Consider the following 57,671-nt stretch of genomic DNA (forward strand, 5'->3'; position numbering starts at 1 on the left):
TTTCTCGACAACCCCAACCGCCCCGGTTTGTTTCTCCCACCCAACACCCCGGGCAACACCCCCGTCTGGGGGCCTGGACACCTCGGGTCGGGGGGGGGGGGGGGGGGGCCCCCCCCCCCCCCCCCCGCCCCGTTCGCGCGCCCGGGGAGCGGAGCGCGGGGTACCGCGGGAGAATCCACGGGTGACCGTCGAGCCGACCCGCACCGACCACCTCGATCGCACCGACGACCCCGACCACGCCGACCGTGCCGCTTCACTACGCCGGACCGCCACCCTGCTGCGCCGGACCGCCACCCCGCTCGGCGTCCTCGGCGGCGTCGTCGCGGCCTTCGCCTACGTCGGCGCCGTCGACCCGAACGAGCCGGGCCACTACCCCGTCTGCCCGCTCCTGCGCGCCACCGGCGCCTACTGCCCCGGCTGCGGCGGCCTGCGCAGCGCCCACGCGCTCGTGCACGGCGATCTGAGCGGCGCCCTCGGCGCCAACGCCCTGGCCGTGGCCGGCTACGCCCTGTTCGCGGTGGTGTGGACGGTGTGGGCGGTGCGGTCGGCCCGCGGGCGGCCGTTCGGGCTCGGCCTGGGCCGCGTACACCTCTGGGCGCTCGGCACCGTGGTGCTCGCCTTCACCGTTGTCCGGAACCTGCCCTTCAGTGGCTTCCTACGCCCTTGATCAACGACATTTGTCCAGGTAGTGGGACCGCGATCCACCGGATGCGGAGCCTTCGCCCTCCTGCGGATACCATCTCAGTGACCAGTCGGTTGCCCAGAGGACCGAATTGCAAGAAAGGAAGTCCGCTCGCGTGAGTGTGCTCGACGAGATCATCGACGGTGTCCGTGCCGACCTCGCGGAACGGCAGGCGCGCGTGAGCCTCGACGAGCTCAAGGAGCGCGCGGCGAAGGCTCCCGCCGCCAAGGACGGGGTCGCCGCTTTGCGCGGCGACGGCGTCAAGGTCATCTGCGAGGTCAAGCGGTCCAGCCCCTCCAAGGGCGCCCTGGCCGCGATCGCCGACCCGGCCGCGCTCGCCGCGGACTACGAGGCGGGCGGCGCGGCCGTCATCTCCGTCCTCACCGAACAGCGGCGCTTCGGCGGCTCCCTCGCCGACCTCGAAGCGGTCCGCGCCAAGGTCGACATCCCGGTCCTGCGCAAGGACTTCATCGTCACCTCCTACCAGCTGTGGGAGGCCCGCGCGTACGGCGCCGACCTCGCCCTGCTGATCGTGGCCGCGCTCGACCAGCCCGCCCTGGAGTCCCTCATCGAGCGCGCCGAGTCCATCGGTCTCACGCCGCTCGTCGAGGCGCACGACGAGGACGAGGTGGAGCGGGCCGTCGACGCGGGCGCGAAGATCATCGGCATCAACACCCGCAACCTCAAGGACCTCACGGTCGACCGCGGCACCTTCGAGCGCGTCGCCCCGGACATCCCGGACCACATCGTCAAGGTCGCCGAGTCCGGCGTGCGCGGCCCGCACGACCTGATCGCGTACGCCAACGCCGGCGCGGACGCCGTCCTCGTGGGCGAGTCCCTGGTGACCGGCCGCGACCCGCGCTCCGCCGTCTCCGACCTGGTCGCCGCGGGCGCCCACCCGGCCCTGCGCCACGGACGGGGCTGACCCGCACCGTGCCCATCGCCGCCCGCCTCGCCCCCGGCTGCCGCCCGCGCGGCTGCCGGGCGCCCGCGCGGCGCGTGCACGGCCGGCGCGTGCGGTACGTGATCGGTGACGAGCCGGGCCAGGTCAACGGCATGCGATGGCAGGCGGCGCACTTCAGCGCCGCTTGAGATGAGCCCCGCAAGGGGCGCGGGGAACCGCGCGCCCAGCCGTCGACGGCTGTCGGCCGCCGGACCACCGCACCATCTACGGCGCGAAGGCGTACCCACGTCCACTCATCACGCCATAGACCAGTGAGGCAAGCCCGCTATGCCCAGCGAGTACTTCATCCCGGACCCCGAGGGTCTGGTCCCCAGCGCCGAAGGCTACTTCGGCGCGTTCGGCGGCAAGTTCATCCCGGAGGCGCTCGTCGCCGCCGTGGACGAGGTCGCCGTCGAGTACGACAAGGCCAAGAACGACCCGGAGTTCGCCCGCGAGCTCGACGACCTCCTGGTCAACTACACCGGCCGCCCCAGCAGCCTCACCGAGGTGCCCCGGTTCGCCGAGCACGCCGGCGGGGCCCGGGTCTTCCTCAAGCGCGAGGACCTGAACCACACCGGCTCCCACAAGATCAACAACGTACTCGGCCAGGCCCTGCTCACCCGGCGCATGGGCAAGACCCGGGTCATCGCCGAGACCGGCGCCGGCCAGCACGGCGTCGCCACCGCCACCGCCTGCGCGCTGTTCGGCCTCGAATGCACCATCTACATGGGCGAGATCGACACCCGGCGCCAGGCCCTGAACGTGGCCCGCATGCGGATGCTCGGCGCCGAGGTCATCGCCGTGAAGTCCGGCAGCCGCACCCTCAAGGACGCGATCAACGAGGCGTTCCGCGACTGGGTCGCCAACGTCGACCGCACGCACTACCTCTTCGGCACGGTCGCAGGACCGCACCCCTTCCCGGCGATGGTCCGCGACTTCCACCGCGTCATCGGCGTGGAGGCCCGGGGCCAGATCCTGGAGCGCGCGGGCCGGCTGCCCGACGCCGCCATCGCCTGCGTCGGCGGCGGCTCCAACGCCATCGGCCTCTTCCACGCCTTCATCCCGGACGCCGGCGTCCGCCTCGTCGGCTGCGAGCCCGCGGGCCACGGCATCGAGACGGGCGAGCACGCGGCGACCCTCAGCGCGGGCGAGCCCGGCATCCTGCACGGCTCCCGCTCCTACGTCCTCCAGGACGAGGAGGGCCAGATCACCGAGCCGTACTCGATCTCGGCCGGCCTCGACTACCCGGGCATCGGCCCCGAGCACGCCTACCTCAAGGACAGCGGGCGCGGCGAGTACCGCGCCGTCACCGACGACGCGGCGATGCAGGCACTGCGTCTGCTGTCGCGCACCGAGGGCATCATTCCGGCCATCGAGTCCGCGCACGCCCTCGCCGGCGCCCTGGAGGTCGGCGAGGAGCTCGGCAAGGACGGCCTGATCGTCGTCAACCTGTCGGGTCGGGGCGACAAGGACATGGACACCGCCGCCCGCTACTTCGGTCTGTACGACGAGGGCGCCGACGCCGAAGTCGCGGCCGACGCCGCCGCCACCGCAGAGATCGAGGGGGACGCCAAGTGAGCGGGAACATCCGACTGCTGTCCGACACCCTGGCGGCGGCCAGGACCGAGGGCCGCGCCGCACTCATCGCCTACCTGCCCGCCGGGTTCCCCACGGTCGACGGCGGCATCGAGGCCGTCAAGGCGGTCTTCGACGGCGGCGCCGACGTGGTCGAGGTGGGGCTGCCCCACTCCGACCCGGTGCTCGACGGGCCGGTCATCCAGACCGCCGACGACATCGCGCTGCGCGGCGGACTCAAGATCAAGGACGTCATGCGCACGGTCCGCGAGACCTACGCGGCCACCGGCAAGCCGGTCCTCGTCATGACGTACTGGAACCCCATCGACCGCTACGGCATCGAGCGGTTCACCGCCGAGCTCGCCGAGGCGGGCGGCGCCGGCTGCATCCTGCCCGACCTGCCCGTGCAGGAGTCGGCGACCTGGCGCGAGCACGCCGAGAAGCAGGGCCTCGCGACGGTCTTCGTCGTCGCGCCCAGCAGCAAGGACGAGCGGCTCGCCACCATCACGGCGGCCGGTTCCGGCTTCGTCTACGCCGCTTCGCTGATGGGCGTCACCGGCACCCGCGAGTCCGTCGGCAACCAGGCCCAGGACCTCGTGCGCCGCACCAAGGCCACCACCGAGCTGCCGGTCTGCGTCGGCCTGGGCGTCTCCGACGCCCGCCAGGCCAAGGAGGTCGCCTCCTTCGCCGACGGCGTGATCGTCGGCTCGGCGTTCGTGAAGCGGATGCTGGACGCCGAGGACGAGGCCGCGGGCCTGACGGCGGTCCGGGCACTCGCGGCGGAGCTCGCCGAGGGCGTACGGGGCAACGCGTAGCGGGGGAGTCTCAGCCATATCACCCGTATGGGTGGAAGTGGGTCGGGGAGGCACGCTCGTGCCTCCCCGGTTCGTTGGCGCAGGTGTGAGCGAGAAGAACCGTGAGGGAAAGCGCGCGGCCCGGGACCGACTGGCCGAGGAGCGCGAGAAGCAGAGAACCGCTGAGAAGCGACGCCGGACGTTGATCGTGGCCGCGGCCGTCGTCTGCGTGCTCGGCCTGGCCGCCGTGATCGGGGTGGTCGCCGCCAACTCCGGTGACGACAGCTCCGGGGACACGTCCGGGTCCGCGGCCGCGCCCAAGGGCGCCGCCGGCAAGGACGGGCTGGCGGTCCCGGTGGGCAAGGACAGCGCCAGGTCGACGCTCACGGTGTGGGAGGACTTCCGCTGCCCCGCCTGCAAGTCCTTCGAGGACGCCTACCGTTCGACGATCCATGAGCTGACCGACGCGGGACAGCTGAAGGTCGAGTACCACACGGTCACGCTCATCGACTCGAACATGGGAGGCAGCGGCTCCCTCCACGCGGGCAACGCGGCGGCGTGCGCGCAGGACGCGGGCAAGTTCCCCGAGTACCACGACGTGCTGTACGAGAACCAGCCGAAGGAGACCGACGACGCCTTCGCGGACAACGGCAAGCTGATCGACCTGGCGGGGAAGGTCGACGGGCTCGTCGGTGACACCTTCACGTCCTGTGTGGACGACGGCAAGCACAACGGCTGGATCACCAAGTCGTACAAGGCGTTCCAGGACGCGGGCCACAGCGGCACCCCCACGGTGCTGCTGAACGGCAAGAGCATCATGAACGACCGGACCATGACCCCGGCCAAGCTGAAGCAGCAGGTGCAGGAGGCCGACAAGAGCGGCCAGTAGACACCTGTCACGCTTGTTATGGAGCCGTAGCCGGGCTGCCGGACGAGTCCGCGGCCCGGCACGGTAGCGTCGACCCTGCCATGGAACTTGCCTATATCCCCAGTCCGTCGCAGGGCGTGGTCCACCTCGGGCCCATCCCGCTGCGCGGCTACGCGTTCTGCATCATCATCGGTGTCTTCGTGGCCGTCTGGCTCGGAAACCGGCGCTGGATCGCCCGCGGCGGACGGGCCGGCACGGTCGCCGACATCGCGGTGTGGGCGGTGCCGTTCGGCCTGGTCGGCGGCCGTCTCTACCACGTGATCACGGACTACGAGCTGTACTTCAGCGAGGGCCGTGACTGGGTGGACGCCTTCAAGATCTGGGAGGGCGGCCTCGGCATCTGGGGCGCCATCGCGCTCGGCGCGGTCGGCGCCTGGATCGGCTGCCGCCGCCGTGGCATCCCGCTCCCGGCGTGGGCCGACGCCCTCGCGCCCGGCATCGCCCTCGCGCAGGCCATCGGCCGCTGGGGCAACTGGTTCAACCAGGAGCTGTACGGCCGGGACACCACCGTGCCGTGGGCCCTGAAGATCACCTCGGACACGGACGGGCGGGTACCCGGCACGTACCACCCGACGTTCCTGTACGAGTCGTTGTGGTGCATCGGTGTCGCTCTGCTCGTCATCTGGGCCGACCGCAAGTTCAAGCTGGGCCACGGGCGGGCGTTCGCGCTGTACGTCGCGTCGTACTGCGTGGGCCGGTTCTGGATCGAGTACATGCGGGTGGACGACGCGCACCACATCTTCGGTCTGCGCCTGAACAACTGGACGGCGCTCTTCGTCTTCGTGCTCGCCGTGATCTACCTGGTGCTGTCGGCGAAGAAGCGGCCCGGTCGCGAGGAGGTCGTGGAGCCCGGAGCGGACACCCCCGCAGAGGCCGACGCGACACCCGGCAAGCCCGAAGCGGCCGAAGAACCGGCCGACGCGAAGACCACGGCCGAGGAGAAGGACACGGTCGAGGACGACGCCGCAGCCAAGGACGACGCCGCGGCCAAGAAGACCTGAGGGCCGACGGCCGTACGCCGACGAGGGCGCCGAACCGCGAGGTCCGGCGCCCTTCGGCGTGTGCGGGGGGTCAGGCGGAGGCCCGGGCCGGGCGGTCCGCCAGCGCGAGTACCCGCCGCGCCCCCGCCACCACCGCCGCGTCCACGAAACGCCCGTCCGGCAGCGCGAGCGCACCCGCGTCCGTGACCGCCGCCCGGACGATGTCCTGGGCCGCCGCCACCTCCGCCTCCGTCGGACGGAACGCCTCCTCGATCACCGGGAGCTGCCGCGGGTGGATCGCCGTCCGGCCGAAGAAGCCGAGCGCGCGGCCCTCGGCACAGGACCGGGCCAGCCCCTCCGCGTCGCGGACGTCCGGGAAGACCGACTGAGGAGGCGGCGGCAGCTGGGCCGCCCGGGCCGCCACCACGGCGCGGCCCCGCACCCACGCGAGGCCCCGCGCGTCGGTGACGCCGAGCTCGGCGCGCAGGTCGGCCTCGCCCAGAGCGATGCCGTGCACCGACGGGTGGGAGGCGATCTCGTAGGCGTGCTCGATGCCGAGCGCCGACTCCAGGAGGGCGTACAGCGGCGGGACCCGCACCGCCCGGTCCGAGACGCGGGCCAGGTCCGCGGCGGTGTGCACCTTCGGCAGGCGCAGCGCTTCCAGGCCGGGCAGCGGGGCGAGGCGGCGTACCTCCCGCTCGGCGAGGGGCCCGTCCAGCGCGTTCACACGGACGTGCACCGGCACCTCGTGCCGGTCGGTGAGCAGCTCCGCCGTCGCGTCGAGGGCGTACGCCTTGCGGTCGGGGGCGACCGCGTCCTCCAGGTCGACCAGGACCACGTCGGCGCCCGAGCCGAGCGCCTTCGCCACGACGCCCGGCCGGTCCCCGGGAACGTAGAGCCAGGTCAGGTACGCACCGTTGAGGTCGCTCATACCGCACCAGCCTCCCGCAGTGCCGCGATGTCCGCGCGCGACAGGCCGAGGCCGCCGAGGAGTTCGTCGGTGTCGGCGCCGTGCGGGCGGCCCGCCCACCTGACGGCGCCCGGCGTCTCGGAGAGGCGGAAGAGGACGTTCTGCATCTTGACCGTGCCGAGCTCCGGGTCGGGGAGTTCGGTGATGGAGCCGAGGGCCCGGTACTGCTCGTCGCGCAGCACGTCGCGGATGTCGTAGACCGGGGCGATGGCCGCCTCCGCCGCCTCGAACGCCGCCATCACCTCGTCGCGGGTGTGGGCCGCGATCCAGCCGCCCACCGCCGCGTCGAGCTCGTCCGCGTGCCCGGCCCGCCCCGCGCCCGACGCGAACCACTCCTCCTCGATGAACCCGGGGCTGCCGACCAGCCGCATCACCCGCTCCGCGATCGACTGGGCGGAGGTCGACACCGCGACCCACTTGTCGTCGCTCGTGCGGTACGTGTTGCGGGGCGCGTTGTTCGTGGACCGGTTGCCGGTGCGCGGCTGGACGTAGCCGAGCTGGTCGTACCAGGTCGCCTGCGGACCGAGGATCGCCAGCATCGGCTCGATGATCGCCATGTCGACGACCTGACCGCGGCCCGTCGTGTCCCGTCCGCGCAGCGCCGCCATCACCGCGTACGAGGTGGCGAGCGCGGCGACGGAGTCGGCGAGCCCGAACGGGGGCAGCGTCGGCGGGCCGTCCGGCTGGCCGGTGATCGCGGCGAACCCGCTCATCGCCTCCGCGAGCGTGCCGAACCCGGGGCGGCGCGCGTACGGGCCGAACTGGCCGAAGCCGGTGACGCGGGCCAGCACGAGGCGCGGGTTGGCGGCGCTCAGCTCGTCCCAGCCGAGTCGCCACTTCTCCAGGGTGCCGGGGCGGAAGTTCTCGACGACGACGTCCGATGCGGCGGCCAGCCTGAGGAGGACGTCCCGGCCGCCGGGGGAGGAGAGGTCGAGGGTGAGGTTCTTCTTGTTGCGGCCCAGGTGCTTCCACCACAGGCCGACACCGTCCTTCGACGGGCCGTGGCCGCGGGACGGGTCCGGCCTGCGGGGGTGCTCGACCTTGATGACCTCGGCACCGAAGTCGCCGAGCATCGTGGCGCAGAGCGGGCCCGCGAAGAGCGTGGCCAGGTCGAGTACGCGCAGACCCGTCAGGGGGCCTTCGGCGGGGCGGGGGTGGGTCATGTGCGGGCCTCCGATGTGAGCCTGGCCAGTTCGTCGAAGCCGATGCCGTCGAAGCCGGCGACCGTGGTGGTGAGCCGGTTGGCGAGCGGCGCCGTCCAGTTCTCGCCGAGCGCGCCGGGCTCCCTCGCGAGCAGACCCGCGAGGGAACCGGCCGTCGCGCCGTTGGAGTCCGTGTCCCAACCCCCGGACACCGCGCGGCAGATCGCGCCGGAGAAGTCGCCGTCGGCGTGGGTGAGGGCGGCGGCCAGCAGGGCCGCGTTGGGCAGCACGTGCACCCAGTGGTGGTCGGCGTAGGCGCGGTGCAGCTCGTCCACCACCTGGTCGAAGTCCCCGTGCGTGTAGGCCAGTTCGATACCGAGCCGGATCGCTTTCGCGTACCGCGAGCCCGGCGGCACGACCGTGAGGCCGACGCGTAGCGCCTCGTGCACGTCCGCCGTGCCGGAGGCCGCCGCCGCGATGGCGGCGGCCGTGAACATCTCCCCGTACACCCCGTTGGCGGTGTGGGTGAGCACCGCGTCCCGGTGCGCCTGCTCGGCGGCGCGCGCCGGGTCGCCCGGGTTGGTCCAGCCGAAGACGTCGGCGCGGATCTGCGCGCCGATCCACTCGCGGAACGGGTTGTGGTGGGTGGCGGTGGCGGGCGGCTCGACGCCGTCGAGGAGGTTGCGGTAGGCGACGCGCTCGGCGGTGAACGTGCGGCCCGCCGGCAGCTCGTCCAGCCAGAGCCTCGCCACGTCCTCGGTGGTGAAGCCGGAGCCGTGGCGCTGGAGCAACAACAGCCCGATGAGCGGGTAGTTGAGGTCGTCGTCCTCGGGCATGCCGTCGATGTTCTCGGCGAGCGAGGTCGGTGAGCTGCGCCGGTTCCACGGGTACGCGGCGGCGATCTCCGGAGCCAGGCCGGTCTCCGTGAACCAGGTGTGCAGCGGCCAGTTGCCGGTGGACCGGGCGACGGCCCGGATGCCCTCCAGGGGCAGCTTCTCCACCGGCTTGCCGAGCAGACAGCCCACGGCCCGGCCGAGCCAGGCCGCGTGCAGGGCGTCGTACGCGGCGGGGCCCTGGGCCGGTCGCTCGGGGGTGCGGGGCCAGGACGGGCAGATCGCCCTGATCGCCGCGAGGCCGGTGGGCTCCTGCGCGGCCAGGGGCGACGGCAGCGCCGCCAGGTCGTCCAGGAGCAGCGCCGCGAGATGCCGGAGCGCGGGGTCGCCGGGAGCGGGCGACGCGCCCGCCCGCTCCGGTGCCAGGTGGCCGCCCGCCGCGACCCAGCGCCGCTCGATCGCCGCCGCGTCGCGGCCGTCCTGCGCCGCCTGACGCAGTTCGTGGCCGAGCAGGTCCTCGGGCTGTACCCAGGTCAGACGCAGCATCGCGGTCCTCACCGTCCCGCGATCGCCGCGAACGCGGACTCGTGGGCCCGGCGGCGCTCCAGATCCCGCGCGTGCACCTCACGGGTGACGCGGGCCAGGGCCGCCGCCGGGGCGTGCAGGTCCAATTTGCTGGCCTGCGCGATCTCGGCGCTCCACTCCTTGGGCACCGCGCCCTCCCCGTACAGGGCGCCCACGATCGCGCCGCTCATCGTGGCGATCGAATCGCAGTCCCGGCCGTAGTTGACCGACCCCAGCACCGTGTGCCGGAAGTCGCCGGCCCCGACCAGCAACATACCGAGCGCGACGGGGAGTTCCTCGATCGCGTGCAGGCGGGAAGGGCGACGCGCGCCGAGCGACGGCTTGCGGTACTCCGGGCCCACCGTGTCGAAGGGGGTGACCGCCTCCCGCAGCGGGGCGAGGGCCTCCTCGAAGTCGTCGTAGCGGGACGCCACTTCGCAGACCGCCTCGATCGCCGACCTCGTACCGTCCTTGGCCAGGGCGAGCGCGTCCTCGACCACCGTCACCGGCGTCGCGTCCGGCTTGTACGCCGCCGCCACCGCCGCCGCGAACACGCCCGCCGCCTCCCTGCCGTACGAGCTCTGGTGCGCACCCGCCACGTCCAGCGCCTCCTCGTACGCCTTGAGCGGGTTGCCCGCGTTCACCGCCCCCACCGGCGCCATGTACATCGCCGCACCGCAGTTCACGATGTTGCCGACGCCTGCCTCCCGCGGGTCCACGTGCCCGTAGTGGATCCGCGCCACGATCCACTTCTCCGCCAGGAAGATGCGCTGGAGCGGCAGCGCCTCCGCCTCCAGCTCCGGGATCCAGCGGGGCGTCGTGATCAGGTCCGGGACCAGGTGGTCCGCCACGGCGTACGCGTCCAGGTGGTCACGGACCTTCTCGTACACGCGGACCAGCGCGTGCGTCATCAACGTGTCGTCCGTGACGTGGCCGTCGCCCTTGTGGTACGGCGCGATCGGGCGGGCCGTCCGCCAGTCGTCCTTGTAGAACGGCTCCACGATGCCGCGCACCCGGCCGCCGTGCCGCTCCGCGATCGCCTCCGGGGTCCAGCCCTCGACCGGGCCGCCGAGCGCGTCGCCCACGGCGGCGCCCACCAGGGCGCCGGTGGTGCGGTCCTCCAGGGACGGGGGGGTGGGGGCGGTGCTCATACCGAAGTTCCTTCCGGGGAGGGGGTGGGGGTGGGGGTGTGCGTTGCCGCCAAGCGGGCCGCCAGGTCGGTGAGGTCCGTGCCCGCCAAGTGCGGCAGCGCGCAGCCCGCCAGCGTGCGGCAGGCGTCCCGCCACGTCTGTGGAAGCGCCTCCGCGCCGCCGATCGCGCCCGTCAGCGCGCCCGCCAGCGCGGGAGCCGAGTCCGCCACCCGCGACAGACAGGCAGTGGTCGGTACCGCCTCCGCGACCGCGCCCGCGGCCGCCGTCGCCACCGCCAGCGCCACGGGGACCGTCTCCGCGGCCGCGATACCGTAGCTGTACACGTGGTCGACGATCTCGTGCTCCAGTACCGGGACGAGAGCGAACGCGTTGCCGGGCAGGCCCGGGCGCGCCGCCGCCGCGGTCCGGCCCAGTTCCACCGCCCGGTGCGCGTTGCGGTGGATCTCGGTGCCCTCCGGAAGCTGGGCGAGCGCCGCGTCCACACAGGCGTCCACCGACGCGCCGCCCAGCGCCGCTGCCACGGCCGCCGCCATCGCCCTGGCTCCGTGCACGCCGTCGCCGTCCTGCGTGTACCGCGCGTCGAACTCGGCCAGATCCGCGGCGCGTTCGGGCTCCCCCGGGTGGACCGTCGCCAGGACCGCGGCGCGTACGCAGGCCGCGTCGTCGAAGTAGTGCGGGTTGTCGTGGCCCGTCGCCGGCGGGCGGAGTCCCGCGGCGAGGTTGCCGAGGCCCGCGCGGACGGAGATACGGGCGCGGAGCGGGATCTCCGCCGACTCGATCTCGTCGGCGCGGGCCGCTGCCGCGGCGATCTCGTCCGCGAGGGTGTTCCAGGCCAGGGAGAGCGCGGAGCGGACGCGGTGGTCCGGGGGGAGGTCGCCCAGGCCCTCCGCGTACGCGTCGAGGACGGCGGTCGCGGTGAACGCGGCCCATTCGGCGTCGTCGGACGGGCCCAGGCGCAACGGTTCCGAGGGCTGGTTCAGGGCGATCGGGACGGGGAGGGTCGTCGTGGCGTTCTGCTCCGCGAACGTGTCCAGTTCCCGGGTGAGGCGGCGGGTCCAGTCGGGGAGGCGGGCCGCGCGGTGTCGTCCCGACGGCCAGCCGGCCGCGTCTCCCGCGGCGATACCCAGCAGGAGGCCCTCGATGCGGGACGTCATGTCCGCCGGGGTGGTTGTCATGGGGTGGCCTCTCTGTGGGCGGGGCTGGTGCGCCGCCTGTCGTGGTGTGGGGCGGGGCGGCGCCGGGGTGCCTCCTCGGCCGGATCGGTTGCCGCGCCTGCTGTACGCCATAGGCGGGTCGTCCTGTGCTGGGTTCCTGCGGAGTCCTGCGGGGGCACCCCGACGCCGCCCCTCACGTCGTCTTGCGAGTGCCCGTCGGTGGTCCTTTCCGATGCGGGGTTCGTCGGCTTGGGCGATCTGCCGTCCGGGGCGGCTGTTCAGCGTCGGGGGCGTGTGCCAGGGGGCTCGGTGCAGGCCGGTGGTGGGGGTTCGTGCGAGGAGGTCCTCCCGCGCTGCGGGGGTGCTCACGCCGCCGCCCCCTCGTGGTCCGGCGGGGGCGGGCTCAGGCGCGTCGCCACGTCCAACACATGGCGGCCCGCCATGGACGGCAGGCAGCTGCCGCGGACCGGGCCGATCGCCGACGACCAGGGCGCCGGGATCGAGGTCTCGCCGCGCAGCGCGCCGGCCAGCGCCCCCGCCACCGCCGCCGTCGTGTCCGCGTCGCGGCCCATGTTCACGGCCGTGAGCACGGACTCGCGGAAGTCGCCGCGGGCCACCGCGAACGCCCCGAACGCCAGGCCCACCGCCTCGGGCGCCAGGTCCGTCCACGGGTAGCCGCCGATGACGACGGCCTTGCGTACCGCCCGTTCCATCGAGAGCTGCGTGCCGTCCGGGGCACGGCGGGCCCGGCGCGCCGCCTGTACCGCGCGGTGCAGGGAGCGAGCCGTCCAGGAGTCGTCCGGGACCACCGAGAGCGCCGCCTGCACGACCGCGTCCGGGTTGTGGCTGACCATGGCCGCCGCCACACCGGCCGCCACCGCCCGGCCGCCGTGGATGCCCTCGCCGTCGTGCGACACCGTGCCGTCGATCGCGACCAGCCGCGCCGCTTCGGCCGGGCGGCCCGCCGCGTAGACGCCGAAAGGCGCCGCCCGCATCGCGAGGCCGTCGCTCCAGGCGTGCCGGTGCTGCGCCGAGATCGGGGCGGCCAGGCCCCTGCGCAGGTTCTCCAGGGTGCCGCGTTCGCTGAACCCCGCACCCTTGAACGGGCCCTCGTCCTGATCCGCGATCCAGGTGTGCCAGGCCGCCTCGACATCGGCGATGGTGAGTTCCGCGCCGTGCTCGGCGAGGAGCAGACCGGAGAAGATCGCGTACTCGGTGTCGTCCGTCCCGGCCGGATTGTCGGCGACGAATCCCTCGATGCGGCCCCAGCGTTCGCGGATCTGGGACGGCTTCATGTTCTCCGCGGGCGCGCCCAGCGCGTCGCCGACGGCGAGGCCGAGGAGCGCGCCGCGGGCCCGGTCCCGCAGGGAGATCGTGCCGGGCGGCGGGGGGTGCGGAACCGTGCGCAGTCTGCGGGGGGCCGCGGTGCCGTCCGCGGGATGATCCGGGTCGACGCTGACGCTCATGGTGTGTTCGTGCTCTTTTCTGGGGTCGTGCTGGGCCGTGCTGGGGTCAGCGCTGGTAGCGGTCGAGGATGCGGTTGCCGTCGCCCGCCAGACGCTTGCGCAGTTCGTCGGCGCCGAACGCGCCGTTGTAGTACTCCTGGTACGCCGGGGTGGCGATCTTGTCCTTCCACTCCGCGTAGCCACGCACCCCGAGCACCGGGGACGGGCGCAGCGCCGCCGCTATGTCGGCGCCGGTCCTCCAGCCGTTCTTTTCGGTCGTCAGCGACGGATCCTTGAGCGCCTTGGTGCTCGTGGGCAACAGCCAGTCGCCACGCGCCAGTTGCACCTGGTGCTCGGCCTGTGTGAGGTGCGCGACGAAGTCGGCCGCCGCCTGTTTGTGCTCGCTGTCCTCGGAGACCGACAGGGTCTGAGGGGCCGTTCCCTGTGCCATGCCGCCCGCCCCTGACGGCATCGGCAGCACCGACCAGTCGAAGTTCTCCGGCGCCTGCTGCCGCACCTGCTGACGGTAGGAGAAGTTGAGCGGCAGCATCGCGTAACGGCCCGCGAAGAAGCCGGGCAGCGTGTCCGAACCCGACATGCCCAGGCCCGACTTGGGCGCCGTGCGGTCCTTGTTGACCTGCCTGTTGATGAGCCGTGCGACGGCCGAGTCCGCGCTGTCGTAGCGGATCTCGTTCTTGCCGTCCTTGTCCTTGTAGAAGATCTTGCCGTCGGTGGAGAGGGCGAGGTTGACCGACTGGCTGACCGGTTCCTTCATCGACCACGCGACGCCGTAGGTGGCCCTCGGCCCGCGCGTGGTGAGCTTCTTCGCCACCGACTCGAACTCCGCCCAGCTCCACGGGTGTTGCGCGGTGGGAATGCGGACGCCGGACCGCTTCAGCAGCTTGGTGTTCGCGATCAGGACGCGGGGTTCCTGGAGGAACGGCACGCCGTACGTCCTGTGGCCGTAGGTGGTCGTCGCCCAGGACGCCTGGGGGATGTCCTCGCGCAGGGACGCCGGCAGGTACTTCGTCAGGTCGGCGAGGTAACCGCCGTTCGCGAAGTCCGTGAGGTCCGAGGCGTCGTCGTGGAAGATGTCCGGCGCCTCGCCGCCCTCGAAGGAGGTGAGAAGCTGGTCGTGGATGTTGTCCCAACTGCCCTGTACGTACTTGATTTTGATGCGGGCGTGCGTCTCGTTCCAGTGGGCTACGAGCGCCTTGTTGGCGTCCACCGACTCCTTCTGCCAGGCGAGGCTCAGGAATTCGAGGGTGACCTTGCCGTCGGCCGTGTCCCCGTTCCCGCCGCAGCCGGCCAGGAGGCAGAGGGTGAGCGCCGTGGCCGCGGCCGCCGTGAGGTTCCGTGCGCGCATCAGCCCTTCACCGCCCCGCTGAGCATGCCGCCCACCAGCCGGCGCTGGAGCAGCGCGAAGAAGACCAGGCTGGGGATGGTCGCGAGGACCGAGGCCGCCGCCAGCGGGCCCAGGTCCGCGACGCCCTCGGCGCCGAGGAAGCGGGTGAGGATGACCGACATCGTCTGGTTCTCCGGGGACTTGAGCAGCACGAGGGCGAAGAAGAACTCGTTCCAGGCCGTCACGAAGCTGAACATCAGCGTCGCCACCAGACCGGGGGCCAGCAGGGGGAGGACCACGCTGGTCAGCGTGCGCAGGCGGCCCGCTCCGTCCATCGCCGCCGCCTCCTCCAGGGAGCGCGGCACCGACTTCACGTAGCCCTGGAGCATCCAGAGCGAGAAGGGCAGGTTCCAGACGACGTACACGATGATCAGGCCGGGGACGCTGTCGATCATGTGCAGGTTCTTCAGGACCAGGAACAGCGGGATGATCACCAGGACGAACGGGAACATCTGGCTGACCAGGATCCACGCCGTGCCCGCCTGGCTGACCCGCGACCTGTAGCGGACCATCACGTACGCCGCCGGGACCGCGATCGCCACCGAGATGACGGAGGCGCTCACCGCGACGATCAAGCTGTTGAGGGCTGAGTGGAGGAGTGGCTGTGCGTCGAACGCCGCTCTGTAGTTGTCCAGGCTCGGGTGCTGGGGGAGCCAGGTCGGGTCGATCGAGCCGAGTTCTTGTGGGGATTTGAACGAGGTCGACAGCAGCCACAGGAGGGGGAACGCCAGGAAGACCAGGTAGCAGAGCAGGGTGAGGTACTGGGCCGTCCGGCCTGCCGCCCGCCGTGCGCGGACCTTGGGGAACGTTGTCGCACTCATGCCGCGTCCTCCTTGAGCCGCTTGCGCAGGAACAGGGTGAGCAGGACCGCGATCACCGCGATCATGACCAGGCCCATCGCGGCGGCGTATCCGAACTGCCCGTACTTGAAGGCCTCTTCGTACGCGAACAGCATCGGCAGCCGGGTCTGGCCGCCCGGGCCGCCCTGCGTGAGGACGTACACCAGGCCGAAGGAATTGAAGTTCCAGATGAAGTTCAGCGCCGTGACCGCGAGGACGACCGGTTTCAGCGCCGGCCAGGTGACCGCCGTGAAGCGGCGCCAGAGCCCCGCGCCGTCCAGTTGTGCGGCCTCGCGCAGTTCGTGCGGCACGTTCTGCAGGCCGGCCAGGAGGACGACGGTGGTCTGCGGCATGCCCGCCCAGACGCCTACGACGATCACCGCGGGCAGCGCGTAGGAGAGGTTCGAGAGCCAGTCGACGTTCTCGTGGATCAGGCCCAGTTGCGTGAGTGTCTTGTTCAGGATGCCCGCGTCCGAGTGGTAGACGAGCCGCCACATGATGCCGACCACGACCTCCGGCATCGCCCAGGGGACCAGTGCCAGGGTCCGCGCCAGCCAGCGGAACCGCAGGTTCTGATTGAGCAGGAGCGCCAGGCCGAGGGCCAGCACGAACTGGAGCGCGGTGACGCACACCGCCCAGGTCAGGCCGATGCGGAACGACTCCCAGAAGAGACTGTCGTGGCGCAGGTCCAGCAGGTTGTCCAGGCCCACGAACCGGGTGGGCTGCGTGCGGCCCGCCTGCGAGTCGGTGAACGCGAGCGAGAGGCCGTACAGGAGGGGCCCGACGCTGAGTATCAGGATCGGGATCAGCGCGGGGAGCAGCAGGAACCAGGCGCCCCGGTCCAGACCCAGCGCCCTTCTGCGCTGGTCGGGGCTGCGGGGCGGCGGGGTGCCGCGGCTGCCCGGGACGGCACTGTCCCGGGAGGCGGTGAGACTCATGGCTCGAACCTCGTGACTCTCAAGCGTCGGGCGCCGCCCGGCCCGTGGAGGCGCGGACGACGAGGCGGGGAGGGGCGGTGGTGGTGCGGGGGGCGGGGGAGCCGGTGGCGGCGAGGCGCTCCAGGAGCAGTTCGGCGGCGCGCCGGCCGCGTTCGGTGGAGCCGAGGTCGACGCTGGTCAGTGGGGGCCAACCGGCCTGCGCCAGGATGCTGTCGTCCATCCCCGCGACCGCCACGTCCTCGGGTATGCGCAGCGCGCGGGCGTGCAGGGCGCGGGCCGCGCCGAGCGCCAGCTGGTCGTTGGCGCAGAAGACAGCGTCGGGTGCCCGGCGCAGGAGCGCCTCGGCGGCCTCGGCGCCCGATTCGATGCCGAAGTCGGTGTGGACGACGAGCGCGGGGTCGTACGGGAGGCCGCAGGCGGCGAGCGCCGCCCGGTAGCCCTCCTCGCGGTTGCGGCCGGGGACCGTGTCGTAGGGGCCGTTGACGAAGGCGATGCGGCGCCGGCCGGTCTCGTACAGGTGGCGTACGGCGAGCGCGGCGCCCGCGACGGAGTCGGCGCGCACGCTGTCCACGGGCACGTCATCGGGCAGGGACCCTATGACCACGACCGGGCCCACCGCGGTGCGCAGCGCCCGGATGTGGTCGTCGGTGATGCGGATGGGACAGATGATGAGGCCGTCGCTGGTGCGGTCGCCGAGGCTGCGCAGGACGGCCAGCTCGTCGTCGACGACGGCGTCGGTGGAGTGCAGGAGCAGGCGGTAGCCGGCCGCCTTCGCCACCGACTGGATGGCGCGGACCATCGCCACGTACACGGGGTTGCCGATGTCGGGCATCGCGAAGGTGAGCTGGCGGGTGCGGCCGTCCTTGAGGGAGCGGGCCACCGCGTTCGGCACGTAGCCGAGTTCGGCGGCGGCGCGCTCGACCCGCTCGACGGTGTCGCGGCGGGCCCCGAGGCCGTTGAGGACGCGCGAGACGGAGGCGATCGAGACTCCCGCGCGCTCGGCGATGGAGACGATCGTCGGCTGGCCCCGCTGGGGGGACGCCCCTCTTCTCGGCACCTGTCTGCTCCTCGAAACGGGATCACTGTAAACGTTTCCGGTAGCTGGAAACGTTTACAGATGGTGGTGTCAGGGTTCCCCGTCCGTCAACGGAGCCATCAGGTGATCCATCTCACGAGTGACGGTGGGAAGGCCGAGGTCAGCGACTGCCGGGTGCGTTGCGCAGGGCGCAAAACCGCAGGTAAGTACGGCCTTCCTTGCTAGCGGCGGCGTTTTTCCGCGCGTACTTTCGAGTCAGAAGTCGGAGCTAGGGGAGTGGGTTCACGAGCATGGCCATCATCGAGACCGAGGCGACACTGCACGACGCGCACCGGGACAACCACACCCACCGCGACGTCAGCGGCGGCTGGCTGCGCCCGGCGGTGTTCGGCGCCATGGACGGTCTCGTCTCCAACTTCGCGCTGATGGCCGGTGTCGCCGGTGGCGCCGTCTCGCAGCAGACCGTGATCATCACCGGTCTCTCGGGGCTCGCCGCGGGCGCGTTCTCCATGGCGGCCGGTGAGTACACCTCCGTCGCCTCCCAGCGCGAGCTGGTCGAGGCCGAACTGGACGTCGAGCGCCGCGAGCTGCGCAAGCACCCGGCCGACGAGGAGCGGGAGCTCGCCGAGCTGTACGAGTCCCGCGGAGTCGAGCCCCGGTTGGCCGCGGAGGTCGCGCGGCAGCTGTCGAAGGACCCCGAGCAGGCCCTGGAGATCCACGCCCGCGAGGAGCTGGGGATCGATCCGGGCGATCTGCCCTCGCCGACGGTGGCCGCGGTCTCCTCGTTCGGCTCGTTCGCCCTGGGCGCCCTGCTGCCCGTACTGCCCTATCTGCTGGGGGCGACCGCGCTGTGGCCGGCCGTGGTGCTGGCGCTCATCGGGCTGTTCGCGTGCGGCGCGGTCGTGGCGAGGGTGACGGCACGCTCGTGGTGGTTCAGCGGGCTGCGGCAGTTGGCCCTGGGCGGTGCCGCGGCCGGTGTGACGTATCTCCTGGGCCATCTTTTCGGTACGGCAATAGGTTGACGGTTCCCCGGTCACGGCCGGAAGATGGCTATACAGGGCCTTGCATAAGTAGTCGTTACTGGACGGTTTCGATTACTTGACCACGGGGCATGAGCCGTAAGCGCTGTGGGCAATGAGGCCCGCGAGCGCTACGGCGTACCGGCCCCCTGGGTATCGATCTGCCCGCCGGGCACCCCTCTCGCCGCCACCGCGGTGTCCGCATGGTGAAACGAAGTATCCGGTTTCCGAGATTCGTTCCATCATGTAACCTGCACGAAATTTTGCAGCAGCATGTACTTCGCAGAGGGCCAACGTCGTCCCTCGGCACGCAAATGCCACGACGACGACGGGAGAGCCGATGCGTACGCCGCGCCAGCCGTCCCAGCATTCCAACAACGGCCGGAGTGCCATGAACCGGTCGCACATGGATGCTCGCCCTGCCGCGCAGGGACTGTACGACCCGCGCAACGAGCACGACGCCTGCGGCGTCGGCTTCGTGGCCACCCTCACCGGCGAGGCGAGCCACGCGCTGGTCGAGCAGGCGCTCACGGTGCTGCGCAACCTGGAGCACCGCGGTGCCACCGGCTCCGAGCCCGACTCGGGCGACGGCGCGGGCATCCTGTCCCAGGTTCCGGACGCCTTCCTGCGCGAGGCGGTCGACTTCGACCTCCCCGCCGCCGGTTCGTACGCCGTCGGTATCGCCTTCCTGCCCCAGCAGGGCACCCAGGAGTACGTCTCGCAGGTCGAGACGATCGCCGCCGAAGAGGGCCTCACCGTCCTCGGCTGGCGCGAGGTCCCGGTCGCCCCGCAGCTGCTCGGCGCCACCGCCCGCTCGACGATGCCCGAATTCCGGCAGCTCTTCGTCGCGGACGGCGTCAACAAGGGCATCGCGCTCGACCGCAAGGCCTTCCTGCTGCGCAAGCGTGCCGAGCGCGAGGCCGACGTGTACTTCCCGTCGCTCTCCGCCCGCACCATCGTCTACAAGGGCATGCTGACCACCGGCCAGCTGGAGCCCTTCTTCCCGGACCTGTCCGACCGCCGCTTCACCTCGGCCATCGCGCTCGTCCACTCGCGCTTCTCCACGAACACGTTCCCGTCGTGGCCGCTCGCGCACCCGTACCGCTTCGTCGCGCACAACGGTGAGATCAACACCGTCAAGGGCAACCGCAACTGGATGCGCGCCCGCGAGTCCCAGCTCGCCTCCGAGCTGTTCGGCGCCGACGCCAACGGCACGGAGAAGCTGGAGCGGATCTTCCCGGTCTGTACGCCGGACGCCTCGGACTCCGCGTCCTTCGACGAGGTGCTGGAACTGCTCCACCTCGGCGGACGTTCGCTTCCGCACAGCGTCCTGATGATGATTCCGGAGGCGTGGGAGAACCACGACTCCATGGACGCCGACCGGCGCGCCTTCTACCAGTACCACGCCACGCTGATGGAGCCCTGGGACGGGCCCGCCTGCGTCACCTTCACCGACGGCGTCCAGGTCGGTGCCGTTCTCGACCGCAACGGTCTGCGCCCCGGCCGCTACTGGGTCACCAACGACGGCCTCGTCGTCCTCGGCTCCGAGGTCGGCGTCCTCGACATCGACCCGGCGAAGGTCGTCAAGAAGGGCCGGCTCCAGCCCGGCCGGATGTTCCTCGTCGACACCGCCGAGCACCGCATCATCGAGGACGACGAGATCAAGGCCGGTCTCGCCGCCGAGCAGCCGTACGGCGACTGGCTCGAAGCCGGCGAGATCGAGCTCTCCGACCTGCCCGAGCGCGAGCACATCGTGCACACGCATGCCTCCGTCACGCGCCGCCAGCAGACCTTCGGCTACACCGAGGAAGAGCTGCGCATCCTCGTCGCGCCGATGGCCAAGGCCGCCGCCGAGCCGATCGGCTCGATGGGCACGGACACCCCGATCGCCGCGCTCTCGGCCCGCCCGCGCCTGCTCTTCGACTACTTCACCCAGCTGTTCGCGCAGGTCACCAACCCGCCGCTGGACGCGATCCGCGAAGAGCTCGTCACCTCGCTGCGCTCCTCGCTGGGCCCGGCGGGCAACCTGCTGGAGCCCACGGCCGCCTCCTGCCGCTCGGTCACCCTGCCCTTCCCGGTGATCGACAACGACGAGCTGGCCAAGCTCATCCACATCAACGCCGACGGCGACATGCCCGGCATGAAGGCCGCGACCCTCTCCGGTCTGTACCGGGTCTCCGGCGGCGGTGAAGCGCTCGCCGCCCGCATCGACGAGATCTGCGCCGAGGCCGACGCCGCCATCGAGGCCGGCGCCCGCCTGATCGTCCTCTCGGACCGGCACTCGGACGCCGAGCACGCGCCGATCCCGTCGCTGCTGCTCACCTCGGCCGTCCACCACCACCTCATCCGTACGAAGCAGCGCACCCAGGTGGGGCTGCTCGTCGAGGCCGGCGACGTCCGCGAGGTCCACCACGTCGCGCTGCTCATCGGCTTCGGCGCCGCGGCCGTCAACCCGTACCTGGCGATGGAGTCCGTCGAGGACCTGGTCCGCGCCGGCACGTTCCTGGCCGCCGACGAGGAGGGCGGCGCCGAGCAGGCCATCCGCAACCTCATCTACGCGCTCGGCAAGGGCGTCCTGAAGGTCATGTCCAAGATGGGCATCTCGACCGTCGCCTCCTACCGCGGCGCCCAGGTCTTCGAGGCCGTCGGCCTCGACGAGGCCTTCGTCGAGAAGTACTTCAACGGCACCGCCACCAAGATCGGCGGCGCCGGCCTCGACATCATCGCCCAGGAGGTCGCCGCGCGGCACGCGAAGGCGTACCCCGTCACCGGCATCGCGCCCGCGCACCGCGCCCTCGACATCGGCGGCGAGTACCAGTGGCGCCGCGAGGGCGAGCCGCACCTGTTCGACCCGGAGACGGTCTTCCGCCTCCAGCACGCGACGCGCTCGCGCCGCTACGACATCTTCAAGAAGTACACGGGCCGGGTGAACGAGCAGTCGGAGCGTCTGATGACGCTGCGCGGCCTGTTCGGCTTCAAGTCCGAGGGCCGCGAGCCCATCTCCATCGACGAGGTCGAGCCGGTCTCCGAGATCGTCAAGCGGTTCTCGACCGGCGCCATGTCCTACGGCTCCATCTCCCGCGAGGCCCACGAGACCCTCGCCATCGCCATGAACCAGCTGGGCGGCAAGTCCAACACCGGTGAGGGCGGCGAGGACGCCGACCGTCTCTACGACCCGGCGCGCCGCTCGTCGATCAAGCAGGTCGCCTCCGGCCGCTTCGGTGTGACCTCCGAGTACCTGGTCAACGCCGACGACATCCAGATCAAGATGGCGCAGGGCGCCAAGCCCGGCGAGGGCGGCCAGCTGCCCGGCCACAAGGTGTACCCCTGGGTCGCCAAGACCCGGCACAGCACCCCCGGCGTCGGTCTGATCTCGCCGCCGCCGCACCACGACATCTACTCCATCGAGGACCTGGCTCAGCTGATCCACGACCTCAAGAACGCCAACCCGCAGGCCCGCATCCACGTGAAGCTGGTCTCCGAGGTCGGCGTCGGCACGGTCGCGGCCGGTGTGTCCAAGGCCCACGCGGACGTCGTCCTCATCTCCGGCCACGACGGCGGCACCGGCGCCTCGCCGCTCACCTCGCTCAAGCACGCGGGCGGCCCCTGGGAGCTCGGCCTCGCCGAGACCCAGCAGACGCTGCTGCTCAACGGCCTGCGCGACCGCATCGTCGTCCAGACCGACGGCCAGCTGAAGACCGGCCGTGACGTGCTCATCGCCGCGCTGCTCGGCGCCGAGGAGTTCGGTTTCGCGACCGCGCCGCTCGTCGTCTCCGGCTGCGTCATGATGCGCGTCTGCCACCTGGACACCTGCCCGGTCGGCATCGCCACGCAGAACCCGACGCTGCGCGAGCGGTTCTCCGGCAAGGCCGAGTACATCGTCAACTTCTTCGAGTTCATCGCTCAGGAAGTCCGCGAACTCCTCGCCGAGCTGGGCTTCCGCACCATCGAGGAGGCCGTCGGCCACGCCGAACTCCTCGACACCGAGCGGGCCGTGGACCACTGGAAGGCACAGGGCCTCGACCTGGCGCCCCTCTTCTACGTCCCCGAACTCCCCGAAGGCGCCGTGCGCCACCAGATCGCCACGCAGGACCACGCCCTGGAGAAGGCGCTCGACAACGAGCTGATCAAGCTCGCCGCCGACGCCCTCGCCGCGAACGACCAGGCGGACGCCCAGCCGGTACGCGCCCAGGTCGCCATCCGCAACATCAACCGCACGGTCGGCACGATGCTCGGCCACGAGGTGACGAAGAAGTTCGGCGGGGCGGGACTGCCCGACGACACCATCGACATCACCTTCACCGGCTCGGCGGGCCAGTCGTTCGGCGCGTTCGTGCCGCGCGGTGTCACCCTGCGCCTGGAGGGCGACGCCAACGACTACGTCGGCAAGGGCCTGTCCGGCGGCCGCATCATCGTCCGCCCGGACCGCGGCGCCGACCACCTCGCCGAGTTCTCCACGATCGCCGGCAACACGATCGCGTACGGCGCGACCGGCGGCGAACTCTTCCTGCGCGGCCGCACCGGCGAACGCTTCTGCGTCCGCAACTCCGGCGCCACGGTCGTCTCGGAGGGCGTGGGCGACCACGGCTGCGAGTACATGACCGGCGGCCACGCGGTCGTCCTCGGCGAGACGGGCCGCAACTTCGCGGCCGGTATGTCGGGCGGCGTCGCGTACGTCATCGACCTGAACCCCGACAACGTCAACGTCACCAGCCAGGGCGCGGTCGAGGCCCTCGACGACACCGACAAGCAGTGGCTGCACGACGTCGTGCGCCGCCACGCCGAGGAGACCGGCTCGACGGTCGCCGAGAAGCTGCTCGCCGAGTGGACCGTGTCCGTGGAGCGCTTCAGCAAGATCATCCCCAGTACGTACAAGGCAGTGCTCGCCGCCAAGGACGCCGCCGAGCGAGCGGGTCTCTCCGAGACCGCGATCACCGAGAAGATGATGGAGGCGGCGACCAATGGCTGATCCCAAGGGCTTTCTCAACCACGGGCGCGAAGTCGCCGAGACGCGCCCCGTCGACGAGCGGCTGCGGGACTGGAACGAGGTCTACGTTCCCGGCTCGCTGCTCCCCATCATCAGCAAGCAGGCCTCGCGCTGCATGGACTGCGGCATCCCCTTCTGCCACAACGGCTGTCCGCTGGGGAACCTGATCCCCGAGTGGAACGACTTCGCCTACCGCGAGGACTGGTCGGCGGCACAGGAGCGACTGCACGCCACCAACAACTTCCCGGAGTTCACCGGCCGGCTGTGCCCCGCCCCGTGCGAGTCGGCGTGTGTGCTGGGCATCAACCAGCCGCCCGTCACCATCAAGAACGTCGAGGTCTCGATCATCGACCAGGCGTGGGACCGCGGCGACGTCGCGCCCCAGGCCCCCGAGCGGCTCTCCGGCAAGACCGTCGCCGTCATCGGCTCGGGCCCGGCCGGTCTGGCCGCCGCCCAGCAGCTGACGCGGGCCGGCCACACGGTCGCCGTCTACGAGCGCGCCGACCGCATCGGCGGCCTGCTCCGCTACGGCATCCCCGAGTTCAAGATGGAGAAGCGGCACATCAACCGCCGCATCGAGCAGATGCGCGCGGAGGGCACCAAGTTCCGCACCGGCGTGGAGATCGGCCGCGACATCGACGCGGCGAAGCTGCGCAAGCGCTACGACGCCGTCGTCATCGCCGCGGGCGCCACCGTCTCCCGCGACCTGCCGGTCCCGGGCCGCGAGCTGAACGGCATCCACTTCGCCATGGAGTACCTGCCGCTCTCCAACAAGGTGCAGGAGGGCGACTTCGTGCAGCCCCCCATCACCGCCGAGGGCAAGCACGTCGTCGTCATCGGCGGCGGCGACACCGGCGCCGACTGCGTGGGCACCGCCCACCGCCAGGGCGCCGCCTCCGTGACGCAGCTGGAGATCATGCCGCGCCCGGGCGACGACCGGAACCCGGTCTCGCAGCCCTGGCCGACGTTCCCGATGCTCTACAAGGTGACCTCGGCGCACGAGGAGGGCGGCGAGCGGGTCTACTCCGTCTCGACGACCCACTTCGAAGGCGACGAGGACGGCAACGTCCAGGCGCTGCACCTCACCGAGGTCGAGTTCATCGACGGCAAGCTCACCCCGAAGCCCGGCACCGAGCGCAAGATCCCCGCGCAGCTGGTCACGCTCGCGATGGGCTTCACCGGCACGGACCAGGAGAACGGGCTCGTCGCCCAGTTCGGCCTGGACCTCGACGCCCGCGGCAACATCGACCGCGACGCCGACTTCCAGACCAACGTCCCCGGCGTCTTCGTCGCCGGTGACGCGGGCCGCGGCCAGTCGCTCATCGTCTGGGCCATCGCGGAGGGCCGCTCGGCCGCCCGCGGCGTGGACCACTTCCTGACCGGCGTCTCGGAACTCCCGGCGCCGATCCGCCCGACGGACCGCGCCCTCATGGTGTGACGGTCCACCCCTGAACGTCCCGTACAACGGCGTACGGAACTGAGCGCGACGCCTGCCCCACTGTCCCCGACCGGACGACCGGGTGGGCGTCGCGGTGCGTTCGGGGTCAGGTCCCGGGACGCTCACGCGCCGGGCGTCGCTGCGCAGACGGGGGTTCAAGGACAGGCACTCAGTCGACGTGGTACGTCTCCCCGTACACCTGCCACGTCAGCGGCGTCTCCAGCGACAGGTTCCCGTCGTACAGGAACCGCCGCTGAGCGGTGTCGACCCGGGTCGTGTCCCGGTGCGACTTCTGCGACTTCATCAGCGCCCGGCGGGCGTCCAGGAAGATGTCGAGGTACGCCTCCTCCGCGCCGCCCTCGGCCGGGGTGTCGGCTTCCGCCATGGCCCGCTCGCGCAGCCCGTGGAAGCTGTTCGGGCCGGTGCCGGGGCCGTGCATGACGATCGCGTCGTAGTAGATGAACTGGCCGAGCGTGCCCAGGCCGTCGCGCTTGGCGAGGCGGACCGCCGGGTCGAAGTAGATGCGGTCGCGCTCCCTGTCCTGCGCCTTCCGGAACGCCGCCACTTTCGCCTCGGCCTTCCACGCGGCCCGGAACCCGGGATCGAGGCCCTCGTGCGAGTCCGTGCCGTCGACGGCGCGCAGCGCGGGCAGATAGCGGGCCAGCCGGTTGTGCGGGCGGGCCTCGGTGTACCGCTCGACCAGGGCGAGCAGGTCGTGGGTGCCGGTGCAGAAACCGATGATGCCCGCCGTGTAGCCCTGGCCGTCGTCGAGGTCCTCCACGTAGCCGTACTGGCCGCGCCAGTCCAGCGTCGAGTTCTCCGCGCTCGCGACGAGCTGCTGCGCCAGCTCCTTCTTGTCGGGGGCGGCCAGACCGGGCGGCACGGAGGTGGCCGACGCCCCGGCGCGGGCGGGCGCGTCCTCGCTCGTGTCGCCGGAGGACAGGAAGAAGGCGCCCGCGGTACCGACGCAGGCCACGGTGACGAACGAGAGGACCAGACCCCCGACGCGTTTCATGCGGACAGCGTATGCGCCGGGCCGCCGGCCATGATCTACAGCGCTGCCGACCGCCATACGGCCACCGCCACGAGCAGCGCCACGACCGCCCCGCACACCAGCCACTGCACCGGTTCCCGGCGCTCCCGCGGCGCGTACACGAGCCCCACCGTCACGAGACCGCCCGTCAGCAGCCCGCCCAGATGCCCCTGCCACGACGTGAACCCGGCGGAGATCAGCATCCACAGCAGGAAGTACGCCATGAACCGGTTGACCTGGCGCATGTCCGCCCCGAGCCGCCGCGCGATCACGTAGTACGCCGCGCCGAGCCCGAAGATCGCGCCGGACGCGCCGACGGTCGGGGTCCGCGGCACGATCAGCAGGACCACCACCGAGCTGCCGAGAGCGGAGACGAGGTACAGCGCGAGATAGCGGACCCGGCCCAGCTGCGCCTCGACGATCCGGCCGAGGTTCCACAGCGACGCCATGTTCAGCACGATGTGCAGGACGCCGAACACGCCCTCGGTGGGCGGCAGATGGAGGAACGCGCCGGTCAACAGCCGGTACCACTCGCCCTCGGCCACCCCGTCGGCGTGGAAGTCCACGGGGTAGTGGTCCTGGTAGACGTAGCGCGCACCGTCCGGGCCGACCAGCCCCTGGCCGAGCATCTGCAACCGCTCGACGATGCCCGGACGCAGCACCTCACCGAGGTAGACGAGGACGTTCACGGCCATCAGCGCGTACGTCACCAGCGGCACGGCCGAGATCCGGCCACCGGCCACCGTGCGGGCCTGCCGCACCGAACGGGACCCCTCGCGCACACACGCCGGGCACTGGAACCCGACGGCCGCCTCCCGCATACAGGCAGGACATATGGGCCGTTCGCAGCGGACGCAGCTGACGTGCGTACCGGTGTCGGCGTGGCGGTAGCACGTCGGTGTCGCGGCGGACTGAGGGGTGGGCTCCACGGCCGCCTCCTGGGGCTCGTCAACGTAGGGCGGCGAACAACATAGCCACCCCTCGCACGCCTGGTGGGGGCGGGTGTGCCCGGCGTACCCTCGGCGTTCATGATCGACCCCGTCGTACGCCCGCTGCCCGCCGCCGACCGCGCCGCCGTCCCGTGGAAGAACGGGGGCGGCGTCACCCGCGAGATCGCCGGCCGGCCGCACGGCGCGGGCACGGCCGGCTTCCGGTGGCGGGCCAGCCTCGCCGACGTGGCCGCCGACGGGCCGTTCTCCGCGTTCCCCGGCGTCGACCGCACCCTCACCATGGTCGAGGGCGACGGGATGGAGCTGACCGTCGGCGCGGTCCCCACCCTGGTCGACTCCCTCTACCGGCCACGGGACTTCGCCGGGGACGCGCCCACGGACTGCCGGCTGCTCGGCGGCCCCGTGGTCAACCTCAACGTCATGTGGCGACGCTCCGCCCTCGCCGCGTCGCCGTCCGTCGCCGTCGTCCACGGAGCGTCGGCCCTCGCGCCGGGCACCGCACTCGTCGTCGCCCTCACCGAGGAGGGCGCGGAGGTCGCGGGACACGTACTCGGCCGCTACGACGCCGCACTCGTCGAAGGAGCGGCCGCGCTGCACGCGCGGGGCCCGGTCGCCGTCGTCACCGGGATCTGACCCGCCGCGCGCCGGGCCCCGCCGGTCCGCGACCCCCGGGCGGTCGCCCGGCACCCGGCCGCGCACACCACAATGGGGGCGTGTCCACGAAGAAGAAGCCCCAGGCGCCCAAGGTGAGCGCCTCGCCCGAGCGGCGCCGCGAGATCCTGGCGACCGCCGCCGAGGTCTTCGCCGCCCAGGGCTACAACGCCACCACCGTCCGCAGGATCGCCGACGAGGCGGGCATGCTCGCCGGCAGCCTCTACTACCACTTCGACTCCAAGGAATCGATGCTGGAGGAGATCCTGCGCACCTTCCTCGACGAGCTGTGGGCGGGCTACGACACCGTGCTCGACGCGGGGCTCGGCCCCCGGCAGACCCTGGAGGCCCTCGTCACCGAGTCCTTCCGGGAGATCGACCGGCACCGCGCCGCCGTCGCGATCTACCAGAAGGAGGCCAGGCAGCTCGTCGCGCAGGAGCGGTTCGGCTTCCTCGCCGAGTCCCAGCGCCGGTTCGAGGTGACATGGCTCACCACCCTGGAGCGCGGCGTCACGGACCGGGTCTTCCGCGCCGACCTCGACCTCCGCCTCGCCTACCGGTTCGTCCGCGACACCGTATGGGTGGCCGCGTCCTGGTACCGGCCGGGCGGACAGCACCGTCCGGAGGAGATCGCGCGCCAGTATCTGACCATGGTCCTGGACGGGCTCGCGGCGCGCTGAAAAAGCGTGCTAAGATCAGCGTGTTGCAGTTTTGGTACCCATAGACTTTATGTGCGCCTGACGGGAATGATCCTCAGGCGCATTATTGTTTTGCCGGGGCGTTCTCGGAATGGGGGGCTGCTACCTGTTTCAAGGAGAATTACATGGCCACCGGTACCGTGAAGTGGTTCAACTCGGAAAAGGGCTTCGGCTTCATCGAGCAGGACGGCGGCGGCGCTGATGTCTTCGCCCACTACTCGAACATCGCCACCTCGGGCTTCCGCGAGCTCCAGGAAGGCCAGAAGGTGACCTTCGACGTCACCCAGGGCCAGAAGGGCCCGCAGGCGGAGAACATCCTCCCCGCCTGATCCAGCATCACCGGGCCGGGGTCCGCACCTTCACGGTGCGGGCCCCGGCTCATGCTGTCCCCACCCCCGGAGTACCCGGAAGGCATGCCGCATGGCCAGCTCAGCCCGCCCGTCCAGCCGTCGCAGTCCCCGTCCCGCAGCAGCCGGAAAGCGGCGCGCCCCCGAGCAGCAGCGCAGGCAACAGCCCACGCCGCCACGCGAGTTCACCATGCCGGAGAACACCACCCCCGCGCTGCCCCCGGTCGACACCTTCGCCGAACTCGACATGCCCGCCGCGCTGTTGAAGACGCTCGGCGCGCAGGGCGTCACCGCGCCCTTCCCGATCCAGGCCGCGACGCTGCCCAACTCGCTCGCCGGACGGGACCTGCTCGGCCGCGGCCGCACCGGCTCCGGCAAGACCCTCGCTTTCGGTCTCTCGCTGCTCGCCCGCACCGCCGGTGCCAAGGCCGAGCCGCGCACCCCGCTGGCGCTCGTACTCGTCCCCACGCGCGAGCTCGCCCAGCAGGTCACCGACGCCCTCACCCCTTACGCCACCTCCCTCCACCTGCGGATGACCACGGTCGTCGGCGGCATGTCGATCTCCCGGCAGGCCGGCCAGCTGCGCCGCGGTGCCGAGGTCGTCGTCGCCACCCCCGGTCGTCTGAAGGACCTCATCGAGCGCGGCGACTGCGACCTCCGACAGGTCAGGATCACGGTCCTCGACGAAGCCGACCAGATGGCCGACATGGGCTTCATGCCGCAGGTCACCGCGCTGCTCAAGCAGGTCGCGCCCGGCGGACAGACCATGCTCTTCTCGGCGACGCTCGACCGGAACGTGGACCGGCTCGTCAAGCAGTTCCTCACCGACCCCGTCGTGCACTCCGTCGACCCGTCCGCGGGCGCCGTCACGACGATGGAGCACCACGTCCTGCACGTCCTCGACGAGACCGAGAAGAAGGCCGTCACCGCGCGCATCGCCGCCCGCGAAGGCCGCGTCATCCTCTTCGTCGACACCAAGCGCTCCGCCGACCGGCTCGCCAAGCGCCTCCTCGCCAGCGGAGTGCTCGCCGCACCCCTGCACGGTGGCCGCAGCCAGCCCCAGCGCAACCGCACCCTGGAGCAGTTCAAGGACGGCCGCGTCACCGCCCTGGTCGCCACGAACGTCGCGGCGCGCGGCATCCACGTCGACGACCTCGGCCTGGTCGTCAACGTCGACCCGCCCACCGAGCACAAGGACTACCTGCACCGCGGCGGCCGCACCGCCCGTGCCGGCGAGTCCGGCAGCGTCGTCACCCTCGTGCTCCCCGAGCAGAAGCGCGACGTGCAGCGGCTGATGCGGGACGCCAAGGTGCAGCCCCGCACGACCCAGGTCCGCTCCACCGACGAGGAGCTGGTGAAGATCACCGGGGCGCGCGAGCCCTCCGGTGTCCCCGTGACCGTCGCCGTCCCGGAGCAGGCCGCCCCGTCGGCCGCCGCCAAGTCGCGCCGTCCGCGCCGCTCCCGCGGCAGCGGCTCCGGCAACGGCGGCAGCGGCACCGGCCGCGCCGCCGGCGGCGAGGGACAGCGCTCCACACAGGGTGGCGGACAGCGCTCCACGCAGGGCGGCGGACAGCGCTCCGTGCCGGGCGGCCAGCGTTCCGGGCAGGGCGCGGCCGGTGGCCGACGCCGCTCGGGCTCCGGCGGGGCCAACACCGCCACCACCGGCGGCAACCGCCGTGGCCAGGGCCCCCGCGGCCCGCGCAGGGCCGCCGCCTGAGGCAGGACGGGCGGGGCGCGTCGCACGGGGGCCGGTCCGGCCCGCCGCCCGCGTCGGGACCCGCCCGGCGGAGCCAGGGCCCGTCACGCGAAGGCGTCGACCCCGGTCAGCTCCGCCGACAGTGACCACAGCCGGGCCGCCGCCTCCGGGTCCCTGGCCCACGCCTTGACCCCGCCGACGAGCATGTCCTCGGCGTCGTCCGGCACCGACTCGGCCAGGTCGCAGTCCTGGCAGTACGCCCCGCCGTACGCGTCCAGCACCGGCGCGGTGGCCGCCCAGACGGCGGTCGCCGCGCCCTGCTCCGGCGTCTTGAAACCGGCCCGGGGCGCGCCCGTCTCCGTGACCCAGCCCCGCTCGGCCCACTCCTCGCGCGGGATGTGCCGTTGCAGCGGCGTCAGGATCGACCCGGGATGCACGGCGTACGCGCGCAGGCCGCTCGCCGCGCCGAGCCGGTCCAGGTACAGCGCGAACAGGGCGTTCGCCGTCTTGGCCTGACCGTAGGCGAGCCAACGGTCGTACCCCGTACGGAAGTCGATGTCCGCCCAGCGGATGCCGGTGAGGAAATGCCCGGAGGACGACAGGGCCACGACACGGGCCCCGCGCGCGGAGAGCGCCGGGCGCAACCGGTTCACCAGGGCGAAGTGGCCGAGGTGGTTCGTGGCGAAGTGGTACTCCCAGCCGGGCCCGACCCGGGTCTCCGGCGCCGCCATCACCCCCGCGTTGGCGACGACGAGGTCCAGGGCGCGGCCCGAGCCGAGGAAACGGTCGGCGAAAGCGCGCACGCTCCCCAGGTCCGCCAGGTCGAGCGCGTCCACCTCCGTACCGGCGATGCCCGCGAGTGCCGCCCGTGCCCGCTCGGGCCGCCGCGCGGGCACGATCACCCGCGCTCCCGCCGCGGCGAGCGCCCGCGTCGTCTCCAGGCCGAGGCCCGAGTAGCCGCCGGTGACGAGGGCGGTCCGCCCCGAGAGGTCGACGCCCGCGACCACCTCCGCCGCCGTGCTGTGCGCCCCGAACCCGCTGCCGATCCTGTGCTGTTCCGTGTTGTCGGTCATGGCTGGGACGGTAGGTGCTGGAGCGCACACGAAGGCAAGCCGGTGCGTCCGGCGGCGGCCGGGTCAGTCCACGAGCCGGGCCCGCAGCAGCGCCGCCGTGCGCCGGTCGACGCCGAGCCCCTCGGTGACGTACCGCCGCAGGCCGCCGTAGTCGCGGCGCACCTGCTCCAGGGCCGCCCCGAGGTACTCGGCGCGCACCTCCTGGAGCGGGATCAGCAGATCCGGGTCGCGCATCGCACCGGAGTGCCTGAGGCTCTCGCGGAGCTTCGCGTCGTACGCGGCCCGGAAGGTGTTGGACGCCAAGTAGTCGGCCAGCGCGGCGTGTCGGTCCACGCCGAGCAGGCGCAGCAGGACGTACGTCGTCCAGCCGGTGCAGTCCTTGCCGGACGTGCAGTGGTAGAGGAGCGCGCCGCGGCCGCCGTACGCGATGTCGTGGAAGGTGGCGGCGAAGTGGTCGCGGTTGGCGGCGCCGGAGACGAACATCGGATACACGCCCCGCATGAACGCCGCCGCTCTGCCGTCGCCCAGCATCGCCTGCTGCTGCGCCGGGTCCCCGGAGCCGACGGCCGCGAGGATCTGCGCGTACAGACCGTTGTCGGTGACGGGCCGCGCGATGCCGGGGACGCCCGGCGGCAGTCGGTCACCGCCGTCGTACCGCACCTCCAACGGCACGCGTTAGTCCACGACCTGACGGAGGTTCAGCCCGGTCAGCATCGTCACGTCGGCGTCCGTGAGCCTGCTCAGCGCGTCACCGCGGAAGACGAGCCCGTACCGGACCCGGCCGCCGCTCGCGCGATGGCCACCGATGTCACGGACGTTCACCGCGCCCTGCAGCGGGAGGTGCCGGACCGGTCGCGCACCGGACGCGGCTGTGGCCGCCGGGGCGAGGGCCGCGGCGGTGGCCGTGCCGAGCGTGGCGCCGAGCAGGGCCCGGCGGGGCAGGGCGTTGCTGTGCGTGCCTGGCATGTGTGAACTCCCTTGGCGGTGGGCGTGACCTTCGGCTACCTTTTCCACCTAACGTTTGTTTGGTACGCGGACGGGCTCGACGGTAGCAGGCGGCCAGGGCCCAAGGAACGGACCGGGAGCGGCGAGCGGAGGGCGTATGGGCTGCGGGGCGGACCTGGACGGGCGGGTCGTCGTCGTCACGGGCGGCACCAGGGGAGTGGGCGCGGGGATCGCGGGCGCCTTCGTCCGGGCCGGGGCGCGCGTGGTGGTGTGCGCCCGCCGCGCCCCCGAAGTCCCGTCGCCCGGCTGCGAGTTCAAGGCCGTGGAGCTACGGGACGCGGAAGCCGTGGGGGAGTTGTTCGCGGGCCTCGACCGGGTCGACGTCCTGGTGAACAACGCGGGCGGCACACCGTACAGACTGCTCGGCGACACGGACGCCGAGCGGCACGCACGCGTGATCGAACTGAACCTGACCGCACCGCTGACCGCCTCGCTCGCCGCCCGTGAGCGCCTCGCCGCGGCCCGCGGCTCGATCGTGATGATCGGCAGCGTCAGCGGGACGCGCCCCTCACCCGGCTCCGCGGCGTACGGGGCCGCCAAGGCGGGCCTGGAGAGCCTCGCGCGGTCCATGGCCGTGGAATGGGCGCCGCGGATCCGGGTCAACACCCTGGTGCTCGGCATGGTGCGCACGGAACTCGCTGCCCTGCACTACGGGGACGAGGAGGGCGTCGCGGCGGTGGGCGCCACGGTGCCGCTCGGCCGGCTCGCCGAACCCCGCGAGATCGGCGACGCGGCGGTGTTCCTGGCGTCGGACGCGGCGTCGTACATCACCGGGGCGAGCCTGCTCGTGCACGGCGGCGGTGAACGCCCCGCGTTCCTGGACGCGGCAACAGCCAACAAGGAGGCGTGAGATGGCGCGGACAGCGGAGACGGACCCGGCCGGCGGCGGCCTGTGCGCGGGGCGGGTGGTGGCCGTCACCGGCGCCGGGCGCGGACTGGGACGCGCGCACGCGCTCGCCTACGCGGCGGAAGGCGCGAAGGTCGTCGTGAACGACCTCGGGGTGGGCCTCGACGGCACCCCCGCACCGGACAGCCCCGCCGCCCAGGTCGTGCGGGAGATCAGGGAGCGGGGCGGCGCGGCGACGGCCCACGGAGGTGACATCGCCACCACCGAGGGCGCCGCGTCGCTCCTCGCCACGGCCCTCGACACGTTCGGGCGGCTCGACACGCTCGTGAACAACGCGGGGTTCCTGCGCGACCGGATGCTGGTGAACCTGGACGAGGACGACTGGGACGCCGTGCTGCGGGTGCACCTCAAGGGGCACTTCCTGCCGCTCAAGCACGCGGCGGCGTACTGGCGGGCCGAGGCGAGAGCGGGCCGTACGGTGGCGGCCCGCGTCATCAACACCAGCTCCGGAGCAGGGCTGTTGGGGTCGGTCGGACAGGGCAACTACAGCGCGGCGAAAGCCGGCGTCCTCGGCCTGACGCTGGTGGCCGCCGCCGAACTGCGCCGGTACGGAGTGCAGGTCAACGCGGTCGCCCCGGCCGCGCGGACCCGGATGACCGAGGCCGCCTTCGCCGAGACGATGGCGGCCCCGGGGAGCGGCGGGTTCGACGCGATGGCACCGGAGAACGTGTCGCCGCTCGTCGTGTGGCTCGGCTCCGGGACACCCAGCGACGGAGTGACCGGGCGGGTCTTCGAGGCGGAGGGCGGCCGCATCACCGTCATGGAGGGCTGGCGCGCGGGCCCGACCGCCGACAAGGCGGAACAGTGGACCCCGGCGGGGGCGGGCGGCGCGGTACGGGAACTCCTGGGGCGGGCGGCGGTGCCCGGGGCGGTGTACGGGGCGTCGCCGCCCTGAAGGGCCGCACCCCGCGTGCCTTGACCCGGCGCCCGGGCGCGCCCGCGTGCGGCAGGGGCGGTCACGCCGCGCGTGGCAACGTCCATTCCAGACGGTTTCTGAGGCGTACGTCGTCGAAGGCGCGGGCCGCCTCCTGCGCCACGCGCCTGGCGTGCCCGCCGACCGGCGACTGGGCGAGCAGCCGCGCGAGGACGTCCACCGCGCGCGGGTCCTGCCGGACGGCGAGACCGCGGGCCGCCTCCGCCGCCACGCTGTCACGCGGGTCGTCGAGCAGCGCGGCAAGGGCCGCCCGGACGGGCTCCGTGTCGGCGCCGGACCCGGCGAGCGCGGCCGCCGCGCGAGTGCGGACGCCCGGGTCCGTGTCACGGGCGAGGGCGATCAGCGCGGCGACGGCCTCGGGGTGGTCGCCGGGGGCGAGCGAGTGCAGGGCCTGGGCCACGGACCGGCGTACACCGGGGTCGGGATGGGCGGCGTAGGCGGTGATCTCCGTCAGCGCGGCCGGATCGCGGTGGAGTCCCAACGCATACAGCAGGCAACGGAGTTCGACCAGCGCGGGCGCCGCGGGCCCCGATACGGAAGCCGCGCCGGAAGCGGGCGCCCGCCGGCCGGCGGCCCGCGCCTGCCCCCTCAGCACCGGCAGGGACCGGCGGGCGAACGGGCGGTGCCCCTCCGCGCCGAGGGCGCCCAACTGCCCCAGCACATCCGCCCCGAACGCCCGCCGCAACGGGTCCCGGTCCACACACCACGCCGCCGCCGCGCGGAACACCGCGTCGTCGCCGCGGCGGCGCAGCACCTCCCGCGCCTCGACCCAGTCGTCGTTGCCGGGGTCGCCGCAGCGCACCGCCCGGTCGGCGAGCTCACCCGGCGGTGCCTGCATCCCGAGGGCGGACTCCAGGAGCGTGGCGATCGCGGCGTGGCCGGTCTGCTGCTCGTTGCCGCTCGTCGGGCGGCCCGCCGCGTCGAGCAGCTGCACGACGACCGTGACCCCGCCGTCCTCCGCGAACCGCTGCGTCACCGCCTCCCGCTCCCCGCCGCCGACCGTCGACTCCACGACCCCGGACCGCAGCCGCTCGGCCACCTCCACCCCGAGCCACCGCCGCGCCTCCACCAGGGCCTGCTCCCGCCCCGGCGCCCCGTGCCCGAGCAGGGCCCGCACACACCCCGTCGACCCGCGCCGCGCGGCCGCCACCAGCGGCAACTCGCCCTTCGCCGCCGGGAGCCGGGGATCGGCGCCGCCGTCGAGCAGCACCCGCACCACTGGCTCCCGCCCCAGCTGCACCGCCCAGGTCAGCGCCCGGAAGCCCAGCTCCTCCACGGCGTCCGGCCGCGCCCCCGCCGCGAGCAGCGCCCGCACCACCTCGGTGTGCCCGGCGCACGCCGCCCCGCACAACGGCAGATCGGTGCCCTGACTGAGCCGGTTCGGATCCGCCCCGGCCGCGAGCAACAGCCGGACGATGCCCGGCTCGTCGCACATCGCCGCCCGGTACAGCACGCTCTCACCGTCCCCGGCACACGCGTCCCCGCGCGCCCCGGCCCGCAACAGCCGCACCACCGCGTCCTCGTCGCCGCCGAGCACCGCCTCGTACAGCGCGGAACCGTCCGTCCTCACCTCGTCGTTCATCCTTCGACCCTCGCCCCGCGGGGTCCACGAAAGCAAAGCATTTCGCCAAGAAGACGAGGAAAGCCGAGAGGCGGGGAGGACAGGGGAGAGGAGGGAAGCGAAAAGGCAGGCGGCGGATCGGGAGGCGGCCCTTATGTGTCGCACTCCAGAACCGTGCGGCACAGCCCGCACCGCGCCCGTACCCGCCCGCGCACCGGCACCCGGATCCGCTGGTGACACGTGGGGCAGGGGAACGCCACCCGCAGCCCGGACCGGCCTTGCGGCCCGTCCGCCTGGAACGAGTACGGCCCCGCGGGCGCAGGACCGCGCGCGCCGTGGTCCTGCGCGTAACGGCGGTCCTTCGCGTACCGGCGCCGGCCCGCCCAGCCCGCCGCGGTGAGCGGCGGCTGCTGCTCGTCGCGCCGCGCCTGCGCCAGCCCCTTGGTGTACGCCGTGTACGCCTGCGCACTGGTGAACCACGTCTCCGGCGCCTCACCGAACGCCAGCGACCGCTTCGCCAGGACGTACCCGAACTCCTCCGGCGTCAGATAGCCGAGCTTCTGCGACGACGCCGCGTCCTCCCGGTACGCGTCGAGCAGCAGCCAGCCCGCGCCCAGGTACGTGGCCGCGGTGTCGGTGAGGATCTCGTTGTCCCGCGTCCCCGGGAACGACAGGTCGAGCCGGTGCAGGTACACGTGCATGATCTCGTGCGCGAGGGCCGCCCCGATGTCCCGGCGGTGCGTACGGAACCGGTCGTTCAGCTCGATGAAGTACTCCGGGCCGGCGGCGAGTTCCACGCTCGCCGCGTGCTCCATCTCCCGGAACCCGACGATCATGCGGGCGTCCGGCAGGTGGTAATGGCGCACCAGCTCGCGCGCCACCCGCTGCGCCCCCAGATGCAGGTCGTCCTGGTCGCCGAAGGCCACGTCGGCCGGGGCGACGCTCGTCGCGAAGGTGTGCACCGAGTCGTACGAGAGGCGCTTGTACAGCGCGGTGATCGCCGATCGCACGGTCTCCAGATGCGGATAACCGTGCACCACAGGTCCGTCGTTGGCCACGCGCGTACCCCCTGGGCCGCCGGGCCGTCCTCCCCCGGGGCCCGCCCCCGGGCCCGGCGCCTCCAGGGTAAGGCCGCCCGCCCCCGGCGCCCCCGCCTCGCACACCTTCCCCTCTCCGCCGGTGTCCGACCGCCGCCGCCCGCCCGTTAGTCCAACACCTGGCCCTCCTTTGTCCATGGGCGCCCTCGCCCCCCGCGGCCCATCGTGATCGACATCCCGAACCGCCGTGCGAAGGAGTGTGCCGTGCCCCTGTCAGGCCAGCCGATGCCACCCACAGGCCGTCCGACGCCAGCGTCGGGCCGACCGGCCCCGGACCGGTCGACGCCGGTCCCGGGGCGTCCGATGCCGAGCGCGAACCGGCCGGCCCCGACCGCGGGCGGGCCGGCCGATCCGACGGCGGCGCCGGCCGGACCCAGCCGCAGGGCCGTCGTCGCCGCCGGTGCCGCCGCGGGTACGAGCCTGGCCCTCGGCCTCACCGGCACCGCCACCGCCGCCGGTGGCGCGGCCGACACCCCGGGCACCGCCGTACTCCGCTCCCCGGGCCTCGACGTCCGCCTCGCCACCGCCTTCCCTGCCGTCGTCTCCTACACCGACCGAGCCACCGGCGCCGTCCTGCACGCCCAGCCGGAGCCGGTCACGACCCTGCTCATCGACGGCGTCGCGCACACCCCCGAGGTGACGGCCACGTTCGCCGACGGGCGCGCCGACTACCGGCTCGCCCTCCCCGGCGCCACCACCATCGACGTACGCATCACCGTCGAGGGCCACCGCGTCGACTGGCGCGTCACCCGCATCCGGGACACGGCCGCCCTGCGCGTCGGCACCCTCCAGATCCCCGGCCTCGCCCTGCTCTCCGTGCGCAGCGACCAGCCCGGCGCCGCGCTGCTCGCCGCGAAGGTGCAGCTCGACAAGGCCGCGAGCGGCGACACCCTGGTCACGCCGGAGGCCGACAGCCCCGCCGAGGCGCCGACCGGCTGCGCCTACGCCGTCGTGGCCCACGACACGCTCGGCGGCGCCATCGAGACCAACACCGTCTACGACAAGCCCGCCACCGGCACCACCTGGGAGAACGGCCGGCTGTGGCGGGAGACCGTCCGCGCGGACGGCCACACCGCCGTCCGGCTCGCCCCCGGCCAGTGGACGCACCGCGCCGCCACCGCCCCCGTCGACGCCACCGAACCGCTCCCGTACGCCACGGTGATCATCACCGGGGACCGCAACGGCGACGGAGTCGTCGACTGGCAGGACGCCGCGATCGCCTTCCGGTCCATCGCCGTCACCCCGCGCGGCGCCGACGAGCAGCACCTGCGGGTCGTCCCGCACATCCCGTTCAACTTCGCCTCGCAGGCCACCAACCCGTTCCTCGACACCCTCGACAACGTCAAGCGCATCCACCTCGCCACCGACGGGCTGCGCCAGTACACCCTCCTGAAGGGCTACCAGTCCGAGGGCCACGACTCCGCGCACCCCGACTACGCCGGGAACTACAACACGCGCGCGGGCGGCCTCGACGACCTCAACACCCTGGTCCGTGCGGGCGCCGAGTGGAACAGCGACTTCGGCGTGCACGTCAACGCCACCGAGTCCTACCCCGTCGCCCACGCCTTCTCCGAGACCCTCGTCGACAAGAGCGACGAGCAGTGGGACTGGCTCGACCAGAGCTACCGCATCGACCAGCGCCGCGACCTGGTCTCCGGTGACATCATCAAGCGCTTCGCCGACCTGCGCCGCGACACCGACCCCGCCCTGAACACCCTCTACATCGACGTGTTCCGCGAGTCCGGCTGGACCTCCGACCGGCTCCAGCGCGCCTTCCGCGAACAGAGCTGGAACGTCACCACCGAATGGGGCCACGGCTTCGAACGCTCCGCCCTGTGGTCGCACTGGGCCACCGAGACCGACTACGGCCCCGACACCTCGCGCGGCATCAACTCCCGCCTGATCCGCTTCGTCCGCCACCACCAGAAGGATGTCTTCGCCGACAAGTGGCCGACCCTCCTCGGCGTCGCCCGCATGGGCAACTTCGAGGGCTGGACCGGCAAGACCGACTGGACCTCCTTCTACCGGCTGATCTGGACGCACTCACTGCCCGCCAAGTACCTCCAGGCGCAGCCCATCAAGACGTGGGGCGAGCACGAGATCACCTTCTTCGGCGCCGCCGCCACCAGCGTCAGCGACGCCACCGGCAGCCGCCGCATCACCACCGACGGCCGCCTCGTCTACGACGGCGGCAGCTACCTCCTGCCGTGGGAGCCGCGCAAGGCCACCGACCCGGCGAAGCTGTACCACTACAACCCCGGGGGCGGCCGCACCGGCTGGCAGCTCCCACGCGCGTGGGCGGGCCTTTCCCGCGTCGCCCTGTACCGGCTCACCGACCAGGGCCGCGTCTTCGTCACCTACGTACCTGTCACCGCCGGCAAGATCACGCTCGACGTCGACGCCGACCAGCCGTACGTCCTCTACCGGCGCCGCACCGACCTGGACCGCGACCCCGACTGGGGCCAGGGCACCCCGCTGCACGACCCCGGCTTCCACTCCGGCTCCCTCAAGGGCTGGCAGGTCACCGGGCCCGCGTCCGTCGAACGCAGCGACCTCGGCGACCACGAACTCGTCATCGCGCCCGGCGCCGCCGCCACCGTCGCCCAGCGGCTGACCCGGCTCGCCCCCGGCACCTACGCCGCGTCCGTCCAGGTCGAGGTCGGGGCCACGGCGGGCGAACGCCGCAGGGCGTCCCTCGAGGTGCGCACCGCCGACGGTGTCACCGCCGCCAACTGGACGGACACGTCGACCGCCGTCAATCAGGTCGCCGCCGACCGCAAGCACGACACCCGTTTCCAGCGGATGTTCACCTACTTCACCGTCCCCGAAGGCGGCGGCCCGGTCACCCTCACCCTGCGCGCCGCGGCCGGCCCCGCCCGCGTCCGCTTCGACAACGTGCGCGTCGCCGCGGCCGTACGGCCCACTCCGCCCCGGGGCGCCCTCGCGCACGAGGACTTCGAACATGTGCCGCAGGGCTGGGGCCCCTTCGTGAAGGGCGACGCGGGCGGCTCCACCGACCCGCGCACCCACATCGCCCAGCGCCACGCCCCGTTCACGCAGCGCGGCTGGAACGGCAAGACCATCGACGACGTCATCGACGGCACCCAGTCCCTCAAGTCACGCGGCGAGAACACCGGCCTCGTCTACCGCACGGTCCCGCACACCGTCCGCTTCACCCCCGGCAAGCGGTACCGCGTCCGCCTGCGGTACGAGTGCGAGCTGGCCGGCCAGTACGCCTGGGTCACCGGCGCCGACAGCCCCGCGTCGCGGGAGCTGAGCCGTCAGGACCTGCCCGTGGCGGTGGCCCCCAGCACCCTGGAGTACGAGTTCACCGCGCCGGCGGCGGGGGAGGCGTGGGTGGGGCTGCGCAAGGTCGGCGACCACGGCACGGCCGAGTTCACCCTGGACGCGTTCGAGGTCGTCCCGCTGACCGGGGCCTGACCGGGGCCTGACCGCTGCCGCTGCGTGCCGGGCCCCCGGCCGCCCGGCGCGATCCCTGGGATGCGCACGCCATGCGCATCCCAGGGACCGCGGGCCACCGCGCGACCAGCCACAACGCATCCGTACCCGCAACGCGTCCGTACCCGCCGCCGCGCCCGCAACGCGTCCGTACCCGCAACGCGTCCGTACCCGCAGCCGCGCCCGCAACGCGTCCGTACCCGCAACGCATCCGTACCCCCAGCCGCGCCCGTACCCGCAGCCGCGTCCCTGTCCGGGGGACGACCCGGCGCCCCCGCAGGCTCGTCCGGCAGCCGGCCATGGCGTCCGTGCCACCCGCCCAGGCCCCCGCGCCCGCCCCTCAGCGGAGCATCACGCGCGGCTCACCCGCGCTGTCCGTCTCCAGCACCCACACCTCGTTGCGCCCCTCCCGCAGCACCGGGCCGGGCACGTACAGAGAGCCCTGCGGCCCGGCGGCCCAGTACCGTCCAAGACAGAACCCGTTCACCCACACGAACCCCCGGGTCCACCCCGCCAGTTCGAGCGCGGCGTCCCCCGCCCCGGACACCTCGAACGAACCGCGGTACAGACCGGGCTCCCCACCGTTCGGCGTCCCGTACGCCATCCCCGCCACCGCCGAAGGCGTGAACGCGTCGAGGCGCAGCCCCCGGGCCCGCACCCCGTGCAGGTACTGCCGCTCGTGCAGCAGCCCGCCCGTGATCCCCTTCGGCTCACCCGTGCGGGGACCGTAGTTGACCCGCCCGAGCGACTCCACCCACAGCTCCACGCGCGCGTGCCCCGCCACGGGCTCCGCCAGCTCCGGCTCCGCCTCCGTGAGGACCCCGGCCCGCCGCCCGTCGACACGGACCACGGCGATGTCCCGCAGTCCGCTCGCCCGCAACGGGTACGGCCGGCGCGGCCCCGGCACGGTCACCGCGTACCGCACCAGGCCACGGTCCACGTCCAGCTCCTCGAACGACGGCGGCACCGCATGCTCCGACTCCGGGCCGCCCAGCGCCTCCAGCACCCCGTCCAGCGGCGTGAAAGCGTTCAGCCCGGCCGTCACGGGCCCGGCCAGCACCGGCGGCGGCTGCGGCACCTCGGGCAGCGGCTCGCGCGCGTACCGGCCGAGGATCTCCCGGAACAGCCAGAACTTCTCGGTGGGGCGGCCGAACTCGTCGACCGGCGCCCCGTAGTCGTACGACGTGACGTCCGGCTCCAGCACCCCGTCGTGCAGCTCACCACCCCGGTTCGCCCCCGCCCAGCCGCCGAAGCTCGTCCCCCCGTGCGCCATGTACAGATTGACCGACGCCCCGCACTCCAGGATCTCCTCCAGCGCCCGCGCCGCGTCCCGCGGATCCCGTTCGACATGCTCGGCGCCCCAGTGGTCGAACCAGCCGCACCAGAACTCCATGCACATCAGCGGCCCCTTCGGCCGGTGCTCGCGCAGCGTCGCGAAACCCTCACGCGCGTGGGAGCCGAAATTCGCCGTGGCGAGGATGCCCGGGACCGAACCGCCCGTCAGCATGTGGTCCTCGGGCCCGTCCGACGTGAACAGCGGCACGCTCACCCCGAGCGTCACAAGAAGGTCGGCGAGAGACCGGAGGTAACGGGCGTCCGAACCGTAACTGCCGTACTCGTTCTCCACCTGCACCATGATCACCGGGCCGCCCCGGTCGATCTGCCGCTCCACGATCTGCGGCAACAGCACCCGGAACCAGCGCTCCACCGGCGACAAGAACTCCGCGTCCCTGGTCCGCACCCGCGCCCCCAAAGGCCCCGTCACCCAGTGCGGCAGCCCGCCGTTCTCCCACTCGGCGCACATGTAGGGGCCCGGCCGGACGATCACCCACAGCCCCGCCTCGCGCGCCGCGTCCAGGAAGCGGCCCACCGCCGCCACGTCACGCACCTCACCGGGGCGCGGCTCGTGCAGGTTCCACGGGACGTACGTCTCCACGCAGTTCAGGCCCATCGCCCTCAGCATCCGCAGCCGGTGCGCCCACTGCTCCTCGTGCACCCGGAAATAGTGCAAGGCGCCCGACAGCAGCCGCACCGGCCGGCCGTCCACCTCGAAGTCGTCCTCGCCCACCCTGAACTCGGCCATCACGTGCTCCTCCGTGCCCGATAGGCACCTCACCTACCGGCCGCCACCTTCACCTCTGGCGGGCGACCGGGTCCATGGACAAAGATCGGCTGGTGTTGGACGCGGGACCACACCCCCGACGCCACGGACCAGGACAAGCACCACGGGAGGGGACACATGTCCACATACCACACCTGGATGCGGTACTTCACACCCAGCCCGGTCCACCACCGCCTCGGCCTGGTCTGCCTCGGCGTGGGGCTCCAGCACGGACTGCTCCCCACCGTCGGACCCCGCACCCTCGACCACCACGTCGCCGTCGTCGTCACCGCGGGCAGCGGCTGGTTCCAGAACCCCGACGGCCACCGCACCCGCGTCACCGCCCCCGCCCTCATCTGGCTCACCCCCGGCCGCCCCCACCACTACGGCGCCGACCCCCACACCGGCTGGGACGAATGCTTCGTCGACTTCACCGGCCCCGCCACCACCACGTACACCGAACTCGGCTACATCGAACCCGACCGGCCCCTCGTCCCCCTCTCCGACGCCGCCCCCGCCCGCGCCGCCGTCGGCCGCATCGCCCGCGCCGCCCGCCGCGGCAACCCCCTCCTCGAAGTCGAGACCGGCGCCGCAGTCCACGAACTCCTCGTCGCCCTGCGCCGCGCCCGCGCCGACATCGCCCCCGACGGCGACCCCGTCCTGCACGCACTCGCCCGCGACGCCTTCCAACCGCTGTCCGTCGCCGAACACGCCGCCCGGCACGGCATGACCCCCGCCGAACTACGCACCGCCGTCCGCAGAGGCGCCGGATGCAGCCCCAAGGACTACCTCCTCGGCATCCGCCTCGGCCGCGCCAAGGAACTCCTCGCCGCCACCGAACTGCCCGTCGCCGCCGTCGCCCGCCGCGTCGGCTACGACGACCCCGCCTACTTCTCCCGCCTGTTCACCCGCCGCGTCGGCACCGCACCCGTCCGCTTCCGCGAACAGCAGGGCCGCGCCGTACCCGGCGGCTGGTCCGACCGCATCCCCGACCCCGACGACCCACCGATGCTCCACGTAGGCTGACCTGTCATGACTCCCAGCACGCCCGCACCCGAGCCGTCGGTCGACCCGGCCGTCCGCGCCGAACTCGCCCGACTCCGCGACAGCATCGACAACATCGACGCCGCCGTCGTCCACATGCTCGCCGAGCGCTTCAAATGCACCCAGCAAGTAGGACACCTCAAGGCCGAACACGCACTACCCCCGGCGGACCCCGCCCGCGAAGGCCGCCAGATCGAACGCCTGCGCCAGCTCGCCGAGAACGCCAAACTGGACCCGGCCTTCGCCGAGAAATTCCTCAACTTCATCATCAGCGAGGTCATCCGCCACCACGAGCAGATCGCCGAGGACAGCAAGCGCTGACCGGCCCCGCCCGATGTCAGAGGCGTACGGCACCATGACCCCATGCCCGTACTGACGCGCGACGAAGCGCAGACCCGAGCCCGGCTCATCGACGTCCAGCGGTACACCGTCGACCTCGATCTCACCCGCGGCAGCGACACCTTCCCCTCCCGCACCGTGATCCGGTTCACCGCGCGCACCGCGGGCTCCACCTTCGTCGAGCTCAAACCCGCCGAGCTGCACTCCGTCACCCTCGACGGAGAACCCCTCGACCTCACAGGACCCGCCGCCCTCACCGGCAACCGACTGCCGCTCACCGGCCTCACCGAAGGCCCCCACGAGCTGCGCGTCGACGCCCTCATGCGCTACTCGCACACCGGCGAGGGCATGCACCGCTTCACCGACCCCACCGACGGCGAAGCGTACGTGTACACACAGCTGTTCATGGAGGACGTCCAGCGCGTCTTCGCCGCCTTCGACCAGCCCGACCTGAAGGCACTCTTCGACCTCACCGTCACCGCCCCCGAAGGCTGGACCGTCCTCGCCAACAGCGTCACCGAGCACCTGGGGGAGGGGAAGTGGCAAGCCGCCACCACCCCGCTGCTCTCCACGTACCTCGTCGCCGTTGCCGCCGGACCCTGGCACTCCATCCGCACCGAGCACCGCGGCCTCCCCTTCGGCCTGCACTGCCGCCGCTCACTCGCACCCCACCTCGACGCCGACGCCGACGAGATCCTCGACATCACCCGCGCGTGCTTCGACCGCTACCACGAGAAGTTCACGGAGCCCTACCCCTTCGACTCCTACGACCAGGCGTTCGTCCCCGAGTTCAACGCCGGCGCCATGGAGAACCCCGGACTCGTCACCTTCCGCGACGAATTCGTCTACCGCTCCGCCGTCACCGACACCGAGCGCCAGACCCGCGCCATGGTCGTCGCCCACGAAATGGCCCACATGTGGTTCGGCGACCTCGTCACCCTCCAGTGGTGGGACGACATCTGGCTGAACGAGTCGTTCGCCGAGTACATGGGCTACCAGACCCTCACCGAAGCCACCCGCTTCACCGATACCTGGGTCGACTTCGGCATCGCCCGCAAAGCCTGGGGCTACGACGCCGACCAGCGCCCCTCCACCCACCCCGTCGCCCCCGAAGCCGTCGAGGACACCGCCTCCGCCCTCCTCAACTTCGACGGGATCTCCTACGCCAAGGGCGCCAGCGCCCTGCGCCAACTCGTCACCTGGCTCGGCGAGAAGGACTTCCTCGCCGGCATCAACACCCACTTCGAACGCCACAAGTTCGCCAACGCCACCCTCGCCGACTTCATCGACTCCCTCGCCTCAGCGACCGCAGGCACCGACCGCGACGTCCACACCTGGGCCGACGCCTGGCTGCGCACCACCGGAGTCGACACCCTCACCGCCCACGTCACCGAGGCCACGGACCAGGACAGCTGGACCCTCACCGTCGACCGCACCGGCAGCCGCCCCCACCGCATCGCCGTCGGCCTCTACGACCGCGACCCCGCCGACCCCCGCGCCCTCGTCCTGCGCGAGCGCCTCGACACCGACGTCCCCGGCGGACCCCGGACCTTCCACGGCCCCCGCCCCGCCCTGATCGTCCCCAACGACCAGGACCTCACCTACGCCAAGGTCCGCCTCGACCCCGCCTCCCAGGAAGCGGCCCTGCGCGGCATCTCCGGCGTCCCCGACCCGCTCACCCGCGCCGTCCTGTGGAACACGCTGCGCGACATGGTCCGCGACGGCCGGCTCGAACCCGCCACCTACCTGGAGACCGCCGGCGCCCACCTCGCCGACGAAAGCGACCTCGCCCTCGTCCAGGGGGTCCTCGCCTTCGCCCGCACCCAGGTCGCCGACCGCTTCACCACCCCCGCCGAGCGGCCCGCCGCCCTCACCCTCATCGCCGGGCTCTGCGCCGACCTCCTGCACCGCACCACGGACGGCGACCATCCCGGCCTGCGCCTCACCGCCGTACGCCACTCCATCGACGCCGCCCAGCACGCCGACACCCTCCGCGACTGGCTCGACTCCAACACGGTCCCCGGCGGCCCCGACCTCGACCCCGAACTGCGCTGGCGCATCCTTGGCCGCCTCAGCGTCCTCGGCGCCGTCGACGACGCCGTCATCGAGGCCGAACTCGCCCACGACCCCAGCGCCACCGGACAAGAAGGCGCCGCCCGCTGCCGCGCCGCCCTGCCCGACCCCCAGGCCAAGGAAGCCGCCTGGACCGCCCTGTTCACCACCGACCCCGCGGAGGAACTCTCCAACTACCTCTTCACCGCCACCGCCCAGGGCTTCTGGCAGCCCGAACAGAGCGACCTGCTGCGCCGCTACGTCCCCCGCTACTTCACCGACGCCACCGCCCTCGCCGACCGCCGCGGACCCGCCATCGCCGAAGCCGCCGGACGCCACGCGTTCCCCGCCCACGCCATCGACGAGGACACCCTCCGCCTGGGCCACCAGTGCCTCACCGCAGGCACCCCCACCCCCGCCCTGCGCCGCAAACTCACCGACCAGCTCGACGACCTGTCCCGAGCCCTGAAGGTCCGCACAGCCCACCAGCGCTGACCGCCCCGCGCCCCGGGACCCGGACCCCCGGCCCCGGGGCGCCACCGCCACCGACAGCCGCCCTATACACCACCAACACCCCTTCCCCGCCCGGGAGTACCCCTTTCGGGTTTTTCTCCCCCCGAATCACCGAACACGCCCTTCGGCAACGTCCAAGACTGAACGAGCACGGCCCTGTGGCCCCTGCCCGCCCACCAGTCACAGACCCGAAGGACACCCATGAGCAGCACCCCGCCCCTCGCCGGAGGCACCCAGGGCCCCGACGCCCTGCGGCCCCTGCTCGCCACCGTCCTCGAAGCCCTCCACGACGGCGCCACCCGCCGCGCCGGACCCCTCCCCGCCGGCGGCCCCCACCCCGTCGCCGCCCGACTGCGGGAAGAAGCGGGAACCCTCCTCCCCGACCAGGGAACGGGCGCCGACCACGCCCTGCGCACCCTCGTCACCGCACTCACCGAAGGCGCCGCCGACCCCGCCGACCCGCTCTGCGCCGCCCACCTGCACTGCCCCCCACTCGCCGTCGCCACCGCCGCCGACCTCGCCGCCAGCGCCCTCAACCCCTCCATGGACTCCTGGGACCAGGCCCCCGCCGCCTCCGCCCTCGAAGACCTCGTGACCGCCACCCTCACCCGCGAGGTCTACGGCGACACCACCTCCCCTGACAGCACTGACAGCACTGACAGCACTGACGACGCTGACAGCGCCCACGGCGCCGACGCCCTCGTCACCACCGGCGGCACCGAAGCCAACCAACTCGCCGTCCTCCTCGCCCGCGAGACCACCCCCCACGCCGGCCCCCTCCACCTCCTCGTCGGCGCCAACGCCCACCACAGCCTCGCCCGCGCCGCCTGGCTCCTCGGCCTCCCCGAACCCCTCACCGTGCCCGCCCCGGGCGGCACCCTCGACCCCGCCGCCCTCGACGAGGCCCTCACCGACCTCCCCGGCACCAAACTCGTCACCGCCACCGCGGGCACCACCGACGCCGGCCTCATCGACCCCCTCCCCGAGATCGCCGACGTCTGCGCACGACACGGCGCCCGCCTGCACATCGACGCCGCCTACGGCGCGGGCCTCCTGTTCAGCGCCCGCCACCGCGCCCGCCTCGACGGCCTCGCCCGCGCCCACACCGTCACCCTCGACCTGCACAAACTCGGCTGGCAACCCGTCGCCGCAGGCGTCATCGCCGTACGCGACCGCACCGACCTGCACACCCTCACCCACCAAGCCGACTACCTCAACGCCGACGACGACACCGAAGCCGGCCTGCCCGACCTCCTCGGCCGCTCCCTGCGCACCAGCCGCCGCCCCGACATCCTCAAGATCGCCGTCACCCTCAAAGCCCTCGGCCGCACCGGACTCGGCGCCCTCACCGACCAGGTCATCGCCCTCGCCCACCACCTGGCCGGACTCATCGCCGCCCACCCCGACCTCGAGCTGTACGACACCCCCACCCTCTCCACCGTCCTCTTCCGCCCCCACGGCGCCGACGACCACGCCATCGCCGCCATCCGCCGCGCCCTGCTCACCGAAGGCCGCGCCGTCCTCGGCCGCGCCCGCACCGACGACGGCACCCTCTGGCTCAAAGCCACCCTGCTCAACCCGCACACCGAACCGGGCGACCTCGCCGCCCTCCTCAAACTGGTGGAAGGACACACGCCCCGATGACCGCTGCGTCAGCCGCGCCCACCCCACACCCCACCCGCCCCACCGACGCACCCCGCGACCTCGTCGGCATCGGCATCGGCCCCTTCAACCTCTCCCTCGCCGCCCTCGCCCACCCCCTCACCGAACTCGACACCGCCTTCTACGACCAGCGCCCCGCCTTCCACTGGCACCCCGGCCTCCTCATCGACGGAACCACCCTCCAAGTCCCCTTCCTCGCCGACCTGGTGACCCTCGCCGACCCCACCAGCCAGTGGACCTTCCTCAACTACCTGAAAACCCGCGAACGCCTCTTCCCCTTCTACTTCACCGAGCGATTCCACATCCAGCGCGCCGAATACGACGCCTACTGCCGCTGGGTCAGCGAGAACCTCCCCGGCCTGCACTTCTCCCACCAGGTCGACGCCGTCCGCTGGAACCCCGAACGCGCCCTGTTCGAGGTCGACTTCACCCAACTCGACGCCGCAGGCGAAGCCGAAGCCCTCGGCCGCACCTACACCAGGAACATCGCCCTCGGAATCGGCACCGAGCCCTACGTCCCCGAACCCCTCAAACCCCTCGCCGAGACCCCCACCGTCCCCGTCATCCACTCCGCCGACTACCTCACCCACCGCGAACGCCTGCTCGCCGCCGACCACATCACCGTCATCGGCTCAGGACAGTCCGGCGCCGAGATCTTCCTCGACCTGCTCCGCGCCCGCCCCGCCGGCCACGAGAAGATCCACTGGCTCGCCCGCACCGAAGCCTTCGCACCCATGGAGTACTCCAAGCTCGGCCTCGAACACTTCACCCCCGACCACACCCACTACTTCCACCAGCTCCCCGAAGCCGAACGCGACCGGCTCCTCCCCGCCCAATGGCAGCTCCACAAAGGCATCGACACCGACACCATCGCCGCCATCCACGAAGAGCTCTACCGACGCACCCTCCACGGCGGCTGGCCCGACGCCACCCTCACCCCCGGCGTCAGCGTCCGCACCGCCGGCCGCGTCGCCACCACCAAAGTCGAACTCCACCTCGAACACCGCCGCCAAGGCACCCGCTCCCGCCTCACCACCGACGCCGTCGTCCTCGCCACCGGCTACAAAGAACGCCCCCTCGACCAACTCCTCACCGGACTCGACCCCTACCTCCGCCGCGACAGCGCCGAACGCCCCCGCATCGACGAACAGTTCCGCCTCGTCCTCGACCCCTCCGTCCGAGGCACCGTCTACGTACAGAACGCCGAACGCCACACCCACGGCGTCGGCGCCCCCGACCTCGGACTCGCCGCCTGGCGCAGCGCCACCATCCTCAACACCCTCACCGGCAACGACCCCTACCCCCAGCCCCGCCGCACCGCCTTCACCACATTCGGCCTCACCCCACACGACCACCGCGCCCCCCGCCCCGGACACCAGGACGGAGAGCGCGGCCACCTCATCAAACTCCAGGGCTAGCGACGGGGACTAGGGCGTGTTTCGAAAGTCCTGCCTGCCCCGCGGCGTCTGGCACGCACGCTCGCCGCGTTGCCGGAACGCCCGCATAGCTCCGCTATGCCCGCGTTGCCGGAACGCCCGCATAGCTCCGCTATGAGGGCGCCCCGGCGCCTTGCGATCGCACGCACCAGACGCCGCGGGGCCCGCCCTTCGGGCGGACGACGGGACTTTCGACACACGCCCTAGAACACCGGCGTCCCGTCCCGCGTCAGCCGCCAGCCCACCGACGCGAAGTCAGCCGGATCCAGAACACCCTTCGCCGTCACCCACTCCGCGATCCGCGTACGGATCTCCGTCGACTCCGACCACAGCTCCTGCGCCGACGCCACATGCGGGAACGCGCCACCACCGTTCGCCCGATAGTTGTTCACCGCGAACACGAACCGCGCCGCGTCATCCAGCTCCACCCCACCGAACTTCAGATTCCTGATCCGCGAACCCGCCGGCTGCGCTATGTCGATGTCGTACGTCAACCCCGAGACGTAGTCGTAGTTGTAGTCCGGCCGGTTCTCCGCGTTCGTCAACTTCTCGACGTCCACCACCGCGCCCGCCGCCGTCCGCACGAAGTACTGCGCCGAAAACTCCAGGTACGCCCGCACCTGCGCACCCGTCAGCAACTTCGCCACCAGCGTGTTGTCGTACACATACAGACCCGACAGATCGCGGATCGTCACCTCACCCGCCGGAATCTCCGACGTCCGCGAGAACGGCGACGCCTGCGACAGCACCGGCAACGACGCGTACTGCGTCGACTTCAGCGCCTCCGTCACCGCATCCGCCTGCACCTTGTTGATCAGATCGATGATCGGCGCGTCCTTGTAACGGGCGTCGACCGTCGTCAGCGTCGTCGTCGCCGAACCCACCACCTGGTTCACATACTTCACGACCAGCGCGTGCTCCTGCGCGAGCAACTTCGTGATCTTCGGATCGTCCGCCACGGACGCCGAGTTCAGCAGCTTCGACCTCACCGACTCGACCGACCAGCGGCCCTTCTCCCACACCAGCTCGAAGTCGAAGAGGGCCAGCCGCTCCGCGTAGCACAGCGGCTCCGCGAGGACGACCGGCCTGCCCGTCTTCTCGTTCGTCACGACCTGCTGCTCGATCTCCACGTGCGCGTGCCCGACCAGGATCGCGTCGATCCCCGGCACCTTCGCCGCCACATTGGCCGCCGCGTTCTCCACGTACGGCAACTGGTCGCCCCACGACGACGTACCCGACGCCCCCGTGTGCGCCGACACGATCACCACGTCCGCGCCCATCGACCGCAGCTTCGGCACCCACAGCGCCGCCTGCTCCTCGATCCCCGGGAACTTCAGCACACCCTGTACATACGCCTTGTCCCAGATCGCGATGCCCGGGTTCGTCAGCCCCAGGATCGCCACCTTCACGTCCTTGCCGTGCGGGGTGCGCAGCTTCTTGATGACGTACGGCTGGAAGGCCGGCTTCTCCGTCTTCGCGTCCACCGCGTTCGCCCCGAGCAGCGGGAACTTCAGCTGGGATTCGAACTTGCGCAGGGTGTCGATGCCGTAGTTGAACTCGTGGTTGCCCAGGGCCGCCGCGTCGTAGCCGATCGAGTTCATCGCCTGCGCCATCGGGTGCACTGGGCCGCCCTTGGCGGTGATCGGCTCCACGCGCGCGTAGTAGTACGTCAGCGGCGTCCCCTGGATCGTGTCACCCGCGTCGATCAGGAGCGTGTTGCCACGGCCCTTCTCCTCGCGCACCTGCTTCACCAGCGTCGAGATTCGCGAAAGGCCCTGCGCGTTGCCCGCCGTGTCCGTGTACGCGGCGTCCTTGTAGTAGTCCCAGTTGAAGACGTGACCGTGCAGATCCGTGGTGCCCATGACGGTGAACGAGTACCGCTTCCGCTTCCCCGCGCCATGGCCGTGCCCGTGCCCGTGCCCGTGCTCGTGCCCGTGCCCGTGGCCACGCTGCGCGGCGTCGGCGGCCGGCGCGGCCACGGCGCCGGTCAGAGCCGCCCCCACGCCCGTCGCGGCGGACTGTCCCAGAAACCTTCTGCGGTTCAACGGCATCTCTGTACTCCTCGGGGGCACCACTGGCTGAGAGTTCGACCGGCTACGGGTTCGACGCGGTCAACACACCTGTAACGCGCGTAGATTCTGGCGCAGAACACACCCCCGCAACACCCCCTGCAGGTTTCGATCCGATGTCCAGCCGCCGTCGGACACCGATGAGACAGTGGGCCCATGACACCCACACCCCCCGAACCCACCTCATACGGCACCCCCCAAGCACCCCGCATCGCCGTACGCGGCGAAGCCCACCTCGAAGCCGAACCCGAACTCGCCCGCATCGGCATCACCCTCCAAGCCCGCGGCACCGACCGCCGCACCACCCTCGACGACCTCACCCGCCGCAACACCACCGTCCTCGACCTCATCAAGACCTACGGCGACAGCGTCGAAAAACTGGAGACCGGCACCTTCTCCCTCACCCCCGAATTCACCAAACACGGCCGCGGCGAACGCATCCGCACCTACCACGGCCGCGTCCACCTCACCGCCGAACTCTCCGACTTCACCGCCCTCGGCGAACTCACCACCCGCCTCGCCGACCTCGACCTCACCAGCGTCGACGGACCCTGGTGGTCCCTGCGCCCCACCTCACCCGTCCACGCCCGGGCCCGCAGGCAAGCCGTCCACGAAGCCGTCCAGCGCGCCCGCGAATACGCCGACGCCCTCGACACCACCCTCGCCGCCCTTGTCGAACTCGCCGACATCGGCGCCGACGACCACACCTGGATGCAGCAGGAAGGCAGCCGCGGCCTGACCCGCGCCGCCTACGCCGGCGCCCCCGCCGACCACGACGCCCCCGCCCTCGACCTCGAACCCCAGCGCCAGCACATCCACGCCACCGTCAACGCCCGCTTCACCCTGCACCCACCGAAACTCTGACCCGATACCACAGGCGAGCAATATCGCTCATCAGAGCGCCCGCGCGCGCATATTCAAAACTTGGCGATGTTTGTCAATAGCCCTTCACGCAAAGGCTGTTGCGTAGTCGCTCCCAGCCAATTCTCTACCCACCGGTAAGCTCTAGGCTCGAACCATGCGCCGAGCAAAGATCGTCTGTACCCTGGGCCCCGCCACCGACTCGTACGAGCAGATCAAGGCACTCGTCGAAGCCGGAATGGACGTAGCCCGCTTCAACCTCAGCCACGGCACCTACGCCGAGCACGAGGAGCGCTACCAGCGCGTGCGAAAGGCCGCCGACGAGACCGGCCGCAGCGTCGGAATCCTCGCCGACCTTCAAGGCCCGAAGATCCGCCTCGGCCGCTTCAGCGAAGGCCCCGTACTACTTGAACGCGGCGACGACTTCACCATCACCGTCGAAGACGGCATCGAAGGCGACCGCCGGTGCTGCGGCACCACCTACAGCGGCCTCGCCGAAGACGTCACCACCGGGGAGCGCATCCTCGTCGACGACGGCAAAGTCAGCCTCCAGGTCACCGGCGTCGAAGGACCCCGCGTCCACACCCGGGTCGTCGAAGGCGGCATGGTCTCCGACCACAAGGGCCTCAACCTCCCCGGCGTCGCCGTCTCCGTCCCCGCACTCTCCGACAAGGACGAAGCAGACCTCCGCTGGGCCCTGCGCATCGGCGCCGACATCATCGCGCTCTCCTTCGTCCGCAGCGGACGCGACATCGAAGACGTCCACCGCATCATGACCGAGGAAGGCCGCCGCCTCCCCGTCATCGCCAAGGTGGAAAAACCCCAGGCAGTCGAGAACATCGACGACATCGTCGCCGCATTCGACGGCATCATGGTCGCCCGCGGCGACCTCGGCGTCGAAATGCCCCTCGAACAAGTCCCGATCGTGCAGAAGCGAGCCATCAAACTCGCCCAACGCAACGCGAAGCCGGTCATCGTCGCCACCCAGATGCTCGACTCCATGATCGACAACTCGCGACCGACCCGAGCCGAAGCGAGCGACGTCGCCAACGCCGTGATCGACGGCACCGACGCCGTCATGCTCTCCGGCGAAACCAGCGTCGGCAAATACCCCATCGAAACCGTCAAGACCATGGGCCGCATCGTCGAAGCAGCAGAGGAAGACATCCTCGCCAAGGGCCTCCCACCCCTCACCGACCGCAACAAACCCCGCACCCAGGGCGGCGCCGTCGCCCGCGCCGCAGCGGAAATGGGCGACTTCCTCGGCGCCAAATTCCTCGTCGCCTTCACCCAGTCCGGCGACACCGTCAAACGCCTCTCCCGCTACCGCTCCCCGATCCCCCTCCTCGCCTTCACCCCCGACAAAGCCACCCGCGCCCAGCTCAACCTCACCTGGGGCGTCGAAACCTTCCTCGGCCCGCACGTCGACTCCACCGACGCCATGGTCGCCCAGGTCGACGAAGAACTCCTGAAGATCGGCCGCTGCCAGAAAGGCGACACCGTCGTCATCACCGCCGGCTCCCCACCCGGCGTCGCCGGCTCCACCAACCTCGTCCGCATCCACCACATCGGCGAGGACGACACCCCGAACTGACGCACCACCGCACGCAATTGGGGCCGCCCCTCGCCAAGGGGCGGCCCCACACGCGTATCCAGCAGCGCCTACGGAGTCACGATCGCGAAATCCGGATCCGGCTTGTCCACCACACCCAGCAACTTCTGCAACAACGACACATCCCCCGACACCCCGATATCACCGAGCCCCTTCCCACCCAACAACGCCAGCAACTGCGCCTTCGTCATCGTCAACGTGACACCCGCCCCACCATCCACCCGGCCATCACTCCTGTACGTCAACACACCGTTCTGCAACGTCAAGTGATAGACCCGGTCCAACGCCGGAAAAACCCAGTCCATCCGTATCCGCAGATCCCACGCCCTCGGACCATTGACCCGGATCGCCACCGAATCAATCAACTGCTCGACACTCAGCGCCAACATCATCGTCGGACCCGCCGTCGTGGAACTCCCCGGCTTCACCCCGTCCGTCAACTCCATGGCCCCGGTCAGATAGAAGTTCCGCCACACCGCGTTCTCGGTCGCATACCCCAACTTCGTGTACACCCTGGCCAACTCCACCTTGGCCGCCCTGTGCTCCGGGTCCGCGAACACCACATGATTCAACAGCGTCGCCGCGAATCGCAGATCCCCGTCCCGCGCGAACGCCTTGGCCTTCAGCACCGTCGCGGTCCGCCCACCCAACGCCCGCACATACCGCTTCGCCTCATCGACCGGCGGGTGCTCCCACAAATGCGCCGGATTCGCGTCGAACCACCCCATGTACCGCTGATAGATGCCCTTCACGTTGTGGCTCAGCGACCCGTAATACCCGCGATTCGCCCACCCCTCAAGCGCGGGAGGCAACCGAATCTCCTCGGCGATCTCCCTCCCCGTCATCCCGACATTGATCATCCGCAACGTCTGGTCATGCATGTACGCGTACAGATCCCGCTGCTGCGTCAACAACCCGGTGATCTCCGCACCACCCCACGTCGGCCAGTGATGCGACGCGAACGCCACATCCACCCGCCCGTCGAACAACCCGATCGACTCATTCAGGTAATGCGCCCACTCCCGCGCATCCCGCACCTGCGCACCCCGCAACGTGATGATGTTGTGCATCGTGTGCGTCGCGTTCTCCGCCATGCACACAGCCCGCAGATCAGGGAAGACGAAGTTCATCTCGGCCGGAGCCTCGGTCCCCGGCGTCATCTGGAACTCGATCCGCACCCCGTCGAACGTCTCCACCTGACCCGTCTTCGCGATACTGACCGTGGGCGGGACAAGCCCCACCGTCCCCAACGACACGTTCTGCCCCAGCCCACAACCCACCTGTCCCCGCGCCGACTTCGGCAACTGCGCCCCGTACATGTACGCCGAGCGCCGCGTCATCGCCGTCCCCGCGTACACGTTCTCCGAGACCGCGTGCTCCAGAAAACCCTCGGGCGCGACGACCGGAACGTCCCCGGCCCCGTCCGGCAGCACCCCGTACGCACCGCCGAAATGGTCGACGTGCGGATGCGTGTAGATCAACGCCGTGACCTTCTTGCCCGCCGCGTCACGATGATCCCGGTACAACTTCAGCGCGGCGGCCGCCGTCTCGGCGGAGATCAGCGGATCGATGACGATGAGACCGGTGTCGCCCTCGACGATCGTCATGTTGGAGAGGTCGAGCCCGCGCACCTGATAGATCCGGTCGGTGACCTTGTACAACCCCTGCTTGCTCACCAGCCGGGACTGCCGCCACAGGCTCTTGCTGACAGTCGCCGGCGCCTCGCCCTCCAGGAAGTCATAGGCGTCGTTGTCCCAGACGACCTTCCCCGCCGCGTTCCTCACGACGCCGGGGGTGAGCGCCGCGATGAAGCCCCTGTCGGCATCCCGGAAATCGGCGGTGTCATCGAAGTCCAGGCCACCGTCGTTTGCCGCGCCGCTACTCCCGCCCGAGCCCGCGGCGAACGCGGACTGAGGGCTCACAGCCACGGCCGCGGCGGCGGCCCCTGCGGCGGCGGCGACGAAGTGACGCCGGTTGATCGGACTCATGCGTACCTCTTCGGACGACGGGGGGTGGGCGTGATCCCGAACATCGTGCGAGAGGGGCGGGCCGGTCAAGGTCCCGCCGGGGAATTGGGGTGGATCCCAGGGGGCGGGCGGAGGTGGTGTGACGGGTCATATTGCGGGTCAGTACTTCGGGCCAACGTGGGCGTCCATGAGCGCTACGGAGGCTGCGCGGGCCACCGAGATGTTGAACGGGTCGCTGCCGCGTGCGAGGGTCGTCCATCCGACGCCGACGTGGTCCAGAGCGTTGGTGAAGAGTCGCCGGATGTCATCGGATTTGTTGGCGAAGAAGTATCGCGGGTATTCATAGCGCTTGCGCTCGCCGCCCACGAGCCGAGTGGTCCAGTTGGTGATCCGGCAGCCGTCGGAGTGGATCAGACCCCGGATGAACTCCCAAGGATGGGCGTCGACGATCTCCTGCTGCCAGGGCTCGAGCATGATCCGGCGGTCATGCTTCTTACCAGCGCCGTGCTGCGGGAACAGACAGGGCAGGTGCTTCGAGTAGACCTTGATGTTGTGGCATCCGGTGCGCCGTACGCGACAAACGCGGTTGTCAGGCAAGACCGCGCGCATAGCCGCCTCGGTCTCGTCGGCGATGCCCGGCCAGTCATCGCAACAGGTGATCATGAGGTTGGGGACTCTGTGGCCTGAATAATGGCTGATATGACCGTCGCCAAGGTACTGGCCGAGCAGGTACGAGTACGCGACGGCATCGAGTGGTCGACCGTCGCAACGAGGGCAAGTTGGATCGTGAGCGCCGGGGCACTCGCCGCGTTTGGCCCGATCCATGTGCCGCCAGTACGAGACTGTCCCGACGGGGACGTTCAAGCTGCGCGCAACGTCCGCGTTACGGGCGCCGCCTCGCAGTAGGGCCAGCGCTTTCTGCCGCACTTCGGAGCCGTGAAAGTTCATGCGGCTACTCTGCGTGACCGAGTGTGGTGCCGCGCAGCAAAAAGCGGATGTTCACGAGAACGTGAGCATCCGCTTTCTGTACCGGGTGCGGGACTCGAACCCGCAAGCCCTTTCGGGCAGAGGTGTTTGAGACCTCCGTGTATACCGTTCCACCAACCCGGCATGGCCGCTGGCCGCTCGGGAAGTGTACCGGGTCATCATCCGCGCCCGCAGCTAGGTAGGCTGCTGGGAGCAGCCCCCGCCCTGCATAACCAAGGAGCGCCCCCGTGACCGCCCCCGAGTCGCCCCAGCCCGTAGACGACGCCGACGACGACAAGTCGCACGTCCCGCCGCTGACGACCCGTGTCGTCATCGCCGAGGACGAGGCCCTGATCCGCCTCGACCTCAAAGAGATGCTCGAGGAAGAGGGCTACACCGTCGTGGGCGAGGCCGGTGACGGTGAGCAGGCCGTCGAGCTGGCCCGTGAGCACCGGCCGGACCTCGTGATCCTCGATGTGAAGATGCCGAAGATGGACGGCATCAGCGCGGCGGAGAAGATCGCGGAGGAGTCGATCGCGCCGGTGCTGATGCTGACGGCGTTCTCGCAGCGTGACCTGGTGGAGCGGGCGCGGGACGCGGGTGCGATGGCGTACCTGGTGAAGCCGTTCAGCAAGAGCGATGTGGTGCCGGCGATCGAGATGGCGGTGTCGCGGTTCACGGAGTTGAAGACGCTGGAGCAGGAGGTCGCGGACCTCACGCAGCGGTTGGAGACGCGGAAGCTGGTGGACCGGGCGAAGTCGGTGTTGCAGACGGAGTACGGGCTGACGGAGCCGGCGGCGTTCCGGTGGATCCAG

General features: G+C 71.7%; 44 protein-coding genes, 1 tRNA gene and 1 pseudogene (1 of these 46 running past the window's edge). 25 read left to right on the top strand and 21 right to left on the bottom strand.

Annotation, left to right across the window (positions count from 1 at the left end; all coding sequences use genetic code 11):
• Positions 1-274 precede the first annotated feature (274 nt).
• From ACZ45E_RS33595 to lgt, 7 genes are all read left to right on the top strand, one after another.
• On the top strand, positions 275-667 hold the full coding sequence (locus tag ACZ45E_RS33595; protein ID WP_468228556.1) for a DUF2752 domain-containing protein: 393 nt from the start codon (positions 275-277) through the stop codon (positions 665-667).
• Between the two features lie 130 nt (positions 668-797).
• A complete protein-coding gene (gene trpC, locus ACZ45E_RS33600; protein WP_363193973.1) occupies positions 798-1,607 on the top strand; it encodes an indole-3-glycerol phosphate synthase TrpC in 810 nt (269 codons plus the stop codon).
• A gap of 8 nt (positions 1,608-1,615) precedes the next feature.
• Positions 1,616-1,774: a tryptophan biosynthesis modulator TrpM gene (trpM, locus tag ACZ45E_RS33605; RefSeq protein WP_468228310.1), complete on the top strand. Its 159-nt coding sequence runs from the start codon at positions 1,616-1,618 to the stop codon at positions 1,772-1,774.
• A gap of 139 nt (positions 1,775-1,913) precedes the next feature.
• Positions 1,914-3,203 carry a tryptophan synthase subunit beta gene (gene trpB, locus ACZ45E_RS33610; RefSeq protein ID WP_468228313.1) on the top strand — a complete coding sequence of 430 codons (1,290 nt, stop codon included), beginning with the start codon at positions 1,914-1,916 and terminating at the stop codon, positions 3,201-3,203.
• Positions 3,200-4,015, top strand: a complete 816-nt coding sequence (gene trpA, locus ACZ45E_RS33615; RefSeq protein ID WP_468228316.1) for a tryptophan synthase subunit alpha — start codon at positions 3,200-3,202, stop codon at positions 4,013-4,015. Before trpB ends, trpA begins: the two co-directional genes overlap by 4 nt.
• Positions 4,016-4,100: 85 nt before the next feature.
• Complete coding sequence (locus ACZ45E_RS33620; RefSeq protein ID WP_468228319.1) at positions 4,101-4,883, top strand: DsbA family protein; 783 nt, start codon at positions 4,101-4,103, stop codon at positions 4,881-4,883.
• An 80-nt stretch (positions 4,884-4,963) separates the two neighbouring features.
• Positions 4,964-5,923: a prolipoprotein diacylglyceryl transferase gene (lgt, locus tag ACZ45E_RS33625; protein ID WP_468228322.1), complete on the top strand. Its 960-nt coding sequence runs from the start codon at positions 4,964-4,966 to the stop codon at positions 5,921-5,923.
• A 70-nt stretch (positions 5,924-5,993) separates the two neighbouring features.
• Here the strand turns inward: lgt and ACZ45E_RS33630 are convergent, their stop codons facing one another.
• The 10 genes from ACZ45E_RS33630 to ACZ45E_RS33675 form a co-directional block, all read right to left on the bottom strand.
• Positions 5,994-6,833 (bottom strand): HpcH/HpaI aldolase/citrate lyase family protein, encoded by an 840-nt coding sequence (locus tag ACZ45E_RS33630; protein ID WP_468228324.1) that lies wholly within the window; start codon positions 6,831-6,833, stop codon positions 5,994-5,996.
• Entirely contained in the window at positions 6,830-8,035 is a 1,206-nt protein-coding gene (locus ACZ45E_RS33635; RefSeq protein WP_468228327.1) for a CaiB/BaiF CoA transferase family protein, read from the bottom strand. The genes ACZ45E_RS33630 and ACZ45E_RS33635 overlap by 4 nt, the downstream gene beginning before the upstream one ends.
• Entirely contained in the window at positions 8,032-9,393 is a 1,362-nt protein-coding gene (locus ACZ45E_RS33640) for an ADP-ribosylglycohydrolase family protein (protein WP_468228329.1), read from the bottom strand. The genes ACZ45E_RS33635 and ACZ45E_RS33640 overlap by 4 nt, the downstream gene beginning before the upstream one ends.
• A gap of 8 nt (positions 9,394-9,401) precedes the next feature.
• Positions 9,402-10,562: an ADP-ribosylglycohydrolase family protein gene (locus tag ACZ45E_RS33645; protein ID WP_468228332.1), complete on the bottom strand. Its 1,161-nt coding sequence runs from the start codon at positions 10,560-10,562 to the stop codon at positions 9,402-9,404.
• Positions 10,559-11,848, bottom strand: coding sequence for an ADP-ribosylglycohydrolase family protein (locus ACZ45E_RS33650; protein WP_468228335.1), 1,290 nt, complete (start codon positions 11,846-11,848; stop codon positions 10,559-10,561). Before ACZ45E_RS33650 ends, ACZ45E_RS33645 begins: the two co-directional genes overlap by 4 nt.
• 233 nt (positions 11,849-12,081) lie before the next feature.
• Positions 12,082-13,182 (bottom strand): ADP-ribosylglycohydrolase family protein, encoded by a 1,101-nt coding sequence (locus tag ACZ45E_RS33655; protein WP_468228338.1) that lies wholly within the window; start codon positions 13,180-13,182, stop codon positions 12,082-12,084.
• Between the two features lie 46 nt (positions 13,183-13,228).
• Positions 13,229-14,527: an ABC transporter substrate-binding protein gene (locus ACZ45E_RS33660; RefSeq protein ID WP_468228341.1), complete on the bottom strand. Its 1,299-nt coding sequence runs from the start codon at positions 14,525-14,527 to the stop codon at positions 13,229-13,231.
• Positions 14,527-15,387 carry a carbohydrate ABC transporter permease gene (locus tag ACZ45E_RS33665; RefSeq protein ID WP_468228343.1) on the bottom strand — a complete coding sequence of 287 codons (861 nt, stop codon included), beginning with the start codon at positions 15,385-15,387 and terminating at the stop codon, positions 14,527-14,529. The genes ACZ45E_RS33660 and ACZ45E_RS33665 overlap by 1 nt, the downstream gene beginning before the upstream one ends.
• Entirely contained in the window at positions 15,384-16,343 is a 960-nt protein-coding gene (locus tag ACZ45E_RS33670; RefSeq protein WP_468228345.1) for a carbohydrate ABC transporter permease, read from the bottom strand. Before ACZ45E_RS33670 ends, ACZ45E_RS33665 begins: the two co-directional genes overlap by 4 nt.
• Before the next feature lie 19 nt (positions 16,344-16,362).
• Positions 16,363-17,400: a LacI family DNA-binding transcriptional regulator gene (locus ACZ45E_RS33675; protein WP_468228347.1), complete on the bottom strand. Its 1,038-nt coding sequence runs from the start codon at positions 17,398-17,400 to the stop codon at positions 16,363-16,365.
• Positions 17,401-17,669: 269 nt separating this feature from the next.
• On the opposite strand from ACZ45E_RS33675, the gene ACZ45E_RS33680 reads away from it, so the two are divergent.
• From ACZ45E_RS33680 to ACZ45E_RS33690, 3 genes are all read left to right on the top strand, one after another.
• Entirely contained in the window at positions 17,670-18,401 is a 732-nt protein-coding gene (locus ACZ45E_RS33680; protein WP_468228350.1) for a VIT1/CCC1 transporter family protein, read from the top strand.
• 337 nt (positions 18,402-18,738) lie between these two features.
• On the top strand, positions 18,739-23,367 hold the full coding sequence (gene gltB, locus ACZ45E_RS33685; protein WP_468228351.1) for a glutamate synthase large subunit: 4,629 nt from the start codon (positions 18,739-18,741) through the stop codon (positions 23,365-23,367).
• On the top strand, positions 23,360-24,823 hold the full coding sequence (locus ACZ45E_RS33690) for a glutamate synthase subunit beta (protein WP_468228354.1): 1,464 nt from the start codon (positions 23,360-23,362) through the stop codon (positions 24,821-24,823). Before gltB ends, ACZ45E_RS33690 begins: the two co-directional genes overlap by 8 nt.
• A 169-nt stretch (positions 24,824-24,992) precedes the next feature.
• Here the strand turns inward: ACZ45E_RS33690 and ACZ45E_RS33695 are convergent, their stop codons facing one another.
• Together ACZ45E_RS33695 and ACZ45E_RS33700 are read right to left on the bottom strand one after the other, a co-directional pair.
• Positions 24,993-25,838 (bottom strand): chitosanase, encoded by an 846-nt coding sequence (locus ACZ45E_RS33695; RefSeq protein WP_468228357.1) that lies wholly within the window; start codon positions 25,836-25,838, stop codon positions 24,993-24,995.
• 35 nt (positions 25,839-25,873) lie between these two features.
• On the bottom strand, positions 25,874-26,785 hold the full coding sequence (locus ACZ45E_RS33700) for a rhomboid family intramembrane serine protease (protein WP_468228359.1): 912 nt from the start codon (positions 26,783-26,785) through the stop codon (positions 25,874-25,876).
• A 99-nt stretch (positions 26,786-26,884) separates the two neighbouring features.
• On the opposite strand from ACZ45E_RS33700, the gene ACZ45E_RS33705 reads away from it, so the two are divergent.
• The 4 genes from ACZ45E_RS33705 (at position 26,885) to ACZ45E_RS33720 (ending at position 30,219) form a co-directional block, all read left to right on the top strand.
• Positions 26,885-27,439, top strand: a complete 555-nt coding sequence (locus tag ACZ45E_RS33705; RefSeq protein ID WP_468228361.1) for a HutD/Ves family protein — start codon at positions 26,885-26,887, stop codon at positions 27,437-27,439.
• Positions 27,440-27,519: 80 nt separating this feature from the next.
• The gene (locus tag ACZ45E_RS33710) at positions 27,520-28,137 is read left to right on the top strand and encodes a TetR/AcrR family transcriptional regulator (protein WP_468228364.1); all 618 of its coding nucleotides are present in this window, start codon (positions 27,520-27,522) and stop codon (positions 28,135-28,137) included.
• A 143-nt stretch (positions 28,138-28,280) separates the two neighbouring features.
• Positions 28,281-28,484, top strand: a complete 204-nt coding sequence (locus tag ACZ45E_RS33715; RefSeq protein WP_005318814.1) for a cold-shock protein — start codon at positions 28,281-28,283, stop codon at positions 28,482-28,484.
• A 91-nt stretch (positions 28,485-28,575) separates the two neighbouring features.
• Positions 28,576-30,219, top strand: coding sequence for a DEAD/DEAH box helicase (locus tag ACZ45E_RS33720; protein ID WP_468228368.1), 1,644 nt, complete (start codon positions 28,576-28,578; stop codon positions 30,217-30,219).
• An 83-nt stretch (positions 30,220-30,302) separates the two neighbouring features.
• Here the strand turns inward: ACZ45E_RS33720 and ACZ45E_RS33725 are convergent, their stop codons facing one another.
• On the bottom strand, positions 30,303-31,271 hold the full coding sequence (locus tag ACZ45E_RS33725) for an oxidoreductase (RefSeq protein WP_468228371.1): 969 nt from the start codon (positions 31,269-31,271) through the stop codon (positions 30,303-30,305).
• 63 nt (positions 31,272-31,334) lie between these two features.
• A pseudogene (locus ACZ45E_RS33730) lies at positions 31,335-32,237 on the bottom strand (tyrosine-protein phosphatase).
• A gap of 136 nt (positions 32,238-32,373) precedes the next feature.
• On the opposite strand from ACZ45E_RS33730, the gene ACZ45E_RS33735 reads away from it, so the two are divergent.
• Together ACZ45E_RS33735 and ACZ45E_RS33740 are read left to right on the top strand one after the other, a co-directional pair.
• Positions 32,374-33,126, top strand: coding sequence for an SDR family oxidoreductase (locus ACZ45E_RS33735; RefSeq protein WP_468228374.1), 753 nt, complete (start codon positions 32,374-32,376; stop codon positions 33,124-33,126).
• 1 nt (position 33,127) lies between these two features.
• Positions 33,128-34,078, top strand: coding sequence for an SDR family oxidoreductase (locus ACZ45E_RS33740; protein ID WP_468228377.1), 951 nt, complete (start codon positions 33,128-33,130; stop codon positions 34,076-34,078).
• Between the two features lie 61 nt (positions 34,079-34,139).
• On the opposite strand, the gene ACZ45E_RS33745 is transcribed toward ACZ45E_RS33740, so the two are convergent.
• Positions 34,140-35,699 (bottom strand): ankyrin repeat domain-containing protein, encoded by a 1,560-nt coding sequence (locus tag ACZ45E_RS33745; protein ID WP_468228379.1) that lies wholly within the window; start codon positions 35,697-35,699, stop codon positions 34,140-34,142.
• A 131-nt stretch (positions 35,700-35,830) separates the two neighbouring features.
• Entirely contained in the window at positions 35,831-36,736 is a 906-nt protein-coding gene (locus ACZ45E_RS33750; protein WP_468228382.1) for a hypothetical protein, read from the bottom strand.
• Positions 36,737-37,078: 342 nt separating this feature from the next.
• On the opposite strand from ACZ45E_RS33750, the gene ACZ45E_RS33755 reads away from it, so the two are divergent.
• Positions 37,079-40,216 carry an endo-alpha-N-acetylgalactosaminidase family protein gene (locus ACZ45E_RS33755; protein ID WP_468228385.1) on the top strand — a complete coding sequence of 1,046 codons (3,138 nt, stop codon included), beginning with the start codon at positions 37,079-37,081 and terminating at the stop codon, positions 40,214-40,216.
• Between the two features lie 358 nt (positions 40,217-40,574).
• Here ACZ45E_RS33755 and ACZ45E_RS33760 read toward each other — a convergent pair whose 3' ends face one another.
• The gene (locus tag ACZ45E_RS33760; protein WP_468228387.1) at positions 40,575-42,317 is read right to left on the bottom strand and encodes a glycoside hydrolase family 35 protein; all 1,743 of its coding nucleotides are present in this window, start codon (positions 42,315-42,317) and stop codon (positions 40,575-40,577) included.
• A 156-nt stretch (positions 42,318-42,473) separates the two neighbouring features.
• On the opposite strand from ACZ45E_RS33760, the gene ACZ45E_RS33765 reads away from it, so the two are divergent.
• The 5 genes from ACZ45E_RS33765 (at position 42,474) to ACZ45E_RS33785 (ending at position 49,363) form a co-directional block, all read left to right on the top strand.
• Positions 42,474-43,361: a helix-turn-helix domain-containing protein gene (locus tag ACZ45E_RS33765; protein WP_468228389.1), complete on the top strand. Its 888-nt coding sequence runs from the start codon at positions 42,474-42,476 to the stop codon at positions 43,359-43,361.
• Between the two features lie 6 nt (positions 43,362-43,367).
• Positions 43,368-43,700 (top strand): chorismate mutase, encoded by a 333-nt coding sequence (locus tag ACZ45E_RS33770; RefSeq protein WP_468228392.1) that lies wholly within the window; start codon positions 43,368-43,370, stop codon positions 43,698-43,700.
• 42 nt (positions 43,701-43,742) lie between these two features.
• On the top strand, positions 43,743-46,265 hold the full coding sequence (pepN, locus tag ACZ45E_RS33775; RefSeq protein WP_468228394.1) for an aminopeptidase N: 2,523 nt from the start codon (positions 43,743-43,745) through the stop codon (positions 46,263-46,265).
• A 219-nt stretch (positions 46,266-46,484) separates the two neighbouring features.
• Positions 46,485-47,927, top strand: a complete 1,443-nt coding sequence (locus ACZ45E_RS33780; protein WP_468228396.1) for a pyridoxal phosphate-dependent decarboxylase family protein — start codon at positions 46,485-46,487, stop codon at positions 47,925-47,927.
• Entirely contained in the window at positions 47,924-49,363 is a 1,440-nt protein-coding gene (locus ACZ45E_RS33785; RefSeq protein ID WP_468228399.1) for a lysine N(6)-hydroxylase/L-ornithine N(5)-oxygenase family protein, read from the top strand. The genes ACZ45E_RS33780 and ACZ45E_RS33785 overlap by 4 nt, the downstream gene beginning before the upstream one ends.
• Before the next feature lie 221 nt (positions 49,364-49,584).
• Here the strand turns inward: ACZ45E_RS33785 and ACZ45E_RS33790 are convergent, their stop codons facing one another.
• Entirely contained in the window at positions 49,585-51,432 is a 1,848-nt protein-coding gene (locus tag ACZ45E_RS33790; protein WP_468228402.1) for a bifunctional metallophosphatase/5'-nucleotidase, read from the bottom strand.
• A 174-nt stretch (positions 51,433-51,606) separates the two neighbouring features.
• Between ACZ45E_RS33790 and ACZ45E_RS33795 the strand changes: the two genes are divergently transcribed.
• Both ACZ45E_RS33795 and pyk read left to right on the top strand, forming a co-directional pair.
• Positions 51,607-52,314, top strand: a complete 708-nt coding sequence (locus tag ACZ45E_RS33795) for an SIMPL domain-containing protein (protein ID WP_468228404.1) — start codon at positions 51,607-51,609, stop codon at positions 52,312-52,314.
• A 154-nt stretch (positions 52,315-52,468) separates the two neighbouring features.
• Positions 52,469-53,905, top strand: coding sequence for a pyruvate kinase (pyk, locus tag ACZ45E_RS33800; protein WP_468228406.1), 1,437 nt, complete (start codon positions 52,469-52,471; stop codon positions 53,903-53,905).
• 68 nt (positions 53,906-53,973) lie between these two features.
• Here the strand turns inward: pyk and ACZ45E_RS33805 are convergent, their stop codons facing one another.
• The 3 genes from ACZ45E_RS33805 to ACZ45E_RS33815 form a co-directional block, all read right to left on the bottom strand.
• The gene (locus tag ACZ45E_RS33805; RefSeq protein ID WP_468228409.1) at positions 53,974-55,911 is read right to left on the bottom strand and encodes an alkyl/aryl-sulfatase; all 1,938 of its coding nucleotides are present in this window, start codon (positions 55,909-55,911) and stop codon (positions 53,974-53,976) included.
• Between the two features lie 138 nt (positions 55,912-56,049).
• Complete coding sequence (locus ACZ45E_RS33810; protein ID WP_468228412.1) at positions 56,050-56,838, bottom strand: transposase; 789 nt, start codon at positions 56,836-56,838, stop codon at positions 56,050-56,052.
• A gap of 79 nt (positions 56,839-56,917) precedes the next feature.
• Positions 56,918-57,000: transfer RNA gene (locus ACZ45E_RS33815), tRNA-Leu, on the bottom strand.
• A 104-nt stretch (positions 57,001-57,104) separates the two neighbouring features.
• Between ACZ45E_RS33815 and ACZ45E_RS33820 the strand changes: the two genes are divergently transcribed.
• Positions 57,105-57,671, top strand: the 5' portion of a protein-coding gene (locus ACZ45E_RS33820; RefSeq protein WP_468228415.1) for an ANTAR domain-containing response regulator. 90 nt of this gene lie beyond the right edge of the window; only the first 567 of its 657 coding nucleotides appear in the window; its start codon is at positions 57,105-57,107; its stop codon lies off the right edge, out of view.

The sequence above is a fragment of the Streptomyces sp. NPDC030991 genome, from assembly GCF_055571235.1.

Coding starts and splice junctions, on each gene's coding strand:
- ACZ45E_RS33660 (WP_468228341.1), bottom strand. CDS start 14,527: ATGCGCGCACGGAACCTCACGGCGGCCGCGGCCACGGCGCTCACCCTC.
- ACZ45E_RS33715 (WP_005318814.1), top strand. CDS start 28,281: ATGGCCACCGGTACCGTGAAGTGGTTCAACTCGGAAAAGGGCTTCGGC.
- ACZ45E_RS33690 (WP_468228354.1), top strand. CDS start 23,360: ATGGCTGATCCCAAGGGCTTTCTCAACCACGGGCGCGAAGTCGCCGAG.
- ACZ45E_RS33735 (WP_468228374.1), top strand. CDS start 32,374: ATGGGCTGCGGGGCGGACCTGGACGGGCGGGTCGTCGTCGTCACGGGC.
- ACZ45E_RS33760 (WP_468228387.1), bottom strand. CDS start 42,317: ATGGCCGAGTTCAGGGTGGGCGAGGACGACTTCGAGGTGGACGGCCGG.
- ACZ45E_RS33765 (WP_468228389.1), top strand. CDS start 42,474: ATGTCCACATACCACACCTGGATGCGGTACTTCACACCCAGCCCGGTC.
- ACZ45E_RS33670 (WP_468228345.1), bottom strand. CDS start 16,343: ATGAGTCTCACCGCCTCCCGGGACAGTGCCGTCCCGGGCAGCCGCGGC.
- ACZ45E_RS33755 (WP_468228385.1), top strand. CDS start 37,079: ATGCCGAGCGCGAACCGGCCGGCCCCGACCGCGGGCGGGCCGGCCGAT.
- ACZ45E_RS33780 (WP_468228396.1), top strand. CDS start 46,485: ATGAGCAGCACCCCGCCCCTCGCCGGAGGCACCCAGGGCCCCGACGCC.
- pyk (WP_468228406.1), top strand. CDS start 52,469: ATGCGCCGAGCAAAGATCGTCTGTACCCTGGGCCCCGCCACCGACTCG.
- lgt (WP_468228322.1), top strand. CDS start 4,964: ATGGAACTTGCCTATATCCCCAGTCCGTCGCAGGGCGTGGTCCACCTC.
- ACZ45E_RS33640 (WP_468228329.1), bottom strand. CDS start 9,393: ATGCTGCGTCTGACCTGGGTACAGCCCGAGGACCTGCTCGGCCACGAA.
- ACZ45E_RS33795 (WP_468228404.1), top strand. CDS start 51,607: ATGACACCCACACCCCCCGAACCCACCTCATACGGCACCCCCCAAGCA.
- ACZ45E_RS33740 (WP_468228377.1), top strand. CDS start 33,128: ATGGCGCGGACAGCGGAGACGGACCCGGCCGGCGGCGGCCTGTGCGCG.
- ACZ45E_RS33650 (WP_468228335.1), bottom strand. CDS start 11,848: ATGGCGTACAGCAGGCGCGGCAACCGATCCGGCCGAGGAGGCACCCCG.
- ACZ45E_RS33635 (WP_468228327.1), bottom strand. CDS start 8,035: ATGACCCACCCCCGCCCCGCCGAAGGCCCCCTGACGGGTCTGCGCGTA.
- ACZ45E_RS33790 (WP_468228402.1), bottom strand. CDS start 51,432: ATGCCGTTGAACCGCAGAAGGTTTCTGGGACAGTCCGCCGCGACGGGC.
- ACZ45E_RS33770 (WP_468228392.1), top strand. CDS start 43,368: ATGACTCCCAGCACGCCCGCACCCGAGCCGTCGGTCGACCCGGCCGTC.
- ACZ45E_RS33725 (WP_468228371.1), bottom strand. CDS start 31,271: ATGACCGACAACACGGAACAGCACAGGATCGGCAGCGGGTTCGGGGCG.
- ACZ45E_RS33665 (WP_468228343.1), bottom strand. CDS start 15,387: ATGAGTGCGACAACGTTCCCCAAGGTCCGCGCACGGCGGGCGGCAGGC.
- ACZ45E_RS33745 (WP_468228379.1), bottom strand. CDS start 35,699: ATGAACGACGAGGTGAGGACGGACGGTTCCGCGCTGTACGAGGCGGTG.
- ACZ45E_RS33810 (WP_468228412.1), bottom strand. CDS start 56,838: ATGAACTTTCACGGCTCCGAAGTGCGGCAGAAAGCGCTGGCCCTACTG.
- ACZ45E_RS33630 (WP_468228324.1), bottom strand. CDS start 6,833: ATGAGCGACCTCAACGGTGCGTACCTGACCTGGCTCTACGTTCCCGGG.
- trpB (WP_468228313.1), top strand. CDS start 1,914: ATGCCCAGCGAGTACTTCATCCCGGACCCCGAGGGTCTGGTCCCCAGC.
- ACZ45E_RS33805 (WP_468228409.1), bottom strand. CDS start 55,911: ATGAGTCCGATCAACCGGCGTCACTTCGTCGCCGCCGCCGCAGGGGCC.
- ACZ45E_RS33645 (WP_468228332.1), bottom strand. CDS start 10,562: ATGAGCACCGCCCCCACCCCCCCGTCCCTGGAGGACCGCACCACCGGC.
- ACZ45E_RS33785 (WP_468228399.1), top strand. CDS start 47,924: ATGACCGCTGCGTCAGCCGCGCCCACCCCACACCCCACCCGCCCCACC.
- ACZ45E_RS33680 (WP_468228350.1), top strand. CDS start 17,670: ATGGCCATCATCGAGACCGAGGCGACACTGCACGACGCGCACCGGGAC.
- ACZ45E_RS33720 (WP_468228368.1), top strand. CDS start 28,576: ATGGCCAGCTCAGCCCGCCCGTCCAGCCGTCGCAGTCCCCGTCCCGCA.
- ACZ45E_RS33695 (WP_468228357.1), bottom strand. CDS start 25,838: ATGAAACGCGTCGGGGGTCTGGTCCTCTCGTTCGTCACCGTGGCCTGC.
- ACZ45E_RS33705 (WP_468228361.1), top strand. CDS start 26,885: ATGATCGACCCCGTCGTACGCCCGCTGCCCGCCGCCGACCGCGCCGCC.
- pepN (WP_468228394.1), top strand. CDS start 43,743: ATGCCCGTACTGACGCGCGACGAAGCGCAGACCCGAGCCCGGCTCATC.
- gltB (WP_468228351.1), top strand. CDS start 18,739: ATGCGTACGCCGCGCCAGCCGTCCCAGCATTCCAACAACGGCCGGAGT.
- ACZ45E_RS33655 (WP_468228338.1), bottom strand. CDS start 13,182: ATGAGCGTCAGCGTCGACCCGGATCATCCCGCGGACGGCACCGCGGCC.